Source organism: Pseudoalteromonas sp. 2CM32C (assembly GCF_023161925.1).
GTDB lineage: Bacteria > Pseudomonadota > Gammaproteobacteria > Enterobacterales > Alteromonadaceae > Pseudoalteromonas > Pseudoalteromonas marina.
On sequence record NZ_JALNTI010000008.1, the window covers coordinates 87,769 to 132,684 of the forward strand.

At 39.1% G+C, this 44,916-nt stretch carries 41 protein-coding genes and 1 tRNA gene; 25 read left to right on the forward strand and 17 right to left on the reverse strand.

Annotation, left to right across the window (positions count from 1 at the left end; translation table 11 throughout):
• Nucleotides 1-2 precede the first annotated feature (2 nt).
• Nucleotides 3-76, reverse strand: a tRNA-Asn gene (locus MTF67_RS14655).
• A gap of 1,053 nt (nt 77-1,129) precedes the next feature.
• Here MTF67_RS14655 and MTF67_RS14660 point away from each other — a divergent pair.
• The 5 genes from MTF67_RS14660 to MTF67_RS14680 all read left to right on the forward strand — a co-directional run bounded on the left by MTF67_RS14660 (nt 1,130) and on the right by MTF67_RS14680 (nt 7,252).
• Nucleotides 1,130-2,509, forward strand: a complete 1,380-nt coding sequence (locus tag MTF67_RS14660) for an MATE family efflux transporter (RefSeq protein WP_248519957.1) — start codon at nt 1,130-1,132, stop codon at nt 2,507-2,509.
• Nucleotides 2,506-4,500, forward strand: coding sequence for an excinuclease ABC subunit UvrB (gene uvrB / locus MTF67_RS14665; protein WP_008129815.1), 1,995 nt, complete (start codon nt 2,506-2,508; stop codon nt 4,498-4,500). Before MTF67_RS14660 ends, uvrB begins: the two co-directional genes overlap by 4 nt.
• Before the next feature lie 3 nt (nt 4,501-4,503).
• On the forward strand, nt 4,504-5,442 hold the full coding sequence (locus MTF67_RS14670) for a class I SAM-dependent methyltransferase (RefSeq protein WP_243533220.1): 939 nt from the start codon (nt 4,504-4,506) through the stop codon (nt 5,440-5,442).
• Nucleotides 5,443-6,123, forward strand: a complete 681-nt coding sequence (locus tag MTF67_RS14675) for a tRNA (adenine(22)-N(1))-methyltransferase TrmK (protein WP_008129813.1) — start codon at nt 5,443-5,445, stop codon at nt 6,121-6,123.
• A gap of 103 nt (nt 6,124-6,226) precedes the next feature.
• A complete protein-coding gene (locus tag MTF67_RS14680) occupies nt 6,227-7,252 on the forward strand; it encodes a hypothetical protein (protein ID WP_248519935.1) in 1,026 nt (341 codons plus the stop codon).
• A 34-nt stretch (nt 7,253-7,286) separates the two neighbouring features.
• Here MTF67_RS14680 and MTF67_RS14685 read toward each other — a convergent pair whose 3' ends face one another.
• Entirely contained in the window at nt 7,287-7,529 is a 243-nt protein-coding gene (locus tag MTF67_RS14685; RefSeq protein WP_006792318.1) for a hypothetical protein, read from the reverse strand.
• Between the two features lie 256 nt (nt 7,530-7,785).
• Here MTF67_RS14685 and MTF67_RS14690 point away from each other — a divergent pair, with 256 nt between their 5' ends.
• Nucleotides 7,786-8,235: an isoprenylcysteine carboxylmethyltransferase family protein gene (locus MTF67_RS14690; RefSeq protein ID WP_006792319.1), complete on the forward strand. Its 450-nt coding sequence runs from the start codon at nt 7,786-7,788 to the stop codon at nt 8,233-8,235.
• 86 nt (nt 8,236-8,321) lie between these two features.
• On the opposite strand, the gene queC is transcribed toward MTF67_RS14690, so the two are convergent.
• Nucleotides 8,322-8,978 (reverse strand): 7-cyano-7-deazaguanine synthase QueC, encoded by a 657-nt coding sequence (gene queC / locus MTF67_RS14695; protein WP_006792320.1) that lies wholly within the window; start codon nt 8,976-8,978, stop codon nt 8,322-8,324.
• A gap of 144 nt (nt 8,979-9,122) precedes the next feature.
• On the opposite strand from queC, the gene queE reads away from it, so the two are divergent.
• The gene (gene queE, locus MTF67_RS14700) at nt 9,123-9,788 is read left to right on the forward strand and encodes a 7-carboxy-7-deazaguanine synthase QueE (RefSeq protein WP_039036702.1); all 666 of its coding nucleotides are present in this window, start codon (nt 9,123-9,125) and stop codon (nt 9,786-9,788) included.
• A gap of 555 nt (nt 9,789-10,343) precedes the next feature.
• On the opposite strand, the gene MTF67_RS14705 is transcribed toward queE, so the two are convergent.
• The 4 genes from MTF67_RS14705 to MTF67_RS14720 form a co-directional block, all read right to left on the reverse strand.
• Entirely contained in the window at nt 10,344-10,697 is a 354-nt protein-coding gene (locus tag MTF67_RS14705; protein ID WP_010557543.1) for a 2OG-Fe(II) oxygenase, read from the reverse strand.
• Nucleotides 10,698-10,783: 86 nt separating this feature from the next.
• The gene (locus MTF67_RS14710; RefSeq protein ID WP_058428667.1) at nt 10,784-11,002 is read right to left on the reverse strand and encodes a DUF6500 family protein; all 219 of its coding nucleotides are present in this window, start codon (nt 11,000-11,002) and stop codon (nt 10,784-10,786) included.
• A 192-nt stretch (nt 11,003-11,194) separates the two neighbouring features.
• On the reverse strand, nt 11,195-11,674 hold the full coding sequence (gene bcp, locus MTF67_RS14715) for a thioredoxin-dependent thiol peroxidase (protein WP_039036704.1): 480 nt from the start codon (nt 11,672-11,674) through the stop codon (nt 11,195-11,197).
• 9 nt (nt 11,675-11,683) lie between these two features.
• Entirely contained in the window at nt 11,684-12,217 is a 534-nt protein-coding gene (locus MTF67_RS14720) for an ACT domain-containing protein (protein ID WP_008129801.1), read from the reverse strand.
• A gap of 358 nt (nt 12,218-12,575) precedes the next feature.
• On the opposite strand from MTF67_RS14720, the gene bamC reads away from it, so the two are divergent.
• Together bamC and MTF67_RS14730 are read left to right on the forward strand one after the other, a co-directional pair.
• Nucleotides 12,576-13,634 (forward strand): outer membrane protein assembly factor BamC, encoded by a 1,059-nt coding sequence (bamC, locus tag MTF67_RS14725; RefSeq protein WP_006792326.1) that lies wholly within the window; start codon nt 12,576-12,578, stop codon nt 13,632-13,634.
• A gap of 65 nt (nt 13,635-13,699) precedes the next feature.
• Nucleotides 13,700-15,070: a YjiH family protein gene (locus MTF67_RS14730; RefSeq protein ID WP_010557547.1), complete on the forward strand. Its 1,371-nt coding sequence runs from the start codon at nt 13,700-13,702 to the stop codon at nt 15,068-15,070.
• 31 nt (nt 15,071-15,101) lie between these two features.
• On the opposite strand, the gene MTF67_RS14735 is transcribed toward MTF67_RS14730, so the two are convergent.
• The gene (locus tag MTF67_RS14735; protein WP_006792328.1) at nt 15,102-15,248 is read right to left on the reverse strand and encodes a DUF2897 family protein; all 147 of its coding nucleotides are present in this window, start codon (nt 15,246-15,248) and stop codon (nt 15,102-15,104) included.
• 77 nt (nt 15,249-15,325) lie between these two features.
• Nucleotides 15,326-15,856, reverse strand: coding sequence for an acyloxyacyl hydrolase (locus MTF67_RS14740; RefSeq protein ID WP_248519936.1), 531 nt, complete (start codon nt 15,854-15,856; stop codon nt 15,326-15,328).
• A 243-nt stretch (nt 15,857-16,099) separates the two neighbouring features.
• Between MTF67_RS14740 and MTF67_RS14745 the strand changes: the two genes are divergently transcribed.
• Nucleotides 16,100-16,693 (forward strand): ABC transporter substrate-binding protein, encoded by a 594-nt coding sequence (locus MTF67_RS14745; RefSeq protein ID WP_248519937.1) that lies wholly within the window; start codon nt 16,100-16,102, stop codon nt 16,691-16,693.
• 223 nt (nt 16,694-16,916) lie between these two features.
• Nucleotides 16,917-18,254, forward strand: coding sequence for an ankyrin repeat domain-containing protein (locus MTF67_RS14750; RefSeq protein ID WP_248519938.1), 1,338 nt, complete (start codon nt 16,917-16,919; stop codon nt 18,252-18,254).
• Nucleotides 18,255-18,320: 66 nt separating this feature from the next.
• Here the strand turns inward: MTF67_RS14750 and MTF67_RS14755 are convergent, their stop codons facing one another.
• Genes MTF67_RS14755 through MTF67_RS14775 form a run of 5 tightly spaced genes read right to left on the reverse strand, consistent with a single transcriptional unit; the run spans nt 18,321 to nt 21,839 of the window.
• The gene (locus MTF67_RS14755; RefSeq protein WP_248519939.1) at nt 18,321-18,764 is read right to left on the reverse strand and encodes a DUF2069 domain-containing protein; all 444 of its coding nucleotides are present in this window, start codon (nt 18,762-18,764) and stop codon (nt 18,321-18,323) included.
• On the reverse strand, nt 18,761-19,315 hold the full coding sequence (wrbA, locus tag MTF67_RS14760; protein ID WP_248519940.1) for an NAD(P)H:quinone oxidoreductase: 555 nt from the start codon (nt 19,313-19,315) through the stop codon (nt 18,761-18,763). Before wrbA ends, MTF67_RS14755 begins: the two co-directional genes overlap by 4 nt.
• The gene (gene arsC / locus MTF67_RS14765) at nt 19,315-19,662 is read right to left on the reverse strand and encodes an arsenate reductase (glutaredoxin) (RefSeq protein ID WP_033019120.1); all 348 of its coding nucleotides are present in this window, start codon (nt 19,660-19,662) and stop codon (nt 19,315-19,317) included. The genes wrbA and arsC overlap by 1 nt, the downstream gene beginning before the upstream one ends.
• 52 nt (nt 19,663-19,714) lie before the next feature.
• Entirely contained in the window at nt 19,715-21,172 is a 1,458-nt protein-coding gene (locus MTF67_RS14770) for a M48 family metalloprotease (RefSeq protein WP_006792335.1), read from the reverse strand.
• Nucleotide 21,173: 1 nt separating this feature from the next.
• The gene (locus MTF67_RS14775) at nt 21,174-21,839 is read right to left on the reverse strand and encodes a hypothetical protein (protein ID WP_006792336.1); all 666 of its coding nucleotides are present in this window, start codon (nt 21,837-21,839) and stop codon (nt 21,174-21,176) included.
• 148 nt (nt 21,840-21,987) lie between these two features.
• Here MTF67_RS14775 and MTF67_RS14780 point away from each other — a divergent pair, with 148 nt between their 5' ends.
• The 11 genes from MTF67_RS14780 (at nt 21,988) to MTF67_RS14830 (ending at nt 37,098) form a co-directional block, all read left to right on the forward strand.
• Nucleotides 21,988-22,206: a hypothetical protein gene (locus MTF67_RS14780; protein WP_248519941.1), complete on the forward strand. Its 219-nt coding sequence runs from the start codon at nt 21,988-21,990 to the stop codon at nt 22,204-22,206.
• Nucleotides 22,199-23,278: an AI-2E family transporter gene (locus MTF67_RS14785; RefSeq protein WP_248519942.1), complete on the forward strand. Its 1,080-nt coding sequence runs from the start codon at nt 22,199-22,201 to the stop codon at nt 23,276-23,278. Before MTF67_RS14780 ends, MTF67_RS14785 begins: the two co-directional genes overlap by 8 nt.
• Before the next feature lie 115 nt (nt 23,279-23,393).
• A complete protein-coding gene (locus MTF67_RS14790) occupies nt 23,394-25,640 on the forward strand; it encodes an aminotransferase class V-fold PLP-dependent enzyme (RefSeq protein ID WP_248519943.1) in 2,247 nt (748 codons plus the stop codon).
• A gap of 375 nt (nt 25,641-26,015) precedes the next feature.
• Complete coding sequence (gene pgi / locus MTF67_RS14795) at nt 26,016-27,662, forward strand: glucose-6-phosphate isomerase (protein WP_248519944.1); 1,647 nt, start codon at nt 26,016-26,018, stop codon at nt 27,660-27,662.
• Between the two features lie 268 nt (nt 27,663-27,930).
• Nucleotides 27,931-29,403 carry a glucose-6-phosphate dehydrogenase gene (zwf, locus tag MTF67_RS14800; RefSeq protein ID WP_248519945.1) on the forward strand — a complete coding sequence of 491 codons (1,473 nt, stop codon included), beginning with the start codon at nt 27,931-27,933 and terminating at the stop codon, nt 29,401-29,403.
• A 2-nt stretch (nt 29,404-29,405) separates the two neighbouring features.
• Entirely contained in the window at nt 29,406-30,116 is a 711-nt protein-coding gene (gene pgl, locus MTF67_RS14805; RefSeq protein ID WP_248519946.1) for a 6-phosphogluconolactonase, read from the forward strand.
• Between the two features lie 344 nt (nt 30,117-30,460).
• The gene (locus MTF67_RS14810; protein ID WP_006792343.1) at nt 30,461-31,165 is read left to right on the forward strand and encodes a SapC family protein; all 705 of its coding nucleotides are present in this window, start codon (nt 30,461-30,463) and stop codon (nt 31,163-31,165) included.
• 125 nt (nt 31,166-31,290) lie between these two features.
• A complete protein-coding gene (locus tag MTF67_RS14815) occupies nt 31,291-32,325 on the forward strand; it encodes an isoaspartyl peptidase/L-asparaginase (protein ID WP_248519947.1) in 1,035 nt (344 codons plus the stop codon).
• A gap of 124 nt (nt 32,326-32,449) precedes the next feature.
• Nucleotides 32,450-36,337 (forward strand): ATP-dependent RNA helicase HrpA, encoded by a 3,888-nt coding sequence (hrpA, locus tag MTF67_RS14820; protein ID WP_248519948.1) that lies wholly within the window; start codon nt 32,450-32,452, stop codon nt 36,335-36,337.
• Between the two features lie 75 nt (nt 36,338-36,412).
• Nucleotides 36,413-36,793 carry a response regulator gene (locus MTF67_RS14825; RefSeq protein WP_008129771.1) on the forward strand — a complete coding sequence of 127 codons (381 nt, stop codon included), beginning with the start codon at nt 36,413-36,415 and terminating at the stop codon, nt 36,791-36,793.
• 8 nt (nt 36,794-36,801) lie between these two features.
• A complete protein-coding gene (locus MTF67_RS14830; RefSeq protein ID WP_006792347.1) occupies nt 36,802-37,098 on the forward strand; it encodes a PilZ domain-containing protein in 297 nt (98 codons plus the stop codon).
• 15 nt (nt 37,099-37,113) lie between these two features.
• On the opposite strand, the gene MTF67_RS14835 is transcribed toward MTF67_RS14830, so the two are convergent.
• Nucleotides 37,114-38,304, reverse strand: coding sequence for a class I SAM-dependent methyltransferase (locus MTF67_RS14835; protein WP_248519949.1), 1,191 nt, complete (start codon nt 38,302-38,304; stop codon nt 37,114-37,116).
• Nucleotides 38,305-38,443: 139 nt separating this feature from the next.
• Here MTF67_RS14835 and MTF67_RS14840 point away from each other — a divergent pair, with 139 nt between their 5' ends.
• Together MTF67_RS14840 and MTF67_RS14845 are read left to right on the forward strand one after the other, a co-directional pair.
• Entirely contained in the window at nt 38,444-39,100 is a 657-nt protein-coding gene (locus tag MTF67_RS14840; RefSeq protein WP_033019123.1) for an HD domain-containing protein, read from the forward strand.
• A 1-nt stretch (nt 39,101) separates the two neighbouring features.
• On the forward strand, nt 39,102-39,542 hold the full coding sequence (locus MTF67_RS14845; RefSeq protein WP_248519950.1) for a VOC family protein: 441 nt from the start codon (nt 39,102-39,104) through the stop codon (nt 39,540-39,542).
• Here MTF67_RS14845 and MTF67_RS14850 read toward each other — a convergent pair.
• Both MTF67_RS14850 and MTF67_RS14855 read right to left on the reverse strand, forming a co-directional pair.
• Nucleotides 39,539-40,531 carry a two-component system response regulator gene (locus MTF67_RS14850; protein ID WP_248519951.1) on the reverse strand — a complete coding sequence of 331 codons (993 nt, stop codon included), beginning with the start codon at nt 40,529-40,531 and terminating at the stop codon, nt 39,539-39,541. The two genes, MTF67_RS14845 and MTF67_RS14850, sit on opposite strands and share 4 nt — an antisense overlap.
• An 8-nt stretch (nt 40,532-40,539) precedes the next feature.
• The gene (locus MTF67_RS14855; RefSeq protein WP_248519952.1) at nt 40,540-43,863 is read right to left on the reverse strand and encodes an MHYT domain-containing protein; all 3,324 of its coding nucleotides are present in this window, start codon (nt 43,861-43,863) and stop codon (nt 40,540-40,542) included.
• A gap of 276 nt (nt 43,864-44,139) precedes the next feature.
• Between MTF67_RS14855 and MTF67_RS14860 the strand changes: the two genes are divergently transcribed.
• Nucleotides 44,140-44,826 (forward strand): SprT family zinc-dependent metalloprotease, encoded by a 687-nt coding sequence (locus MTF67_RS14860; RefSeq protein ID WP_248519953.1) that lies wholly within the window; start codon nt 44,140-44,142, stop codon nt 44,824-44,826.
• The last annotated feature ends 90 nt before the right edge of the window (nt 44,827-44,916 follow it).

Below are 44,916 nucleotides of genomic sequence, written 5' to 3' on the forward strand. Positions count from 1 at the left end.
GGCTCCCCCTCCCCGACTCGAACGGGGGACCTGCGGATTAACAGTCCGTCGCTCTAACCAACTGAGCTAAGGGGGAAGCGTCTTGCCTTTCAACGGGGCGAAATATTAATGACCGCGCTGCAAAGTGTCAACATATAAAAGTCATAAATTAAAAAAAGAGGTTTATTCGTTGTTTTTATGTGCAATCTGCGTGTTTTATAGCTTTATTTGAAACCATTTATTGGCCTTTCAATAAAACCATCAGTGGTAAACTAGCGCTAAGTGATCGTTTGCTATAGCCAATTGAGTAAATAAAATACGACTTTGAAATGATTTGGTCTGTGTAAAACACAAAATTTAAAAGTACTGACTCTTCGTTTTAGCTACTTATACTCAAAAACCTGACGTTAGGGTATTTTTAATCCTAAGTAATAAAATCTAAAGCGTATGCTTTTTAAACATTTGTAATTTTAGCACCTGACCATATATGCAAGTAAAAGCAAAGGTGCTCATAAATAATACAATCAATAACTTGCAATTATAAATGCTGAAAACAGGTTAGCTTAATAATCACATTGCAAATAAAATTTACTAACCTGATGAAATAGGTTTGCAAAGGTTATAAAACACTAAAAAAGCAAATCTCATCACTTTTTAAGTTAGTAGTAAAAATGTATCTCTCTTAAACCCTTTATAAATGCGGGGTCCAATGAGTTATCCACGGTTTCTGTGGATAACTCTGTTTATGAAACTTTAAGAACATCAGCAGCACCAGTAATTTAGAGTGCTACAACGATTTCAAGCTTTTAAATCATTATTTTTATTTCATTTAAAAACAATGGTTTAAGGTTTTTGTTTTATTGTGTGTGATACGATGAGTGGAATTTTTCGTTACGATAAATCAAAAAGGAGATTTGTGCAAAAAAGCATCAGGTAAAGCGTGTGTTTTGTAATAAAAGTAACAATTATGTGTCTTAATTGTTTTTTGGCGCGTTAACCCGCTGTTTTAACAAAACCGTTTAAAAAGCAACGTTTACTTCGAGGGCGCATTTTAAGCGGTTTTCTTGCATTAAATCTATTGATAAATCCGTGGCTTGAATTGCCCTGATGCTTTAAAATGATCAACTCAGTAAAAGAGGCTATTTATTTCATGCGCGCAACACAAAATACCAAGACTCGCCCAGATTTACTAAACGATCCCATCTTACCCACGTTGAAAACCATGACTGTTCCAATGATTTTTGGCATGATCATGTTAATGATGTTTAATATTGTTGATACCTTTTTTATTAGCTTGTTAGGTACTGAGCCCCTTGCGGCAGTGAGTTTTACATTCCCTGTTACATTTACTGTAATTAGTTTGGCTATTGGATTAGGAATAGGTACTTCAGCTGTCATTGCAAAAGCATTAGGCAGTAACAAAATAGATGAAGCCCGTTTTGACGCCAGCATCTCTATATTAGTGGCTGTTTTACTGGTGCTTGCGTTATCGCTTATTGGTTATCTACTTATTGACCCTGTATTTACATTATTGGGGGCAGGGCAGCAGGTGCTTCCGTTAATTCATGACTACATGAATATTTGGTTTATTGGCAGTGTATTTTTAATCACACCAATGATTGGTAACTCCGTATTACGTGCCAGTGGTGATACTAAAACGCCAAGTATTGTAATGGGGGGGGCTGGGCTAATAAATGCAATACTTGACCCAATGCTGATATTTGGTTTTGGCCCTATACCTGCTATGGGTATTCAAGGGGCTGCGATTGCAAGTGTAATAGCTTGGGCTGTAGCCGTTGTGATTATTTTATATATATTAATCGTAAAAAAGCGACTACTTAGCTTAAAAGCGGGCTCACAAACGGTTATGGGGGCGATCCGAAAAATCTTAAAAATAGGTGTACCTGCTGCAGGTGCTAATATGCTCACGCCTGTTGCAATGGCTGTCATGACCGCACTTGTTGCTAATCATGGCCCTGAGGCTGTTGCCGCGTTTGGTGTTGGTAGCAGAATAGAGTCTATTGCAAGTATTTTAGTGCTTGCCTTATCAATGACACTCCCTCCATTTGTTAGTCAAAATTTTGGGGCTGGAAAGTTATGTAGAGTGAAAGATGCATACATAGGTACCTTGAAGTTTGTCATGGTTTGGCAGTTCATAATTTATATTTTACTGATTATTTTTTCTGGCGTTATAAGTCAGTTATTTGGTAAAGAGCAAGCGGTAATAGATGTAATTAAACTTTTTATTTATATCATTCCACTTAGTTATGGCCTGCAAGGTGTGATCATATTATCGAACTCATCGTTTAATGCTTTGCATAAACCAATGAACGCGCTGTTTTTAAGTATTATTCGGTTGTTTGTTTTCTATGTTCCGTTTGCTTATTTAGGTAGTCATTTTGCAGGGTTAACGGGATTATTTATAGGCGCTGCTGTCGGTAATTTATTTACCGCATTGGTAGCGTATAAATGGTTTATAAAAGAGCTTGAGTCTTTGAGCAGTCAGTCGTTACAGGAGTGCAATAGTTGAGTGATCATTTTCAGTTAAAATCACAGTTTAAACCAGCAGGGGATCAACCCACCGCAATAAAGCAGTTGTGCGAAGGTTTAGAGGCCGGGCTTGCTCATCAAACATTGTTAGGGGCTACAGGTACGGGTAAAACCTTCACCATGGCTAATATTATTAGCGACTTAAATCGCCCAACAATTATTATGGCCCACAATAAAACGTTGGCTGCGCAGCTTTATGGTGAAATGAAAGAGTTTTTTCCTAAAAATGCCGTTGAATATTTTGTTTCTTATTATGACTATTACCAGCCAGAGGCCTATGTTGTATCGAGCGATACGTTTATCGAAAAAGATGCTTCAATAAATGAGCACATAGAACAAATGCGTTTAAGTGCTACTAAAGCACTTCTTGAACGCCGCGATACCATTATTGTTGCATCGGTTTCGGCTATTTATGGTTTGGGTGACCCCCAGTCATACATGAAAATGATGTTGCTTTTAAAAGTAGGCGAAAAAGTTGACCAGCGTGACATGCTTCGCCGCTTAGCCGAAATACAATATACCCGTAACGACATAGAGTTTAGCCGAGGTACTTACCGAGTTCGCGGCGAAGTGGTCGACATATTCCCGGCAGAGTCAGAAACATATGCAGTGCGGGTAGAAATGTTTGACGACGAAATAGAGCGCTTGAGTATTTTTGATCCGCTGACAGGTGCTGTTGAAAAACATATTGTGCGTGCCACTATTTATCCTAAAACGCACTATGTAACTCCGCGAGAAAAAATTCTAGGCGCAATCGAAAATATTAAAATAGAACTAAAAGATAGAAGAGCTCAATTACTCAGTGCCAATAAATTGGTAGAAGAGCAGCGTATTGCGCAGCGCACTCAGTACGATATAGAAATGATGACCGAATTGGGTTATTGCTCGGGAATAGAAAACTACAGTCGATATTTATCGGGGCGAACTCCTGGCGATCCGCCACCAACATTGCTTGATTACCTGCCTGATGACGCATTAATGATTATTGATGAATCTCATGTAACGGTATCGCAAATTGGTGCCATGTACAAAGGCGACAGAAGCCGTAAAGAAAACCTTGTAGAATATGGTTTTAGAATGCCCTCAGCCATGGATAATCGCCCACTTAGGTTTGAAGAGTTTGAAGCCATTGCTCCGCAAACCATTTATGTATCGGCAACGCCTGGCGACTTTGAAATGGAGCGCAGTGGCGGGGAAGTTGCAGAGCAAATCATTCGTCCAACAGGGCTTTTAGACCCGCTTATAGAAGTAAGGCCTGTTGGCGACCAAGTTGATGATTTATTGTCAGAAATATACCAATGTGTTGAAAAAGGTGAGCGGGTATTAGTGACTACGCTTACTAAACGTATGTCTGAAGATTTAACTGACTACTTAAGTGAACACGGCGTAAAAGTACGTTATTTGCATTCAGACATAGATACCGTAGAGCGCGTGGAGATAATTCGTGATTTACGCGCAGGGGTGTTTGACGTGCTAGTAGGCATTAACTTACTAAGAGAAGGTTTAGATATGCCTGAAGTGGCGCTGGTTGCGATACTGGATGCCGACAAAGAAGGCTTTTTACGTTCAACGCGCTCGCTTATTCAAACTATTGGTCGTGCCGCGCGTCACCTAGATGGCCGTGCTATTTTATATGGCGATAAAGTGACTAAATCTATGGCAAAAGCGATAGATGAAACAAGCCGCAGGCGCGAAATTCAACATCAATACAATATAGATAACGGCATAGAGCCACGTGCTTTAGCTAAGAAGATTCTTGATGTGATGGATGTAGGTGAAGAAGCTGGCCCTAAAGATAACCTACAACTTATTCGTAAAGAGTCTAAAAAGGTGCTTAGCGCGAAAGAAATTGCAGCGCAAATCAAGCAGCTTGAAACTAAAATGCACGCGTATGCGAGTAATTTAGAATTTGAAAAGGCGGGCTCTGTGCGCGACGAAATACACGAACTACAACAACAGTTGATTAATTAAAAAATGACTATAAATTTTACGCCTCTTATCACGGCACTTGAGAGTGCCCCTATTTTAAGTAACGAACTGTGTCGTGTTTTTCACGGGCGAGGCCATAGTATTGAGGCATTAAGCCACTTAAATTTAGATTTTTACCCGCCCAGCTTATTTTTAGTTTCTTACGATGAAATAGACGACAACACGCTTAATCAGCTAACCGAAACACTTTGGCAGTGGGCGCAAGCGCATTACCCAGAGTTAATTACCTCGCTTGTTTATCAGCAGCGCGCGGGTGTACAAAGCCAAAATACCGTTATGTTTGGAGCGCTTCCTAACCCGCATACAGTAACCGAAAACGGAATTCGCTTTTTAGTTGATTTGCAAAGCCGCCAAAACACGGGGATTTTTCCAGATATGCGAAGCGGCCGTGAGTTTGTAATGGCCAATAGTAAGCATGGCAAAGTACTTAATTTATTTTCGTACACGTGCGGTTTTTCGTTAGCAGCAATGCAGGGCGGCGCTGATCACGTAATGAATATGGATATGAGCAAAGGAGTACTCAAAGTAGGTAAGCAAAACCATCAGTTAAATGGCTTTGACAAAGGCGTGAGTTATTTACCACACGATATTTTAAAGTCGTTTGGTAAATTAAAAAAAGCGGCTCCGTTTGATCTGATTATTGTTGACCCACCAAGTTTTCAAAAAGGTAGCTTTATTTTAACTAAAGATTACCAAAAAGTGCTTCGTAGGCTCCCTGAGTTACTTAATCAAACAACTAAATTGCTTTTATGCGCCAATAGCCCCGAGCTAACTGAGGATGCATTTAAAGCACTTATTGCTGAGCACACACAAGGAGCGATTGAATTTGTAGAGCGCCTTGCACCTACCGCACGCTTTATTGAAATAGACAGTGATAAAAGTTTAAAAGCGCTTGTCTATAAAATGTCACATTCGCCTGATTAAATGAAGCTCAGTAAACGACTGGCTGCGATTGATGCGCTGATCACTCGCCAGCAAAACACTATTTGGGATTGCTGCTGCGATCATGGCTATTTGGGAATGGCTTTGTTAAAGCGCTCAGCTGCGGATAAGGTCATATTTGTTGATATTTTATCCAATGTCATGGCCGACCTTGAGGCAACGCTTACACGTAACAAAAAACTAAGGACGCCTGGTGATAAAAAGCCTGAATGGCAGGTCTTGTGTCAGGACGTTGGAAGTATAAAGCTTGATGATGTAGCAAATCAGGTAGTGGTTATAGCGGGTATAGGTGGTGAGCTAGCGCTGCGTTTAGTGCAGCAAATAATAGCTAACAACTCGCCAGAGTGTGTAAAGCATGTTCGATTTATTTTATGCCCAATTCACCACACCTATTTACTGCGCAGTGGTTTACACACGCTTAATTTGGGTTTGCATAGTGAGCACATCATAAGCGATAAAAACCGTATATACGAACTCATAGAGGTTAGCTTTAAAAGCAACCAAACGGTAAGTAAAACAGGTGATGCCATGTGGGACTTAAATAATAAACAGCATACGGCTTACATTCAACGACTGTTAAATCATTATAATAAAATGCTCAATAAAGATGAGCTTTATTATCAAAAAGTTATAAGCGACTATCAAAGTCTATACGATAGTTAAAAAAGCCCAATTTTGTCGGGCGGCTGTGATCTAATTACATAACAAAACACGTAATGTAAGCACAGTTAATATCTTGCCCAGTGCGAGTTTATTTGGTTTATTTATGTCAGATAAAAATAGTCACCTAAATACGTTACTCAGTAACGACAAAAAATGGCAACATAGCTACGAGCAGCCAATTCCCTATGCGCCGCTTGTGCAATTAGCTAATAATAATTGGGTCGTTCCACAGCATTTTTTACGTTACAAGCATACACTTAAAAGTGTAAATGAAGTGCTCGAAAGCATAGAGTTTTCGGCGCACTTTAGAGTTCTTGCTGCACAAAAAGGTGATGAAATTTACCTACAAGTTGCAGTACTAAGCCCTGACAACTACAAAAAAAGTGGCCATCAAAATGCCGATAAGGCAAAAAAATTGCTATTCGGTAGGCGCTGGATAGTAGAAGAAAACTTGCCCACTTCAGAACTTATTCAAACTGCTTTTTTAGCTTTAAAAGTAGCGCGTGAGCACGAAGTTAGAGAGTTGTTTCAGTTAAAACAAAATGGTGCAATTAGCACACCATTTAATAATCACCACGACTTACCTGTCATGGCGCAAAACCCTGAACTAGTCATACAAGCTCGGCATAATAATGACATTAATGATTTAATCAGCCGTATTGTTTTTGCTGACTCGACTGTTGAGCTTACCAGCCATCAAGTTATAAACGAGCAGCAACACTTGTATACAGTAAAGCTTCATTGCGACAACGCTCAGCTTAATGAATTTAATAACAAAACAATTGCGTTTTTAACTACGGGTTCGTCTACTAACCACTTTTTACATGGTTTTATTACATCCTTAGTTAATACTAGCAACGACTACGTAAATGAGCAGTTTAAGTATCAAGGTTTTGCCCGCTTTAGTAAAAGTGTGGCGGTAGAAAGTATTGGTAAGTTAAGCATTGCAATGCGCTCACCAAATACAGTTGATTTGTGCTCAATGGGTAAGCAAGAAGCTAATCAATTAAACTTCGAAATAGACAGCGGGCGGGCACCTCAGGGGTGTGGACAAGCTATAGGTGGGTTTTTAGCAGCCCATGGAATAGAGCAACCAGAAAATGCCCATTTATACCCAAACTATCTTTAATGGCCTTAGCGAATAAGTAAGCGTTTAACAACGCTTACAGTTTGTTGATTTCTTGCTTAACGTTAAAGCTTGAGTCGGTCACAATGGCTTCGAGTGTTTGTACACGTTCTCTTAGTGCAACTACTTCTGCTTTTGTTTCAGCAAGTTGTTTATGAGCATCGCTATTGTTGTTTTGCATTTTATGTTTAAACTCTAAATGCTTTTTATACATATCGTAAACCACACCCGAACCCACAGATATAAGCACGATAAGTACAATCATCGTAGTACCAGACATAACTATATTCCTTTTATATTTTTATTTTTAAAGTATACGCCTTCTTCAATTTAGATAAAGCTGACAATTGTAACTTTATTTGTAAAGGGCGATGATTTGAAATCAATCAATTAACACTGTGGCTATATACATGTAAATCAGTGCTTTTTGTCTGGTGTTCATACTTTATACAGTAACAGGGTTGTTTAATGTCAAATCAATCGCCATATAGTTACTAACACACTATTTTATAAACTAATTTTATCAGAGAGTTATTATGCTAAATAATAAAATACCTCCCGTTATAGTTGTTCTATTTTTTGCAGGCATTATGGCGCTTATAGCGCATTACAGTGTTATTGACTTTACTGTATTTGTTGCCTACTTGGCGGCAAGTTTAGTTATTATTGGTTGTGCAAGCTGTGTTGCGGGTGTTGTGAGCTTTAAGCTAGCCAAAACCACAGTAAACCCCAATAAACCAGAACAGGCATCAAAATTAGTTACCAGCGGTATTTACCGAATTTCACGTAATCCCATGTATTTAGGATTTGCATTTATTTTAGCTGGGTGGGGTGTGTGGTTAAGCTCTGTTTGGGCAATGTTAGGTGTTATTGGGTTTATTGGTTATTTAACGTTGTTTCAAATAATGCCAGAAGAACGTGCGCTTACTAAATTATTTGGTGATGAATTTACTATCTATAAAGCTCGCGTAAGGCGCTGGCTATAGAGTCTGAAATGCCGTGTAATTAATTTACTATGCAATAAAAGAGAAAGGCTATGTAACATAGCCTTTCTCTTTTATTTATGTGTTGCTTATTCGTATTCTAACGGATCTGTAATATTGTTTAGTGCAAATGCTTCTAAACGTTCTTGGCACGCACCACACTTACCACAGGCCTTTTCACGGCCGTTGTAACATGTCCATGTTTGGCTGTAATCTAAACCCATTTTAATACCGTCAGTTAAAATATCAATTTTGGTGTTATTAAGATATGGGCTAAAAATTTCTACTGCATCGTAGTTTGCAATACGACATACATCATCCATTTTTTGCACAAATTCAGGACGGCAATCGGGGTAAATAGCATGATCCCCAGAATGAGCACCGTAATAAACTTGGCTTGCTTTAAGTGATACTGCGTAACCAACTGCAAGCGAGAGCAAAATCATATTACGATTTGGCACAATCGTGCTCTTCATGCTCTCTTCTTCGTAATGGCCTTCTGGTACATCAATGTTATCGGTTAATGATGAGCCACCAATAAGCTGATTAATAGCTGAAATATCAACTATTTTGTGTGGAACATTAAGCTTTTCACATACTTGCGCAGCAACTTTAAGCTCTTTTACATGACGCTGACCATAGTCAAATGAGAGGGCATATACATCATGGCCTTGTTGCAGGGCTTTATTTAATACGGTAAATGAGTCCATACCGCCGGAATAAATAACAACTACTTTTTGCGTCATATCTGTTTTGCTCTTAGTTTTAATAGAGGTTTATATCAGGGCGCGATATACTACACGGCCGCAGCTTAAATAACAATTTTTGCACAGCGCTTTTTCGTCTTTAATAGTAGCAATTTGGCTACTAGGTAGTAAGTGAGATCTCTTTTGTACAAAATTAATGAAGTGTTTGAAACCATTCAAGGTGAAGCAAGCTTTACTGGCACACCCTCAATATTTTTACGCCTGCAAGGTTGCCCTGTAGGGTGTTCGTGGTGCGACACAAAACAAACATGGGATGTAGACAACGTATACAAAGTGTCTCTTGACGAAACCGTAGAGAAAAAAGCCGACTCAGATCATTGGGCCGATGCCAGCGCCGAGCAAGTACTTGAGCTGTTTAAATCACGTGGCTATACAGCCAAGCACGTAGTAATTACTGGCGGCGAGCCATGCATGTTCGATTTAAACCCAGTATGTAACTTATTACATGCACAAGGCTTTACTACACAAATAGAAACCAGCGGCACGTTTGAAATACTCGCCCCTGAACAAACATGGGTCACGGTATCGCCTAAAATAAACATGCGCGGCGGTTATGAAGTACTTACCAGCGCCATGAAGCGTGCAAACGAGATAAAGCACCCAGTAGCGATGCAAAAGCACGTAGAAGAGCTTGAAGAATTATTTGCTAAAACAGGTGTTAACCCAAAGCTTGTTTACTTACAGCCAATTAGCCAAAAGGTATCTGCAACCAAATTAGCAATCGACACCTGTATAGCCAAAAACTGGCGCCTATCAATACAAGTACACAAGTATTTAGGAATTAGTTAAAGCGCAAAGGCGGCTTTAAGTGTTTAGCTGTAAGCGATAAGCTGATTTGCGTTAAGTTATATTCTGTAGATAAAAGGTTGGGTTGAGTGAAACGAAACCCAACACAGCAACTTCAATGCTCACTCTTTATATCAAACTCTAACAAGCTTATTTAAACACGTAGGTCGGATAAGCAAAGCGCCATCGGACAATGTTAGTTAATTTCTTCCCCGCAGTGATAGCAATTATTTGTTGGCAGGCGATAGCTAGTAGCTGATTGCATTACCTGGTTTTTCTTACACTTTGGGCAGAAGTAATTAATAACATTCACAATTAGTACGATTGCAAAAATAATACCGCCAATATAAAACGGGTTTGCATAAAACTGATTACTTGCCGGCGAAAACTGAAACCCAATAATACATGTAATTAAAGCCACTAAATACGCTTTAAACCTAACTGCCTTTTTCAAATTTTAATCCTTATATTTAGTTTTTTATGCTCAATATATCAATAGACTATACCGTGAAAGATGGTGAGTACTAGATTAAAGTGCACTTTAAGGAGAGTTTTTGACTAAGTATTTTTTATCCAGCCAATACTTAGTATATATCGGTTACCTTTTTCTACCTTTGATACTTGGTGCCTGCTGATATCAGGGCGAAATAACTTGATCCGTTCTGTTTCAAATATGAGGCTAGAGCAAATAAACTCTCCGCCTATATCCGCTTTTTTTAACACAATATTTAGTCTGTAATGCTGACCATCCTTAACAAGATCAGTGTGCGGTGGTATTTCACTTCCTTTTGGGAACTTTAATAAATACACATCAAACTTTATGGGCCAAAATGCACCACAAAGCAGCATTTTATCATAGCCCGATTTTTGCCTGCCTCGTGACCACCGAAATAGCTTTTTTACAAAAGACATACACACTCCTTGATTTAGAGACTTTAAATCGCGCTTTTAACTGTTGCTTAAAGCATTATGCACATTGAATATGAACACTTTAGGGCTTATAAATTACTCAGCATCATCTGTTTTATTTTATGAGCTTTAACGAAGTGATCTAACTGATGAGTTTGAATCCACCAAGTAGCAGCTTCCATTAAAAGTTCAGGATTGTTGTTTTTATTAGCAAAAAAAGCGTAGAAAGACAGACCTACATTATCACCTTTACTGGCAATTTTTTTATCACATACTTCAATGATTTTAGTTCTTAATTCTTGTCTCATAAATAAGTAACCTAATAAAGCGTATTGGTGAAAACAAAATGGAACAAACTGTAACTTTAAATTCAAAACGAGCAATTGTTTATTTATTTTTCGAAGATGCTTTATTTAACCACGTTATTTAGTAAATAACATAAAAAAAAGCGCTGCTCTAGGGCAACGCTTTATGTATTTTTTTGGTCGTAGTTAGCGAGCTTATTCTGCTGCCAAATAATCAAGCACCACTTGATGGTGATCTTTGGTTTTAAACTTATCAAATAGGTGTTTTATTTTACCGTCTTGGCCTACTAAAAATGTAAGGCGGTGAATACCGTCGTATTCTTTACCCATGAACTTTTTGTAGCCCCATACACCAAATGCTTCTGCAATGGCGTGATCTTCATCGGCGAGTAAATCAAAGTTAAGCTCTTTTTTAGTTTCAAAGTTTTTAAGGCGCTTAATTGGATCTGGGCTAATGCCTACAACACGGGTGTTAAGCTTAGCAAGCTCGGCTTGTTGGTCGCGCAGGTTTTCTGCTTGAACGGTACAGCCTGGTGTAGACGCTTTAGGGTAAAAGTACACAAGTACTTGTTGCTCTTTTAACAATTCACTTAATGTGATTGTTTCGTCGTTTTGGTTTTGTAAGCTAAAAGCGGGCGCTGTATCACCAGCTTGTAATGGACTAATTGTGTTCATGCTATTTCCTTAACGAATGCGTTTAAAAATATAATCTACGTTTAGGGTATGAGAAAGGCTCTCAAAACTAATTTTAAATTTATCTATGTCTACATCTATGGGGATATTAAATTCTACTTCACAGCGCATCTTAGTGTCAGTTTCTTCATTAAACGTATCTGACTTTAAAGAACAAATGCTGATGTGGTTATCGGCAAAAAAGCGTGTCACTTTACTTAACGTACCAGGGGTATCTATACCCGTGTATTCTAATGTGTAACCGGCACAAAACTCGCTAGGGGTATGGCTGGTTGTGCGTTTCATCATGGTTAACAAGCCAAGTTCCATTGCTTTGGTTGGTAACACATGTTCGATTCGGCTAATGGCCGACATATCGCCCTGCAATAACATTATAAAGGTAAACTCGCAGCCTAAAATGGCAATGCGGCTGTCAATAATATTGCAGTGACAGTCGCTAACTAATTGCGTCAGTTCACTGACAATACCAGGCCTGTCTTCGCCGATAGCAGTTAACACAATTTGATGATTTGAAAATGCAGTCATGGGTTAAAATACCTAAGTTACAAGGGTTATAACAACGCAATGGATAACACTACTAAATACACTCGAGGACTTGCTCGGCGGCGAAGTTTAACACAAAACAGTGTGTAAACTACAATGCGGGCTAATTAAGCGCGTTTAAAGTACGGTGTTTCTTGTTTTTACTAGCACAGGAAAGTACCATAGTTAAAATTTGCTTATTTGCCGTTAGTTTTTTCTAAGTTGAGGTGCTGAACTTTATTGCAATTAAGCAGCCAAATAAAAATGTAAAGTTAATATTGATTTTACACTGAACCAAATCGGCATAACCCACTCATATATTTGTTAAAACAATTAAAGGGTATGCTAAGGAGAATTATCTGTGCAGTATTGGATCCCAAAAGCACTTGCAGTAAGTGTATTGGTAAGTTTATCAGGGTGTAGTGTATTTGTTAACGATGCGCATAATGAACGTAATTACCGCGCGCACGAGCCAGTAAAAGCGCCAGCGTCTTTATCTCAGCCGGCTCAAGATCCAGTTTATAAAATGGAAGTAGGTCAATATAACAATAATCCAGACGCAACCAATTATCGTCCACCAGCTCAAGTACTCACTGTAGCAAAAGGCAGCTGGGTCGAAGAGGCTGATAATTTAGCACGCGTATATTTTGATAAAAACGATGGCATTGTTGATTTAGATGACTTTATTTGGGATTCAATTAAAGCTGTTTTAGCTGAAAACAACACCGCTACTACCAAAGAAGACAAGCTACTTGGCATTATTGAAACCGATTGGTACGCAATTATTAAAACCGAAGAAAGCTGGTTGTGGGGCGATGAAAAGAACGATGACCTGCAACGTTTTAGATTTTCTATTGAAAAAAAATCGCATGAACGTACAGCCTCTTTACGTGCTGAGTTAATCGATTTTAAAGGTGATACAACACTTACAGACTTGCTTAAACAGCAATTAGAAGTGCGTGCACTTAACCAAGTTATTACTGAATTTGATTTCCGCTATCGCCAGCTTGAAGTTGATATGCGCAAGCGCCAAGGTATTATTTCTTTAGAAATGGGCTTTGACAATAAAGGTAATGCAGCGTTGGTTACTGAGCAATCTTACGATGCGGTATTTGATCGTTTTTCAGGCTTTTTAGAGCGTTTGTCGTTTACTATTGTTGAAATAAACCAAGATACAGGTTTAATTACAGCTGACTATAAAGCACCAGAAAGCAGTATGTGGGATTCGATTTGGGGCGACGATGTTGCGCAATTACCAATAGATGAAGGCCAATACCAAATTTTAGTGAGTAAAACCAAGCAAGGTGGCACAAGCTTAACCTGGATGGACGATAAAGGCGAAACGCTAGAGCCAGGTACCATGAATGGTTTACAGCAAGCACTAGAAGCAGCACTTATTAAGCGCGGCATTAAAATATAAATAATAATACGTTTTACCACAAAAAGAGCGCTTAGCTCTTTTTGTGGTTTTTATAGGTTAAAAATATGTCTCAATTATCAACTTCACCTCAGTACGATTGGCGTACTTGGTTTGCGTTCCTTGTGCCTTCGCTAATTGGTGTGTTTTTGTTTATGACGCCGGTGTCGAGCGGTGAAGCAATGACCATTCCTATTGCAATGATGGCCAAAGCCATGCAAGTATTTTTTGCAGATACAGCACAAGCCATTATTACTGCCATAATTTGTATAACGGGTGCGTTTTCACTCATTGTAAGTGTTTTTAAGCCTCAAGTGATTTGTAAAGTACCACTGTTAAACCACTTATTTAATGTTAGTTGGATTTGGTTGCTTACGCGTTTATTTGGTACTGCATTTGTACTAATGACCTTTTTAGGCGTGGGGCCGCATGCTATCACGTCTGAAAATACAGGGGCACTCGTGTTAAACGACTTACTTCCTGTGTTGTTTTCTGTATTTATACTGGCAGGACTTTTACTTCCTTTGTTACTTAACTTTGGGTTGCTTGAGTTGGTAGGTACGTTATTAACTAAAGTAATGCGCCCGTTATTTGGCGTTCCAGGGCGAAGTGCCGTTAACTGTGTGGCATCGTGGTTAGGTGATGGCAGTGTGGGAATATTAATGACTGCGCGCCAGTACGAGGATAAATACTACACACAACGCGAAGCCGCTGTTATTGGTACTACATTTTCTGCTGTTTCAATTACGTTTTGTTTAGTGGTTATTGGCCAAGTAAAGCTTGAGTATTTATTTGCTCCGTTTTATTTAACGGTGTGCTTGGCAGGTATTACTGCCGCTATTATTGTGCCGCGCTTGCCACCGCTTAGGTTTAAAAAAGATTTACTTATTGATGGCTCAGAGCCTGACGCAAACGCAGAGCTGGTGCCTGAAGGTAAATCATTAGTGGGTCATTCTTTAGATATAGCGCTGGCCAAGGCAGATAAATCGCCGGGTGTAGTGGGGACATTAAAAGAAGGCGTACACAACGCACTTGATATGGTATTTGCTGTATTACCTGTTGTTATGGCAGTGGGTACATTTGCATTAATCATTGCAGAATATACGCCGCTATTTCAATATTTAGGTATGCCGTTTATTCCATTTTTAGAATTGTTGCAAGTGCCTGAAGCTGAGGCTGCAGCACAAACAATCATGGTTGGTTTTGCCGATATGTTTATCCCTTCAATCCTTGCAGCTGGGACTATTGAGAGTGATGTAACACGCTTTATCATTGCCGCGATGAGTGTGACTCAGCTTATATACATGTCTGAAGTGGGCGCGTTGTTGTTAGGAAGCAAAATTCCAGTAAACATTGTTGAGCTGTTCGTAATATTTATTCTCAGAACGCTAATAACATTGCCGATTATTTCGTTAATGGCACACTGGCTTGTTGGTTAAGCTTATTTTTTAAATTAAAAGCCCTGATTTATCAGGGCTTTTTTGTGTCTTGTTTGTTTTTTAAGTGCGAGTCTGACTTTTTAAATTCCATATTAGCACTGTGTTTTATTAAGGCAATATTTCCTATTACAACACCAAATACCATCACCACAATGAGGATTACTTGCCATGTTTGCATTTTAATACTCTCAGTTTTTGTTTGCTGATTATTTTACGTTTTTAAATAGTAATTACCAGCAAACAAATCAGAGAGTATTAAAATCGCTTGGCAACCGATAAGGTCATAAAATCAAGGCCTGGATTGGGCTTTTGAAACCCCGCATTAGAATAATGAATAATTCGCAAAGCAATGTTTGTATCGCCTAAGTCGGCAACGAGTCCAATACGATCTTCAAATTGATAATGGCTACTTAAATTTTTACCACCAAACTGTGTTTCGTCAATAAGTGAAACACCAATGCCTGCTTCAACATAAAACGGGGTGTTATTAAAACTAAACGCTGGAAACTGCAATACAGGCGATACCGCTAATACCAAGTTGGATTGTGAGTGGTGGCTATGCGCAAATTCCCACAGGTTTACACTGGTTTCGATATAAAAGCGGGTATCTCCAACTAAGTTTTGCATTTTTGGCATATGGTATTGATAAGCTAATTTTATTCCATTTATATTACCCGTGCCTTTAAGTACGTCGACTGCATAGCCATGGTTTGATTGCGCTAATGCTGTGGTATTAATAAAAAGTGAGGCGATTAATAAAATAAGTATTTTAAAAAAGGATTTCATAGCTGCTCGCTGATAGTTGGTTTATCGAAAAAACAAATGATGAGGGTGGGGAGGTTATAAATTCAAGGCGAGCGAAAATGGGGATGTATACGGTGTGTTAATAGGTTTTATTAACTTATTGAAATTTAATTACTTAATCTATTGGTGCTTTTTGGGCATTAATAAGTTGCTTATTTGTGCCTTTTTTATTGCGTATTAATGACGTAAATTAGCCTTAACTTAATCACACAAACAAAAAATATTATGAAATTTATTAAACTATTTTTAATTGCTACCGCATTTTTAAGCACATCGCTTTATGCACAAGCTCAGCAATCACCAGATATACTTTTAGAGTCTGTAGCAGACACCCTTTTTGCTGATATAGGCAAAGTGAACAGTAAAGGTAATGCCAGTAAAAGTGAAATGTCGGGAATTGTTGAAAAACGTTTAATGCCACATATTGATATTAAGTTTGTGTCTTTTAAACTATTAGGTAAACACATTAAAGGTATTGAGCGCCAACAAGCTGTTGATTTTATTGACGCGGTTGAGCATTACTTAACTGGTACATATGCCGGTGCATTAATGAAATACACAGGCCAAAAAGTGGTTTTTGAGCACAATAATGCACAAAGCGATTCAGAATATGCCACGGTTAATACGCGAATTATAGAGCCTAACGCCCCCACAATTGATTTAAGCTTTAAGTTACGCCTAGGTAAAGATAACCAATGGAAGGTGTATGATATTGTAGCCGAGGGTATTTCGCTTTTAAGTGCTAAGCAAAAAGAGATAATTCAGCGCATTTCAGATGTAGGCATTGACCAAGTAATTAGCGAGTTAAAGAATAAATAATTAATCTTTTTGTGTGGAAGAAATTAAGCCCAACTCCAACCTAAAAAGCAGCCATGTAATTACTTACTTGGCTGCTTTTATATTTTTCATTATTCATCTACTTTGTTCTAGCGTGGCGATCTGGGTGTGCTAGAATATCGCCTCTTTGATTAAGCGTGGTGTCAGCTGAAAGCTGTTATAACCTGACCACTTACCCAAGCTACACTGGAGTTGTGTTGTTTTAATGGAAAATGTACTGATTTGGCCAAAGGAATATCCGTTACTCATTAAAGGCCTTGTAGAGCAAAACGGTGCCTTTATTTTAGATGCTTTAGAAGCTTGGCCAGCTTGTCGTTCTACCAATGAAGACGATGGTGTGTGTACCACTGTTTTGCCCCCGATTTATTATTTGGCGTGGTTAACACCGCTTGAACCTTTTGAAGAATGCTATTTTCAACATATTTGTGAATACGACGAAGATGCACAGGCATACGTAGGCGCAATGAAAACCCACTTTTACGATAACGAATATACTCCAGAGAGCTTAGTGCTATTGTTGTGTCAGCGTTTAGAGAAATACGCAAGTGTTGCCGCACAAAATGCAGTTGAAACACCGCTTTCATTATTTAATTTATTTTTTAGCAAACGCTATTTTACACTCATTGAACATGCTTTAAATAATGGCAGTAAGCTTAGTGCTGTTGATGCGTTATCGCTATGGAAAGAAGTTGATTTTAGAGATCGCTTAAGTCACTTTATACCTGAGTCAATTGCTGACTTAGAAGTGTTAAGTGGGCTTGCAAGTGACAAAGTAGCAATGGGTAAAGACTATTTTACTTTATTGAAACAAGTATCGCCTGATGTTGATTCTGTGGTTTTACTTGAGCAAGCGCTCCTAACACATTTACGTAAAAAAACGGCCAAGCAAACAATGGCTATGCGCTTTATTGAGCAAGGTGCAACAGGCAAATTAGCTGATGATAACGGTAAAACGGCATTTATGTGGGCGGCAGAGCGTGGTTTTGTAAACGTTGTGCAAACCTTACTACCTAAGCAAGATAAAAAAGCCCTTGATAGCCTCGGTAATACTGCATTGCATTATGCTGTGCTCTCTAAAAATGAATCGTTAATGGTGATGCTAATAAAAGCAGGCTTTGATTTTAGAGCGCGTAATAACGAGGGCCTAAGTTGCTACCGATTGGCTGTGAGCATTAAAGCGCAAAACCTAGTTAAATGCCTAGAGCGTGATTTTGGAATTAAAGAGCTATCCCCAGAAGGGCAATTTGATCGTATTAAAAAAGTGCATGTTTTACATGCTATTGTGACTTTATTATTGCCATTACAGTTATTTTTCTTTTTTGATGAAGCGCTGACCATAAAAAGTGAACTGACGCTTGGTTTAACTATGGTTACGGTGATTTGTTTTTTCTTTGCTATGAGCTTAAAGCGCTGCGCTTTGTATCCACATATAAAACACCCTTGGGGTTTATTTGTATTGAGGGGCTTTTCGTTGTTGAGCTTATTAGCTCAGCTAGGTTTAGCGGGTATCGTGACGTTGGCTGCACTAAGTGAATTGGTTTAAATAGTTAATACATATTTAGAATGTATAAAAGCGCGTTTATTCAATAGTAAACGCGCTTTTTTTATTTTACTTGTGAAGCTCGTTAGCGGCTTTTTCGTCAGCTAAATCTTCTTTTAGTTTGCGAATTTTTAAGCCTAACTCTTGCCCGCGGTGCCTTGCATAATAAGTACACCCAATAAACATGAAAGATGCAAATAACAACTCAAGTAAAACCCAAATCAGCTCATCAGGTGCAACCCAAAGCATAGTTAAGCCATGAATAAAATAAAGCATAACAACAAAGTTTGCCCAAGCGTAGGTATAAGTATTGTCTTTTATAATACCTCTGAGTGGAAGTAATAGAGGAATTATAGGTACAAATAGCGACATAACATCGAGCGGGCCTTCTTGAGGCGGCAAAAAGTACATCCATAATGGCATTAAAACGAGCAGGCCAATATAGCCAATTAATGCAATACGTTGAAATTTTACGGTTATTGGCTTTTTAGCAGGGGGTTGCGCTGTGTTCATTGAAGTTTACTCGCAATTTTTGTCAGGCGTATACCTACGCTTTGGCATATTTTAATTTCGTCTTTACTTAACTGGGCACTATTGTTGCTACCGGCAACGTGCGAAGCGCCATAGGGGGTCCCGCCAGTTTGAGTGCCTAATAATTCGGGCACATCGTAAGGTACACCAAGTAGCATCATTCCGTGGTGTAGTAAGGGCAATGATAAATTAAGCAGTGTGGCCTCATTACCACCATGCATACTGCTTGACGATGAAAACACACATGCGGGCTTATCAATTAGTTGGCCTTTGAGCCATAGCTCGCTGGTGGTTTCCCAAAATGCTTTGGCTTGAGAGGCCATCATACCAAATCGGGTAGGTGTACCAAAAGCCAAGCCATCACACTGTATAAGGTCATCTTTACTAATGACAATGTCGTGGGGGTTTTTAGCTACAAACGTTCTCAGTAGGGCTGTTGCGCCTTGTTGCTCTATTGACTCAGCTATTTCATGGGCCATTGCTTCAACGGAGCCATGGCTCGAGTGGTAAAGTACCACGATGGTTGTACTCATTATAAAACGCTTAAAACGTTTTCTGGTGGGCGACCAATTGCGGCTTTACCATTGTGTTCAACAATAGGGCGTTCAATTAATTTTGGATGCTGAACCATGGCGTTTATAAGCGTGGTTTCGTTTGTTTCGTCTTTTAAATTTAGTGTTTTGTACTCGGTTTCTTTTGTACGCATTAAATCACGAGCAGAGCTAAAACCAAGTTGTTCTATAAGTGTAGTAATTTGATCAGATGTTAAAGGCGTTTTTAAATACTCAACAACGGTGGGCTCAATTGATTTACTTTGTAAAAGGGCAAGTGTTTCACGCGATTTAGAACAACGCGGATTATGATAAATAGTAACAGACATAAAAGTTTCCATAGTGTGAATTGCCTCTATTTTAGGGCAACAGCTTGCAGACTTAAAGCCTTGCAAGCTCTTTTTGTAAACGGCGGTACTGAGTAAGTAATGCTTTTAATCGCTGCTGTTTTATTAACTCTGTTGATTCTACGAAGTTAAGCGCTTTTTGGATTTCATCAGCGGCTTTCATGTAAGCACCGTATTGAGATAGCACGTCAGCGTTTGCCTCGTGATAGGCCGCCAATTTGTCTTGTTTTTTGTACGCGTCAGCCAGTAGCTCTTTACCTAAACTATGCTCTGGTTTTTCTAATAAAAAACCTTTAAGCACGTTTTCAGCAAGTTCGTATTGCTTAGCTTCTAATGCTGCATTTGCATAATTGAGCGTAATTACTTGATTGTTAGGGCGGTAATTATGTAGTTCAGCTAAAAATGAAACGGCTTCGTCGGCTTTTTTTTGCGCTATGAGTAAATCAGTTTGCGTATCAATATAAAATAAATTTTTAGGGTCACTTTTTAATAGCTTGCTTAAAATAGTGTCTGCTTCATCCAGTTTTTCTTGATCAAGTAAACTTAACGCTAAACCGTAATTAAGTGCTGTATTGCTGTAGCTGTTTTCACGAAGGAGTTTTCTAAATAAGGCTTCAGCATTTTCTGGTTTGTTGTCGTAACGTGCAAGTACTCGGCTTTTAGCAAGGTTAAATTCGAGGCTTGCAGGTAAGCGACGCTTTGGGTACTGCTCTGCCCGAAGGCGTACATCAGACACTCGACTTTCTGGCAGTGGGTGAGTAAGCAAAAATGCAGGTGGTTTATACTTATAACGAATTTGTGCAGCCAGTTTAGTTAAAAAGTCGCTAGATGCACGCGCATCAAACCCTGCATTATTAAGTGTTTGCATGCCTATTCGATCAGCTTCTTGTTCAGCAGAGCGACTGTGCGTTAATTGGCTAAACGCAGATTGTGTTTGGCTAGCTGAAATAATGGCAATACCAGCGTCAGGGGCAACAATAGTTGCTAAAATACCGGCAATCATCCCCGCTATAGTCATTGCGCTGTTATCTTGTTGTTGCTGAATTCTGCGTGCTAAATGGCGCTGAGTCACGTGAGCGATTTCGTGACCGAGCACAGATGCAAACTGACTTTCGCTATCGGCTTGCGCAATAAGGCCTGTGTGCACACCGACATGTCCGCCGTAAAAAGCAAAAGCGTTAATGTCAGAGTTATTGATCCAAAAAAATGAAAATGGGAAACGTACATCGTTTGCGTTTGCAACAAGCTTTCTACCAATGGTAGTTAGGTATTCATCCAATACGGGATCGTTAATAATCGGTGAGCCACCACGTATTTGCATCATCATTACTTCCCCAATCGCTTGTTCTTTTTCGAGGGGGAGTACTTGTAATGCAGAAGTTCCTAAGTCAGGAAGATTAAAGTTAGTTTGCGCCTTTAATGGCTCACTTACTAGAAGGCTAAATGTAAGTACGGCACTGCATAAAGAGATAAAGGCTGATTTTAGCTGCATCTTATTCCTTGTTTATTGGCTCGCCAATGGCAATTTTGGCTATGTCTATTTCGTCACTGCTTGCACGGCTGTCTTTTTCGCACAACTGGTAGAGTTCTTTTATTGAGACTCCATCTATCTTTATTACGTTCAACTCCCGCTGCAAAAAAGTAATAATTTTATGAACCACTTTGTGTGAATGTAAAATAAGGGCTTTATCGGCTTTATCACCGCGCTCAAAGTAAAAACCAATAAATTTATGTAGTTGATTTAGCCTTAAAAGCACTTTCATTGAATGCGGATCCCATACTCTAAACTCCATAAAGCGGTTATCTTTTATGTATTGGTCAACAACAATATCTTTTGCATAAGGCAGTGCCCACAGTTCAAAGCCCCTGTCTGTAAATACCTGATGTAATGCAATGCGAGGTTTATGTTTGGTATGGATCTCACCTAAATCGTCCTCAAAGCCGTCGAGTATGTCTAGATTCCAGTTACGTCTGTCGATAAGTTGTTTTACGGCGTTATCAAATCCATGCTCTAAAACACCTTCAGACTCGCTAACTGAAGAGGCAACTAAATGATAAAAAGGAGGAAGCTCCCCCCAATTTATTTGCTTTTTATACCAATTAATCTCTTTGAGTGTTGGATTACTTGGTAAATGCGCTTTATTATGCGTGCGAGACATTAACCTGTCCTTACTACTAACTATGTATTACAGAATAAACCATTGCAGGCATTGTTTTAAGAAAAAGTTACATTTGTTGATATTTTACTGGCTACTGATGCACAGCAATGCGACTTATTATTCATTTTAATAAATCGGTAAAGCGAGTATGTTACACCAAGATTTACGAATATATAGATGCCCTCAGCAGTTTATTCAGTTTAAATTAGGGCTACGTGAAGCATTATCTAAACAGCAAGCCATCACATTTACAATTGCTAGTGATGAGAGCGTGGATGATATTGAGCGGTTTTTAAAAAAATATGCTTACAGTTACAATTTAGATAAGCAACACGGTTTATTATTAGTGGAGCCATTACGTGTTTGAATATATAAAAACATGGTACGAAAGAAAATTCTCCGACCCTCATTCGGTCACCTTATTATTTTTACTACTTGTTTCTGTTGCCTTACTGTACTTTTTTGGCTCGTTAATTGTGCCGGTTTTAGTGGCATTAGTTATTGCCTATTTACTTGATTGGCCTGTTGTACATCTAGAGCGCCTTGGCTTACGCCGATTTACTGCAACCGTGATCGTAATGCTTATATTTACAGGCATTATGCTTACCTTAATTTTAGTGATTGGCCCTGTTCTGTGGAAACAAACCAGTAACTTAGTGCAAGAAACCCCTCATATGTTAGAGCAAGGTAAGTCGTATTTAGTTGCCTTACCCGAGCAATACCCAAGTTTAATAAATGCCGACCAAGTACAAGGCATTGTTGCTACTGTCGAGGCTAAAGTCATTGAATTTGGTCAAGTGGTTTTATCGTTTTCATTAACGTCGTTAAAAGATTTAGTGGCGTGGTTAATTTACTTAGTGCTTGTGCCGTTGCTCGTGTTTTTTATGCTTAAGGATAAGCTAGAGTTAACGGGTAGTGTGGCTAAATTAATTCCGCAACAGCGCCGTTTAATTTTGCAAGTATGGAACGAAATGAACCAACAAATTATGAATTACATTCGCGGGAAAGTGTTTGAAATTTTAATTGTAGGTGGCGTTTCGTTTATCGCGTTTACATTTTTAGATTTACGCTACGCAGCCTTATTAGGTGTGTTAGTTGGTTTTTCTGTGTTAATTCCGTTTGTGGGTGCTGCGCTGGTGACTATTCCGGTCGCTGCTGTGGCGTTATTTCAATTTGGATTAGAAACTCAATTTTGGACTATTTTGATTATTTACGGGATTATTCAGGCCCTTGATGGCAATGTACTCGTGCCATTGTTATTTTCAGAAGCGGTTGACTTAAATCCTGTATTTATAATTGTCGCAGTTTTGTTTTTTGGTGGTCTTTGGGGCTTTTGGGGGGTATTTTTTGCCATTCCTTTGGCTTCGCTTGTTAAGGCATTGATTACCGCTTGGTCTTCAACGCAAGAAGAGCTAAATAATAAACTGACAGAGAGTTAGTTCAAAAAGGCATAGAAAACGCACCGTCAGTACTAATTGATTATTACTCAATACGTATAAAGTTATGTAATATTGGTAATAAGATATATCTTTTAGTAATAAGGTGCGTTTTTAGATGTCTGACTCTTTATTTAGCTCTGAGCAAATTTACCTCGATGCAAATGCAACAACGCCGGTGTTGCCATGCATTGCTCAGGTGGTCTCTCATACAATGCAAATTTGCTTTGGTAATCCATCAAGCCCACACATTACAGGTATTCAAGCTAAGCATTTGTTAGAGCAAACCCGTGAAAACGCACGAACAGTGATAGGCGCAAAAGAGGGAAATATTTTGTTTACCTCTGGCGCGACTGAAGGCATTCAAACCGCTGTCGTATCCACACTCATTAATGCTAAAACTCATAAAATAGATAATCCAGTACTGTTGTATGGTGCTACAGAGCACAAAGCGGTACCTAATACCTTAAAGCATTGGAATGATGTATTGGGCATTAATGCCAAAATTTTAGCAATTCCGGTAGATAGCAATGGAATTCTAGACCTTACTTTTATTGCAGAACACATTCCTAATGCGCTTATGATATGCACAATGGCGGTAAACAATGAAACCGGTGTGTATCAAGATTTAGATGCTATTGAACAAACGATCCGTTTTTTAAACCCTGACGTGTCGTGGATGGTCGATTGTGTTCAAGCATTGGGCAAAAAGCAACTCAATCTGAGCGCGACCACAATAGATTATGCTCCCTTTTCGGGCCATAAACTTTATGCACCCAAAGGCATCGGTTTTTTATATATACGAGCTGGCAGTGCCTATACACCGTTTATAGCAGGGGGCGGGCAAGAGAGCGGGATGCGTTCGGGTACCGAGAACTTACCCGGTATTGCCGGGTTAAATAAACTATTTAGCTTACTGCTAGACAGGTCAGATACCACGTTTAAACCACTCGATGTGCTCAATAGCTACCGCGCGCAAATAAAATTCGCGATTGAAGATACTTTTGGTGATGTTACGTTTAATCATAGTTTTGAGCATTCGGTACCAACAACGCTCAACTTTGCGGTAAATGAACTAACAAGCAAAGAAGTGATTGATTTATTTGATGCTGCTGGTATTCGTGTCAGTGGAGGGTCTGCATGTAGCACGGGTTCTTCAACGAGCTTTGTGCTTGATGCTATGGGTATTAACCAATGGCAGAGTGAAAATGCAATTAGGCTATCGTTTGGTCCCGCAGCTACAGCCGAAGAAATTGCAAATGCGTGTGAATCTATACGTGCATTAAAAGCCATATTGCAGGCTAACTGTTTAATAGTATCTGATAGCGCAACCCCTCACCAAGATGTGTGCGCGATTGGTTTAACCCAGTTTAGGCACCAAGGAGCTTGTTGTTGGTTATATGTAAGTGAGAATAAACAGGCAATTATTATAGATCCTATTGTAGAGCTCATACCGCGTTTAGAAAAAATAGCCAATACACAAAACCTCACTATTAAGGCAGTGCTTAATACGCATGCTCACCAAGAGCGCCATTGCGGCGTTACTTTATTACGCAGTGTATTGGGGAGTCGATGCGATGACATTGAAATAGATAAACTGGGGTGGCCAATACATGCAGCGTATATTGACCTAAATAACCAACGATTAGAAAAAATAGCCACACCAGGGCACAGTGAAGATAGCGTAAGTTATGTTCTAAAAAATGAAGATAATCACATCAATTATTGCTTTTGTGGTGACCTAATATTACCCGCAGGCTTGGGGAACACGTCTCTGGCTGGTGGCAGTGCAAAGGCCATGGCTCATTCTATTCTAGCGCTTGCTGAGCAGCTAGATGAAACAAGTGTGATTTGCTCAGGACATGATTATTTACAATGTTTTGCGATGAACTGGGAGGCAGAGCAACAACAAACACCTTTATTAAACGGATTAATAAACGGCCAAATGAGTATTGATGAATTTGTTATTAAAAAACAGCTTGATGATCAGGCTAATGAAAAATCGAGGTCACAATTGTGTGGTTATGTTACCGCGTTGCCCGAATCATCTATTCAGCAATTAAATTTTGATAGTGCAAAGGCAATGCTTACTAAAAACGATGCGTATTTGATTGATACTAGAGAGCCATACGAGCATGGTGCCAATAATGTATCGCAATTGTTTCGCACCCAAAAAATAAAAACACTTAATATACCGCTTAGTAGAATGGCTAACGCATTGATGGAAGGTCAGCTTAGTAAGAGCGGTAAATATATATTGTTATGTCGTAGCGGTAACCGATCAAAGCTTGCGGCTGCTAACCTAACACAACTAGGGTATCAAACAGTGTATAACTTAGAGGGTGGTTTGGCATTGAGCCTCTAATTATACGACACTAATAGGATTCAAATTAAATCGGCTCTGGTAGCCGATTTTTTATTTATTCACATAAATGTCATAACTATTAAAAAAGTACTGAACGTTTAGTAAAATTCACGAATATAGTAACTTAATCGATTAAGCTTTGTGGGTGCCTTTGAAATTGCGGGTAAAATAATTTGCAAAATATTTATGATACCGGTGTCAAAAGACAAAAATTGCGTTATCATCTGCGTATAAAATAGTAAAAGCAGCGCTTTTTTTACGTTTTTAACTATACTATCAGCGTTTTATTTTAGTGTGTTTAGCGCGGATTAAAGACTTTTACATTATAAAAAGAAACTATAAATCAACCGGTTAAAATTTTTAGAGGATATTTAAATGTCGAACCGAACGCAATTAGCAAGTTGGCAAGCCCTTGAACAAAGTGCTGCTAAGATGAAACAAACACATCTTAAAACGTTATTTGCACAAGACGGTACCCGCTTTTCTAAGTTTTCAACTCAGATCCCAGGTGTATTATTCGACTACTCTAAACAATTAATTGATAACGATGTCTTTGCTAATTTAGTGTCGCTTGCTAAAGAGTGCGATATTGCCTCTTGGCGAGACAAAATGTTTAGCGGTGAGAAAATCAACATCACCGAAGAGCGCTCTGTACTGCATACTGCATTACGTAATCGTGCACATACTCCATTAATTGTTGATGGAGAAAATGTAACACAAGCGGTTGATAATGAACTTGCCAAAATTAAAGTATTTGTTGAAAGAGTGCGAAGCGGCCAATGGCTTGGTTATACGGGCAAAGCGGTGAAAGACGTTGTTAGCATTGGAGTAGGCGGGTCGAACCTAGGTCCTCAAATGGCAACTGAGGCGTTAAAAGCACTCGCAGACAACACGTTAAATGTGCATTACGTGTCAAATGCTGATGGTGTACAAATTGCTTCTGTACTTAAAAATATTGATCCTGAAACAACACTATTTGTTATCTCGTCAAAAACATTTACTACATCAGAAACCATGACGAACGCTAAAACAGCGGTAGATTGGTTTTTAGAAACAACAAAAGATGAAAGCACAATTGCTAAACATTTTGTTGCAGTAAGTACAAATTTAGAAAAAACAGCTGCCTTTGGTATTGCTGATGAAAACGTATTCACTATGTGGGATTGGGTAGGTGGTCGCTTTTCATTATGGAGTGCGATAGGCTTACCGATTGCGCTGTATTTAGGTTATGACGCATTTGAAGAAATACTAACAGGTGCTTTTGAAGTTGATGAACACTTTAAAAATGCGCCGCTTGAGCAGAATATTCCTTTAATAATGGCTTTGTTAAGTGTTTGGAATACCAGCTTTTTAGGGTATACGTCGCAAGCAATTTTACCTTACGACCAATCTCTTCACATGTTACCTGCGTATTTACAACAAGGTGAAATGGAAAGTAACGGTAAGCATGTTAACTTTGCAGGCAAAGTAGTACCGTACACCACGGTACCAATCATTTGGGGTATGACTGGTATTAACGGTCAGCACGCGTTTTATCAATGCCTGCACCAAGGCAACGTGATTGTGCCAGCAGATTTTATTGCATCTGTTAAACCACAAATTAATGTTGATAAGCATCATGACATTTTATTATCAAACTTTTTTGCTCAAACAGAAGCAATGATGAGTGGCGTTGATGCAGAACAAGTTACAGCCGACTTAACAGCTAAAGGTAAATCGCAGGCGCAGATTGATGAACTACTAAATCACAAAATTCATCAAGGAAACCGTCCAACAACATCAATGTTGCTAGACACTGTTGATGCTAAAACGGTAGGGCGTTTAATTGCGTTATACGAACACAAAATCTTTTGCCAAGGCATAATTTTAGACATTTGTTCATTTGATCAATGGGGTGTTGAACTGGGTAAAGGCTTGGCATCTAAAATTGAAACTGAGCTGACAGATGATAGTGTAAATCACGATCACGATAGCTCTACAAGTGGACTGATGGCGTACTATAAGCAACACCGTACGCAGTAACAATTTAACCTACTTAAAAGTAGGTAAACCGAGTACCTTTGAACGGGTAGCGCTGGAGTGCTTAGGGTCTGTATTTTTGTGAGAGGAGATACAGAATCCTAAGGCTCATTTAATAAAGCGTAGATGATAAAAAAATAATAATACGTCATCAATTAAGAACAATTCAGCAGGCTTTTTAACACTTTGTAAAAGCTATCATAATTCAAGTTATAAACAGGCATACCCGCGAACTTATTTAGGACGGGGTATCACAACGTAGAGAGTAACTATGCTTAATCCTTTTGATATCATAATTTTTGGGGGCGGTGGTGATCTTGCGTTACGCAAATTACTACCTGCAATGTACAGAGCATATCAAGAAGGGAACTTACCTGAAGGCTCACGCATCCTGCCAACAGTTCGTGAAGAAAGCAAACGTGCCGAATACATTGAAACAGCGCACAAAGCACTGCAAGAGTTTTTAAGTAAAGGTGAATTTAACGCCAAAGATTGGAAAGCATTTTCTACTTATTTAGTGCCAGTGGTGAGTAATGTTACTGAAGCTGACGATAACTGGGATGTACTCAAAGAGATCTTAGATGAGCACGATAGCACTAAATCTCGCGTGTTTTACTTATCTTTACCACCAGCCGTTTATGGCAAGTGTTGTGAAATTCTTTCTACAAAAGATTTGATTACGCCAACATCGCGTGTAGTAGTAGAAAAACCAATCGGTTACTGTGGTGAATCTGCAGAAGCAATAAACGCTAAAATTGCTGAATTTTTTGAAGAAGACCAAATTTTCCGTATAGACCATTACTTAGGTAAAGAAACAGTACAAAACCTAATGGCACTGCGTTTTTCAAATTCATTATTTGAAAACATGTGGGATGCTAAATCGATTGATAATATTCAAATTAGTCTTTCTGAAACCGTAGGCCTTGAGAGCAGAGCTGGGTTTTACGACAAAGCCGGTGCACTTCGTGATATGGTTCAAAATCACTTATTACAGCTTTTGTGCCTTGTTGCAATGGAAGCACCTAATAAGCTTAATGCTAATAGTATTCGTAACGAAAAACTAAAAGTACTCGAAGCGCTTCGTCCACTTATTGATTCAGATGTTGATAGCAACATAGTACGCGGCCAATATGTACCGGGCGATTTAAACGGAAAAATAGTTCCTGGCTACCTAGAAGAGCTAAACGAAGGCGCTAGTAAAACAGAAACCTTTGTTGCTATTCGTGCACACATTGATAATTGGCGCTGGGCTGGCGTACCATTTTACCTTCGTACAGGTAAACGCATGGCAAAACGTTGTGCTGAAATAGTGGTTGAGTACAAAAAAGTATCGCACAATATTTATGAAGAAAATGTTGGCAACATTGAACCAAACCGCTTAGTTATTCGCCTTCAGCCAGAAGAAACGATTCAGCTAACGCTTATGTCAAAGCGTTTGGATAACCTTGAAATGCAATTAGAGCCGGTAACGATGAACATTGAGTTATCACAAGCTTACAGCAATGGTTTCCATTCTGATGCATATAAACGTTTAATGCTTGATGCGGCTGCAAATAACCCATCGTTGTTTATTCACCGTGATGAGGTTCGTCAAGCATGGAAATGGATTGACCCGATTGTTGAGCGTTGGCAAGAAAAAGGTAAGCCTGCACTTTACCGCGCCGGTACGTGGGGGCCTGATGATGCCGATGAACTATTAGCAGAAAACAACCATGTGTGGTTTAACACAGGTGATAAGGCATAATTATGGCGACTTTAGTTGAAAAATTTTTTGATGACAAAGATGCTCTCACAAAAGAGTTATCGGCAACCTTAGAGCAATCATTAATAGATGGTATTAAAGATGATGGCCGCGCGGTACTAATGGTATCAGGCGGGTCATCACCCGCTGCAGCATATAAGCATTTATCAACCCTTGATTTAGATTGGCAGAACGTTGACGTAGCCATGGTTGATGAGCGCTGGGTTGAGCCAAATCACGAGAAAAGTAATGAAGCTTTTATTAAAAGTACGTTGTTGCAAAATTTTGGCAATGCAGCCAACTTTATAACAATGAAAAACGATGCTTCTACTGCACAACAAGGTGCTGAAAAATGTGAAGCCGCGTATAGTGCACTGAAAACGCCTTATGATGTAACTATTTTAGGTATGGGTCCTGATGGTCACACTGCATCTTTGTTTCCACACGCAGATGGATTAGAAAATGGTTTAACCACCACTCAAACGGTTTGTGCGATTAACGCAATACAAAGCGACGTGACGGGGAGTATTACCGAGCGTATGACGCTTACTTTGCATGCAATAGCAAATTCTAAAGTGGTAAAACTACTTATTAGCGGTGAAGAAAAACTCGCTGTTTATAAGCAAGCTAAGGCAGGGGGCGATGTTAACGATATGCCTCTGCGTGCTGTGCTAAACCATCCTGATATAAATATTGAAGTGTATTGGGCTCCATAATTTAATCAAATTTGCAGTACTCACTCAATTTTATAAAGGCGGCTAAATTAGCTGCCTTTTTGTTTGTTTAAATATTCCCCAATATGAGTAAGTTTATAGGTGAATATCTGTTAACTATTGTAAATGGGTTGCTTAGTTTTGTATGCTAAATAGCCGCGCAACGCTTTATTTTTAAGCGTATTTTAAAATTATTACGTGTATGTTTTTTGGCAACGTGCAGATTTATTTAAATTTTATTTTTAGATGGCTTATGTCATAAAACTTTCCCTTCCTTTTTCGCCTCAAAAGCATTAGCCTTAGTGCATTAACAATGAAACTTATAAAATTAAAAACGGAGCAGTAACATGGCGGAGCAACAAGTACAGCCTTTACACAATGAAAAACATGCCAACATTAAAATTCAAAACGGCATCAATGTAGAATTTATGAAAACTCAACATTTAGTGCCTGTAGTAGCACATGAGTTTGCGCGTGTAGCAAATGAGTTTCCTATGTCGTTTGTTAAAAATAACGAAGCAGGTACTTTCCAAGCAGTTGCAATGTTTGGCCTAGAGCCAGGCGAAAACTTATTTGTTGAAGGCGACAAATGGACAGCTTCTTTTGCACCAATGGCGTCTACACGTTACCCACTAGGTTTAGTTAAACACCCAGAGCAAGACCAATTTGGTATTGTTATTGATGAAGCAAGCCCACTTGTAAGCGAAACAGACGGTAATGCTTTATTTGAAAACGGTGAAGAAACAGATTACCTAAAACGTCGCAAAGAGTCGCTAGTGTCTTTTATTGAGTTTTCTCAAGTAACAGATGCGTTCACTAAATTCCTTGCTGATAAAGAGCTACTAATAGCACAAACGTTAACAGTAGACATCAAAGGCGAGAAAAAAGACATCAACGGTATTTATCTTATCGACGAGAAAAAACTAAATGAGCTAAGCGATGCAGACTTCTTAGAGCTTCGTAAGCGCGGCTATTTAGCACCAATTTACTCTTTCTTAACGTCTACTCACCAAGTAGCACGTTTAGCGCGTTTAAAAGCCAAACAAGCTTAATTTAAACACGTTAACTATAAAAAGCGCCTCAAGGCGCTTTTTTTATGCCTTTAAACTTACTTTAGTTGAAATTTACGTTTTAACCGTTCACATTGGTTTTAATACTTTTTTGATAAGGGCCAGTCATGAAAAAAATAATCTTATTATCTATTTTAGCCAGTGCGTGCATAGGGTTTAGTCACAGTGCACTAAGTGAAGAATCTCCGCTTGCAATTGCCATTCATGGTGGCGCAGGAACAATAGATAAAGCAAAATTTTTCCCTGAGCAAGAAAAAGCCTACCGTGCTAAATTATCCGAAGCTGTTGAAGCAGGTTACAGCGTACTTGAAAAAGGCGGGGAAAGCTTAGATGCGGTGACTGCTGCAATTACAGTATTAGAACAGTCTGAGTTTTTTAATGCAGGGCGCGGTGCAGTATATACATACGACGGTGGGCATGAACTCGACGCATCAATTATGGACGGGCGTAACCGCCAAGCTGGGGCTGTTGCAGGTGTAAAACATGTAGAGAGCCCAATTAAACTTGCTCGTTTAGTTATGGATAACTCAGTGCACGTTATGCTCAGTGGACAAGGTGCTGAGGAATTTGCAAAAGAGCAAGGTATTGAACTTATCGAAAATAATATTTTTGATACTAAACATCGTTACGATGCTCTGCTTAAAGCAAAAGATAAGCTCGATAAAGCCAAAGCAACAACTAAGTCATATCAAGCCGCACACAATGCGCTCCCTAATAACTTTAAAATGGGCACTGTTGGCGCTGTTGCTCTTGATAAAAATGGTAATTTAGCTGCAGGCACATCAACCGGTGGAATGACGGCAAAGCGCTACGGCCGTGTTGGAGATGCTCCTGTTATAGGTGCTGGTACGTTTGCTGAGAATGAGTCATGTGCGGTATCGGCAACCGGCCATGGTGAATATTTTATTCGCTACAATGTGGCAAGTGATATTTGCGCTCGTGTTAAATACCAAGGCATTACAATCTCCCAAGCCGGTGATGAAGTAATAAACAAGGTATTAAAGCCAATAGGTGGTACAGGCGGTGTTATTATTCTCGACACACAAGGCAATATTAGCTTACCGTTTAACACGTCGGGAATGTATCGCGCGAGTAAATCGAATACGCGAGCAACTTATGTAGGCATTTTTAAAGGCGAATAGGAATACAGACTGATACATGTGATTAAATGTCAAACAACTGAGTGTTTAATGATTTGTAGGATTAACCCGAGCCGTTAACTTTGATACAATTATGGCTCTTTTACATATTTTATAAGGTATGCGGGTGGTTAACCTAGGTCAGTTGTTTGGCGAGCTAAAAACGTGCTTAAAAAAAGATCAATTCATATTCAAAAAACGCCTTCATGGTGTTAAAAAAATAGCCGACGAAACTAAACAAGCCAATGCGCTTGAAAAAATAGCCGCAGATATAACCCGCAGCCAACAATCAAAAGAAAAACGATTAGCTAACTTGCCACAGGTAACATACCCTGAGCAACTGCCTGTAAGTCAAAAAAAACAAGCCATTAAAGACGCAATAGCAAATAATCAAGTTGTTATAATTGCCGGTGAAACGGGCTCGGGGAAAACGACGCAAATACCTAAAATGTGTTTAGAGCTTGGCCGCGGAGTTGATGGTTTTATTGGCCATACACAACCACGTAGGTTAGCCGCACGCACTGTTGCAAACCGTATTGCTGATGAGATGAAGTGTGAACTTGGCCAACAAGTGGGATTTAAAATCCGCTTTAGCGATCAGGTTTCTAACAGCACATACATCAAACTGATGACAGACGGTATTTTACTGGCCGAAATTCAGCAAGATCGCTTTTTAAATCAATACGACACCATAATTATTGATGAAGCCCACGAGCGTAGTTTAAACATTGACTTTATTTTAGGGTACTTAAAAAACTTACTGCCAAAGCGTCCAGACTTAAAAGTTATTATTACCTCAGCAACTATTGATCCTGAGCGTTTTTCTAAGCATTTTAATCATGCACCTATCATTGAGGTATCAGGTCGTACTTTCCCTGTTGATGTTCGTTACAACCCAATTAGCGATATTAAAAAAGAGGGTATGGAAGCCGAAGGCGACCAGTTACAAGGTATTTTTGATGCCGTTGATGAGCTATGTGCAGAAGGCCCCGGCGACATACTCATATTTTTAAATGGTGAACGTGAAATTCGCGACACTGCAGATGCGTTGAGTAAGCGAAATTTAAAACACACTGATGTACTCCCACTGTATTCGCGTTTATCAAATGCAGAGCAAAACCGAATATTTGCACCGCATTCGCGCCGCCATATTATTTTATCGACTAACGTGGCTGAAACGTCATTGACCGTACCGGGTATTCGCTATGTTATAGATCCAGGTACTGCGCGCATAAGTCGCTACAGCTACCGTACAAAAGTTCAGCGTTTACCAATCGAGCCTATTTCACAAGCAAGCGCTAATCAGCGTATGGGCCGTTGTGGGCGTGTTGAAGCGGGTATTTGTATTCGCCTGTATTCTGAGGATGACTTTTTATCTCGCCCTGAGTTTACTGACCCGGAAATTCTACGTACAAACTTAGCCTCTGTTATTTTACAAATGCTTGCTCTGGGCTTGGGTGACATGGCGCAATTTCCATTTGTGCAAGCGCCAGATAGCAGAAATATCAATGATGGTTTGACTCTGCTTGAGGAGTTACAAGCAGTAAAGTCGTCTAAACGAGATAATAGAACTGCGTTAACGCAATCGGGTAGGGAGCTGAGCCGATTACCCGTTGATCCGCGTTTGGCTAAAATGGTGTTAACAGCGCATAAGTTAGGTGCACTTCGTGAAGTTATCATCATTGTGGCTGCTTTATCTATCCAAGACCCACGTGAACGACCTCAAGAAAAACGTGCAGCAGCGAATGAAAAACACGGCCGCTTTGATGATCCTGATTCAGACTTTATTGCCTTTTTAAATTTGTGGAATTACCTAGAAGAGCAACAAAGCGAGCTGACAAACAGTCAGTTTAGAAAATTATGCCAAAAAGACTTCCTAGCCTATATGCGCCTGCGTGAATGGCAAGATATTGTGTATCAAATAAGTACTGTGTGTAACGAAATGGGCATGAAGGCAACAAGTGATGTTGCTGATAGTGAAGCCGTACACAAAGCCTTACTAAGCGGTATGCTTAGCCATATTGGTTTTAAGGACGAAAAACAAGCTTACAAAGGTGCGCGTAATAGTCAGTTTCATATTTTTCCGGGGTCAGGTTTATTTAAAAAAGCGCCTAAATGGATTATGTCAGCAGAGCTTGTTGAAACGAGTAAATTGTATGCGCGCACTAATGCAAAAATCGATATCAGTTGGGTTGAACCTTTAGCCCAACATTTGGTAAAACGCAGCTACTCTGAGCCCCACTGGGAGAAAAAACCTGGAGCTGTTATTGCCTTTGAGCAACAAACTTTATATGGGTTGTTAGTTGTTAATAAGCGCCGCTGTGTGTATAGCAATATAGACCCTAAAGTTAGTCGTGAGCTGTTTGTACGCACCGCACTGGTTGAACAAGAGCTTGGTTTAAACGAACGTTTTTTACAGTTTAACCGTGAGCTAATAGAAGACATACAAGTTCTTGAAAATAAGTCGCGCCGCCGTGATATTTTAGTTGATGAGCAAACCTTATTTGAGTTTTACGATAAAAAAATACCAAAAGAAATTAACAATCGAGCCGCTTTTTTAAAGTGGTATAAAACTCAAAAACAACAAAATAAACACTATCTACATATGACTCGCGATGAGTTAATGCGCCATGGTGCAAACAGTATTACAGAGTTTGATTACCCAGATACATGGCAGCAAGATAATTTAATATTACCGCTTACGTATCACTTTGATCCAGGTCAAGCGGTTGATGGTGTTGCGGTGCAAATACCCGTTGCCTTATTAAATCAAGTGCAAGAAACCGGTTTTGATTGGCATATCCCTGCGTTTAGGCACGAACTTATTAGTGGCTTGATTAAATCGCTACCAAAATCACTTCGACGTAACTTTGTGCCCGCTCCTAATTATGCCGATGCTGTTATTGCGGCGGTAGAGCCGATGCAAGGCACGTTGCTTGACGCACTTACCACACGCTTGTTGAGAATGACCGGTGTGCGCGTTGACCCTGAAGCGTGGGATTTAACATCACTTGCTTCTCATTTACGCTTACATTTTGAAGTACGCGATGAGCACAATAAACTACTTGCTCGCGGTCTAGACCTTGCGAAGCTCAAAGCAGAGCTTCAAGGAGAGGTAACTGAAACACTTTCTAAAGTTGCGGATGACGGTATTGAAAAAGCAGACTTAACACAATGGGACTTTGGTGAATTACCTAAGTCTTACGTTAAAAAGCAAGGCCAGTACGAAATAAAAGCGTATCCAGCGCTGGTGGATAAAAAATCAAGTGCTGCGGTTGAGCTATTTGATAACGAAATAAAGGCACAGATTGCACACCAGCAAGGCCTTCGCCGATTGGTATTATTAAATGTGCCTTCACCTATTAAATATTTACAGCAAAATCTGCCTAATAAGGCTAAGTTGGGATTGTACTTTAATCCTTTTGGAAAAATAGCCGATTTAATTAATGATTGTATTGCCGCGGGTGTTGATAGCTTATTACTCAAATATGGCGATATTAGAACGAGCAGTGAGTTTGAAAGTGTAAAAGAAGAAATACGTGGCGAGCTAGGTGACGCTGTAGTCGATATAGCTATTCACGTTGAACAAGTTCTTAGCATTGCGCATGCGCTACATAAAAAAATGAAAGGGCGGGTTGATTTGACCATGATCACTGCGCATGGCGATATTAAGTCTCAGCTTGAGTCGTTAATTTTTAAAGGGTTTGTTAGTCAACATGGTGCGACTAAGCTGACTGATTTAATTCGTTATTTGAAAGCGATTCAAAAGCGATTAGAAAAGCTCCCTGTTGACCCAAACAGAGACAGAGTGTGTGTACTTGAGCTTGATAAAGTGGCAGCTGAGTATAAAAAGCTGACTAATAAAATACCCAAAGGTATGCCAATACCCAGCGAGATAGAAGCTATATTTTGGATGCAACAAGAGCTAAGAGTTTCATTATTTGCACAAACGCTAGGAACGCCTTACCCTATTTCGTCTAAACGAATTTTAAATGCTATAAAAGAAGTTGAATAATGCTTGCATTTATCAAGAAGGTTAGTACCTTAAAGGTAGGATTTATTTTTGTTTTGAGAAGGAAACGACATAAGCATGTCCTCGGTGATTGAACCTAAAACAAAACGACTATTAGTTGTAGATGATGAGTATTTTAATTACGAAATGCTTAAACCTGCACTAGAGTCTAAATTTGACGTTAGCTATGCTGACTCTGGTCAGAACTGTCTTGCGTCTGCAATTGCCAATCCTCCTGACATTATTTTACTCGATGTATGTATGCCAGGCCTTGATGGCTACGATACGTGCAGAATGCTAAAACATACGCCAGAAACTAAAAACATTCCTGTGGTTATGGTGTCAGGCCTTGAGTCTGAGCTTGAGAAGAAAACAGGGTTTGACGCCGGTTGTGATGCTTATGTAGTCAAACCGTTTGCCATAAGTGCACTGTTAGAGCAAATAAACACAATAGTTTAGAGGGAATTATGTTCACAGAAGATAAACGAAACTATAGACGCATGCAGGTAAACGCTACTGCAATGCTTACAACTATTGAGCCGGTTGCAGGCTTAACTTACACTGCTGAATGTGTAGATTTAAGTGCAACGGGATTGTCGCTGCATTTAGATGATTTATTAGAACCAAATACACTTTTGTCTGTTGATATTGCATCAACCCATCCAAGTATTGCCCCTTTAAAAGCGACCGCTAAGGTAATACGTGCCAGCAAAGAAGATGATGGCACGATTACGGCAGGGCTTGAGATAATAGAGTTTAATTAACCAATTAAATGTTAATTAATAAACTTTACAGATAAGCCCTTTTAAGTAAAAGCCTTCAGGGTAGCTGCCCGCAATTGGGTGGTCAGCTGCTTGGTTTAAACGCTCCATTATTAACAAGTCTTTACCCGCGTCTAGTGCTGCGTCTGCTACTACTTTCTGAAATAAGTTTTGTTCCATTAAGCCAGAGCAAGAGAATGTTAATAGTGTGCCGCCTGGCTTTAATATTTGCATAGCTATCATATTGATATCTTTATAGCCCCTGCATGCACCTGTTAGCTGCGCCTTGTTGTCGGCAAATTTAGGTGGGTCCATAACAATGGTGTCGAACTGTTTACCTTCGTCTCTGTACTGGCGTAAAAGTTTAAAAACATCTTGCTTAACAAAATCGACTTTATTTAAATCTAAATTATTATGCTCAACATTACGTTTAGCGGTATCGAGTGCTGGTTGTGATACGTCAACGTTGGTAACATGTGTACAGCCACCACGAAGCGCATAAAGTGAGAATGTCCCTGTGTAGCTAAAGCAGTTAAGCACTGTTTTATCTTTTGAAAAACGCTCAAGTGCTGCACGGCTATCGCGTTGATCTAGGTAAAACCCGGTTTTATGACCTTCTAAAATATCTACCTCAAGCTTTAAACCATTTTCTTCAATAAGCACTGGCTGCGTTGGCTCCGAGCCCCAAAGTACCCCTTTAATTGGCTCTAACCCTTCTTTTGTTCGTACGTCTACGTCTGAACGTTCGTAAATGCTGCTGCCTGGAAATATAGCCATCAGTGCGCCTACAATTTCACCTTTGTGGCGCTCTGCACCTGCGCTTAGTAGTTGGCATACAAGTACATTATCAAACTTATCGATTGTAACACCCGGTAAGTAATCAGACTCAGCGGCACATAATCGGTAACCAGTTAATCCGCCTTCTTCAATTACTTGGCTACGAGCTTCAAGTGCTCGGCGTAAGCGTCTCTCAAAAAAGTGTTGATCTATAATTTCTTTTTCGTCAAAACTCCAAACACGCGCTCGAATCTGAGAATGCGGGCTATAGGCTGCTGTTGCTAAATACTTACCTTCACTGTCGTAAATAGTTACCGTGTCGCCCAGTCCCGGTTTACCTTTGATCTTTTTAATGGCTTTTGAAAATAACCATGGGTGTTTTCTTTTTAATGATTTATCGCGACCAGCTTGGAGATAAACGGCAGATGACATAAGGCTTCTCGGTTGTATTAAATAAGCGCTGTATTTTAGTCAAGGCAGGGACAACATACAATGAATGTTTTGCATGAAGCCTATAAAGCACGGTAAAGTATGACTAATTCAATATGTTAATAAATTTTTGGAAACTACCTTGGCAGAAACCACGTTATCTCCCGCATTAAAAATACTCTCTGGGCAATGTCGTGATTTTATTACATCGCTTAAACATGCTGATGTTGCTCATGATATTACCCATATAGAACGTGTGGTTAGAGTAGCAATACAACTTTGTGAAGCTGAAAATGCCAATATGGCAATTGTTTTGCCTGCAGCATGGTTACACGACTGTGTAGCAGTGGCTAAAAATCACCCTGACAGAGCCAAAGCATCGACTATGGCAGCCGATAAAGCGATTAGTTTTTTAAAAGGCTTAGGTTATGACGCAAACTTGTTTGAAGAAATTCACCATGCAATAGCAGCACATAGCTTTAGTGCTAACATTAAAATTAAAACACTTGAGGCGCAAATAGTACAAGATGCAGATAGAATGGATGCTCTTGGTGCCATTGGTGTTAGCCGTTGCATGAAAGTAGGGGGTTCTATAGGGCGTTTACTTTACAGCCCTGACGATCCTTTTTGTACAACTAGAGAGCCTGACGATAAAAAATTTACTTTAGATCATTTTTTTATAAAACTTTTAAATATTGCTAAGAGTATGAACACGCCATCAGCTAAAGCTGAAGCGCAAAGACGCACCCACTATATGCATGCATTTTTAGAGCAATTAAAGTCAGAGATTGGTGAGTAATATGAGCAACAAAACAAAGCCTATATTATCGGGGATTGATCACTGCCACATAAACGTAAATAACCTTTCGAATGCAGTGGCTTGGTATGAAAAAGTACTTGGCTTTAAAGTAGTTGAGGAGCTTGCGTTTTGGGACGAGACAGGCAAAGGGCCTTTAACACTCCAAGACCAAAATACCACAACACGCTTAGCATTGTTTGAAGGTCAAGTTCGCAGCAAAGGAATTGCGTTTGGTGCTACTGGAGAACAATTTATAGCGTGGCTTGCGCACTTCAAATCAATGGACATAAAAACAGTATTAGCCGACCACGGTGTTACGTTCTCAATATATTTTAAAGATGAAAGCGGTAATAGCCATGAAATAACATCTCATGATTATGAACATATTAAGATGTTTTACCCATCTGTTGAGCAGGGATCACACAGTGCTAAAAAGAGTTAACGTTCTTGATTGCTTTGCTTGATATTGAGTATTTCGTCTAGTTTATTAACTAATAAATCAATAATAGCTGGGTCAAAGTGGCTACCTGCTTGGTCTTTCATATGAGCAACTGCTTTTTCTACACTCCACGCGTCTTTATATGGGCGTTTAGATGTGAGTGCATCAAATACATCTGCAACAGCAACAATTCTACCTTCGATTGAAATTTCATCGCCTTTTAAACCGTAAGGGTAACCTGTTCCATCCCATTTTTCGTGATGCTCTATTGCCAATGTGTGCGCGAGTTGAAGCAATGGAGAAGATGAATTAGCTAAGATTTTTGCGCCAATTAAGGCATGCTCTTTCATGTGTTCAAATTCTTGCTCTGATAACTTTCCGGGCTTTAATAAAATTGCATCGGGAATGCCTATTTTTCCAACATCATGCATGGGCGCTGCCTGATGTAGAAGCTCTGCTTGATTTTCTGACATACCAATGCCTAACGCAAGAACTTTACTGTACTGGCTCATACGAACTATGTGCTCACCCGTATCGGTATCTTTATACTCTGCGGCACGCCCTAAGCGCTGAACTAAATCTATATGTGCTTGCTTTAATTGCTCTGCTTGTACCAAAGAAAGGTGTGTTTTAACACGCGCTCTTACAATAGCAGGGCTTATTGGCTTGGTTATGTAGTCGACCGCACCTAATTCAAACCCTTTATACTCATCGCTCTCGTCACCAAGTGCTGTGACAAAAATAATGGGGATGTGTGCTGTTTTTGGATTACGTTTAACGTGTTCACATACTTCAAACCCATTCATATCTGGCATCATTATGTCGAGTAAAATGAGTTTAGGTAATTCTTTTTCAAGCAACGTTAAGGCTGCTTCTCCTGATTTTGCAAAGGACAGTCGGTACTGATTGCCCAGTATTTCTCGCATAACCTTAAGGTTTGCAGGTTCATCATCAACAATTAAAACCCGAGGCCTGTGTGTAGCAAAAATCATTTATATACTCATATATCGTTTAGTTTGTTTATCAATGTGTCTAATTTGAGAATCGCATTTTCAAAATCAAATTCATCAAATGCATCAGCTATTGCGGCAATGTCATCTGAAAAGGGTTCACCTGAAAACGTTTGCAGGTTCGTCAATGCATTATCGTTTAATTCAGCGTTTTGTGCTGAGTCATAAAGTGCTTCACACAGCTGTGTTAATTCATCAATTGACACTACATTGTTTTTACTTTCAGGTTTATCAGCTTGATCACATTCTTTTGTCGTTAACAATTGAGAAATAACAGCCAGTTCAGCTTTTATTGATTGTAAAATATTATCAACGTCCTCGCCTTGTTTAATAGCTTGCTCTAGATTTGATAAAAGCCTCATTAGTGCAATAAGACCAAGGTTTCCAGCAATCCCTTTCAAGGTATGTATTAGACTATAGCTATTTTGAGTGTTTAGCTGAGGCTCGTTTAGAAGTGTGTCGAAGCGTTTGTCATTGTCTTTAATAAATTTAGTGATTTCAGTCAACTGTTTACACTTTGATCCCCATAACGCTAACCCTTTTTTAAAGTCGATGTGTTTTGCATTTGGATCTGTTTGTGCTATCTCAATTTCTTTCGAAACCCCCAAACCAAGTACTTGTGCAATCTCTTGATTTAATTGATTAATGTCAATTGGCTTGTTTGCAAACCCATTCATGCCTGCTTTTTTAGCTAATAGTTTATCTTGCTGTAAAACGCTGGCGGTTAAAGCAATAATAGGAATGTTTTTTAACTGTTGTTGTTTTTCTATCTCGCGTATTTTTATCGAAGCTTCAATACCGTCACATTCTGGCATGTGAATATCCATTAAAATGACATCAAAATCGTGTTGTTTGAAGGTGTCAATTGCCTCAAGACCATTACTCGCTTTTGTAACCGCATGATGATCCCTGGAAAGTAATAACGAGAGGAGCTCAGTATTTTGCTCTATGTCGTCAACGACCAAAATTCTTAGGGCAGGTAACTGTGTATGAAGGCCATCAAAATAGTCAATTTTTTCTTCATCACCCACTTTAAGAGGAAGCGAAAAATAAAAGCAGGTGCCTTTATTAACTTCACTGACTAAATTTATAGTTCCCCCCATCAGCTCAACAAGTTGTTTGCTGATAGTTGTTCCAAGCCCTGTACCACCAAAGCGACGGGTAGTCGTTCCGTCAGCTTGGACAAAAGGTTGAAAAATAGCGCTCACTCTATCCTTTTCAATCCCAATGCCGGTGTCTTGCACTTCAAAAAATAAATGCCCATTTTGTGTGGTGCTTACGGTAATGGTCACAGAGCCATGCTCTGTAAACTTAATCGCATTGCCAATGAGGTTAGTTAAAATCTGTCTTAACCTGTCTGGATCACCGTAATAGGTATTTTGCACTGATTCTTTAATAGTAAGATGAAGTATAAGGTCTTTCTTTTTTGCCTCTAACCAAAACGTTGAAATGATGCTGTCTATAACAGGTTTAAGGCTAAAGTGAACTGCTTCAATGGTCAGCTTACCTCGTTCTAATTTAGCTGAATCGAGTACCTCGTTAAGCAAGCGAAGAAGCGAACGGGCTGCATTATTAACGGTAACAAGGTGCTTTTGCTGCTCATTATTGAGTGGTGTATCCATGAGCAGATCGCTAAAGCCGATAATAGAGTTCATAGGGGTGCGTATTTCGTGGCTCATATTAGCCATAAACGACTGTTTTGCTTGTGCGGCTTCTTCAGCGATGAGTTTCGCTTTTTCGAGTTTCTCTTCATACTCTTTACGCTCGGTGATATCAACAAACACGCCATCTATCCACTGAGCTTCGCCTTTGTTATTAAAGTAAAAACTACCTTGGTCTAATAACCATAAAACTTTACCATTTCTATGGCGAATTCTATATTCGATAGAATATTGGCGCTTTTCTTTAACTGCTGAAGTTACTGCATCTATTACTGCCTGTTGGTCAGTTTTTAAAATAAGGTCGTTAAACTCTAAGCAATGCTCAGTAAATTCATCTGATTGATAACCTGTTAACTCTAAAATACTTGGGCTTATGAATAACATACTCCAATTATCATCTAGCCTACATCTAAATACAGCACCCGGCATATTGTTTATTAAAGAACGGTATTTTTGCTCTTTTTCAACAAGGCTGCGTTGTAATTCACGTTGTTCGGTTAAATCAGTGATATAACCAACATAAAGTGGGGTTTGTCCTGGCTGGTTAACTTCACCAATGCCTATTCTAATAGGAAAAAGATGGCCTTCTTTGTGTTTTGCAAAAATTTCACGGTTTACACCGAGCACCTTGTTTGAGTTAACATCTTTTGCATTAGAGAGGTATTCATCGTGATGCTTAGCGAGCTTTTCATCCATTAACATTTTTATATTTTTGTTTTTTACTTCATGTTCTTGCCAGCCAAAAATATGTGTGGCTGAGGCATTAAAACTTAAAATATGCCCTCTGTGATCAATCGTTACTATGGCATCGATGGCTGTTTCGAGTATGGCATTCAGGCGAGACTCATCGGCAGACTTTTCTTCTAGCAACATTTTATAACGAACCATTCCGTTAATAACCGCCACAACGCTTGTAATAGCAACCGTTGCTGTAGCAACAGCAATTGCGACAAATGTAAGACCGGCGGATGCGTTAATATCATCGAATAGCAGTGGCGAAGTTGCAACAAAACGGGTTGCTGCCATGCCCATATAGTGCATTCCTGCAACAGCAAGGCCCAAAATAATTGCGCTTATGGTGCGGCTTTGTAGAGGCGTTAATGTAGGGAAAAATTTATCTAAGTTAAATCGACTATAAAGAGCAATAAAAGAAAGTGCTATTGCAACAAATATTGATAAAACAAACATAAGTGGGTCGTAGCGCAATAAAGGAGCCAACTCCATAGCGGCCATGCCGCTATAATGCATTGTGCCAATGCCTGCGCCTAATAATACAGAACATAAACCAAGTACTTTGAAGCTCGCTTTATTGTTAATTAAAATAGAAATTGCAAATAGGCAAGCAAAAAAAGCAGGAAGAAAAGACAATATAGTTATTGTTGGGTCGTATTTAATATTTGTGCAGAGCGAGAAGGCCAGCATACCGATAAAGTGCATACTCCAAATCCCGGCTGAAAATATTGCTGCGGCAGTAAATTTTGCTAGGCGTTCATAATTATGAAATTTTGTTTCTTTGGCTAAATCAATCAATCGGGTTGTAAAAAAAGAAGCAAATATTGCTATTAAAACAGATATAGATACTAAAAGAGGGTCGTAAACGCCGTTAACTACTAGGCTAGGGTCGTGGTCTGTAATAAAAAATGCAGATAGCATATTGGCTCAAAAATTAGTCTTTAGGTAGCCAGTTTAATATATTCATCATATAAATAAATACTTAATTAACTAGAGCGGTATAAAAAATGAGTTTGTTTCAATTTTTTAACGTATAGTTTTCAAGTTATTATTTTTTATATTTATTTTATGCAAACTGATAGAAAAATATTTTGCTATCATATGAATGACACACATGATAACCAACATGGGGTTACATCAAATTAGCGCATAAATATTTGTAGTGAATACTTAAAATTAGGTCAATGAGAGAAAGCAGTGTTTGATTACCAACTAAAAAAAAGTAAACGAAGAAAAACAGTCGCTATAAAGGTTCATGATCAATCTGTCACTGTATATGCCCCCCATTATGTTGCCCAAAAACAAATCGATAGCTGGTTACTTGAAAAGCAACCCTGGATTGAAGCACAATTAAAAAAGCAGCTTAATGCAGTCGATATTAAGCAGTATCCCCTTATACATAATAAAATTAAGATATTTTCTGACTGGGTTAAATTAAGTTTTTTAGAAAGCTCATTATCTGATATTCAAGAGCACAATAATGTTTTGTTAGTAACACACTCCACTAGAGTAAAAAATTACAATGGTAAATACGAAAGTTTGATTAAACAGTATTTAGAAGAGAAGTTGGCGGCGTATATTGAAATGCGTATTAACTATTATTGTAAAATAATGAAAGAAGAATTGCCTCAAAAATTAAGTATTGCCATATATAAGCGCCGTTGGGGGAGTTGCAACAGCAGGCGAGAACTAACTTTTAATTTACACCTAATAGGGGCTCCTCATGCCGTGATTGATTATGTAATTGTGCATGAACTTGCTCATTTGCAGTATTTAAACCACAGTAAGGACTTTTGGGCAAGAGTAGAGGCATTTTTTCCTGATCATAAAATTGCATCAGATTGGCTAAAAACACAGGGAACAAGTTTACAGTGGGTGTTTTAAGCTAATTTGAATATAGAAATATAGAAATATAGAAATATAGAAATATAGAAATATAGAAATATAGAAATATAGAAATATAGAAATATAGAA

What these genes read in the sequence shown, in the direction of transcription:
- MTF67_RS14680 (WP_248519935.1), top strand. Translation starts at nt 6,227, where the DNA reads ATGTCAGATAAAAATAGTCACCTAAATACGTTACTCAGTAACGACAAA.
- MTF67_RS14690 (WP_006792319.1), top strand. Translation starts at nt 7,786, where the DNA reads ATGCTAAATAATAAAATACCTCCCGTTATAGTTGTTCTATTTTTTGCA.
- MTF67_RS14825 (WP_008129771.1), top strand. Translation starts at nt 36,413, where the DNA reads ATGTCCTCGGTGATTGAACCTAAAACAAAACGACTATTAGTTGTAGAT.
- MTF67_RS14740 (WP_248519936.1), bottom strand. Translation starts at nt 15,856, where the DNA reads ATGAAATCCTTTTTTAAAATACTTATTTTATTAATCGCCTCACTTTTT.
- pgi (WP_248519944.1), top strand. Translation starts at nt 26,016, where the DNA reads ATGTCGAACCGAACGCAATTAGCAAGTTGGCAAGCCCTTGAACAAAGT.
- MTF67_RS14845 (WP_248519950.1), top strand. Translation starts at nt 39,102, where the DNA reads ATGAGCAACAAAACAAAGCCTATATTATCGGGGATTGATCACTGCCAC.
- pgl (WP_248519946.1), top strand. Translation starts at nt 29,406, where the DNA reads ATGGCGACTTTAGTTGAAAAATTTTTTGATGACAAAGATGCTCTCACA.
- MTF67_RS14835 (WP_248519949.1), bottom strand. Translation starts at nt 38,304, where the DNA reads ATGTCATCTGCCGTTTATCTCCAAGCTGGTCGCGATAAATCATTAAAA.
- MTF67_RS14745 (WP_248519937.1), top strand. Translation starts at nt 16,100, where the DNA reads ATGAAATTTATTAAACTATTTTTAATTGCTACCGCATTTTTAAGCACA.
- MTF67_RS14815 (WP_248519947.1), top strand. Translation starts at nt 31,291, where the DNA reads ATGAAAAAAATAATCTTATTATCTATTTTAGCCAGTGCGTGCATAGGG.
- MTF67_RS14710 (WP_058428667.1), bottom strand. Translation starts at nt 11,002, where the DNA reads ATGAGACAAGAATTAAGAACTAAAATCATTGAAGTATGTGATAAAAAA.
- MTF67_RS14850 (WP_248519951.1), bottom strand. Translation starts at nt 40,531, where the DNA reads ATGATTTTTGCTACACACAGGCCTCGGGTTTTAATTGTTGATGATGAA.
- MTF67_RS14675 (WP_008129813.1), top strand. Translation starts at nt 5,443, where the DNA reads ATGAAGCTCAGTAAACGACTGGCTGCGATTGATGCGCTGATCACTCGC.
- wrbA (WP_248519940.1), bottom strand. Translation starts at nt 19,315, where the DNA reads ATGAGTACAACCATCGTGGTACTTTACCACTCGAGCCATGGCTCCGTT.
- MTF67_RS14670 (WP_243533220.1), top strand. Translation starts at nt 4,504, where the DNA reads ATGACTATAAATTTTACGCCTCTTATCACGGCACTTGAGAGTGCCCCT.
- MTF67_RS14755 (WP_248519939.1), bottom strand. Translation starts at nt 18,764, where the DNA reads ATGAACACAGCGCAACCCCCTGCTAAAAAGCCAATAACCGTAAAATTT.
- MTF67_RS14735 (WP_006792328.1), bottom strand. Translation starts at nt 15,248, where the DNA reads ATGCAAACATGGCAAGTAATCCTCATTGTGGTGATGGTATTTGGTGTT.
- queC (WP_006792320.1), bottom strand. Translation starts at nt 8,978, where the DNA reads ATGACGCAAAAAGTAGTTGTTATTTATTCCGGCGGTATGGACTCATTT.
- MTF67_RS14855 (WP_248519952.1), bottom strand. Translation starts at nt 43,863, where the DNA reads ATGCTATCTGCATTTTTTATTACAGACCACGACCCTAGCCTAGTAGTT.
- MTF67_RS14685 (WP_006792318.1), bottom strand. Translation starts at nt 7,529, where the DNA reads ATGTCTGGTACTACGATGATTGTACTTATCGTGCTTATATCTGTGGGT.
- MTF67_RS14750 (WP_248519938.1), top strand. Translation starts at nt 16,917, where the DNA reads ATGGAAAATGTACTGATTTGGCCAAAGGAATATCCGTTACTCATTAAA.
- bcp (WP_039036704.1), bottom strand. Translation starts at nt 11,674, where the DNA reads ATGAACACAATTAGTCCATTACAAGCTGGTGATACAGCGCCCGCTTTT.
- MTF67_RS14810 (WP_006792343.1), top strand. Translation starts at nt 30,461, where the DNA reads ATGGCGGAGCAACAAGTACAGCCTTTACACAATGAAAAACATGCCAAC.
- zwf (WP_248519945.1), top strand. Translation starts at nt 27,931, where the DNA reads ATGCTTAATCCTTTTGATATCATAATTTTTGGGGGCGGTGGTGATCTT.
- MTF67_RS14780 (WP_248519941.1), top strand. Translation starts at nt 21,988, where the DNA reads ATGTTACACCAAGATTTACGAATATATAGATGCCCTCAGCAGTTTATT.
- MTF67_RS14790 (WP_248519943.1), top strand. Translation starts at nt 23,394, where the DNA reads ATGTCTGACTCTTTATTTAGCTCTGAGCAAATTTACCTCGATGCAAAT.
- MTF67_RS14720 (WP_008129801.1), bottom strand. Translation starts at nt 12,217, where the DNA reads ATGACTGCATTTTCAAATCATCAAATTGTGTTAACTGCTATCGGCGAA.
- MTF67_RS14775 (WP_006792336.1), bottom strand. Translation starts at nt 21,839, where the DNA reads ATGTCTCGCACGCATAATAAAGCGCATTTACCAAGTAATCCAACACTC.
- MTF67_RS14705 (WP_010557543.1), bottom strand. Translation starts at nt 10,697, where the DNA reads ATGTCTTTTGTAAAAAAGCTATTTCGGTGGTCACGAGGCAGGCAAAAA.
- arsC (WP_033019120.1), bottom strand. Translation starts at nt 19,662, where the DNA reads ATGTCTGTTACTATTTATCATAATCCGCGTTGTTCTAAATCGCGTGAA.
- MTF67_RS14830 (WP_006792347.1), top strand. Translation starts at nt 36,802, where the DNA reads ATGTTCACAGAAGATAAACGAAACTATAGACGCATGCAGGTAAACGCT.
- MTF67_RS14660 (WP_248519957.1), top strand. Translation starts at nt 1,130, where the DNA reads ATGCGCGCAACACAAAATACCAAGACTCGCCCAGATTTACTAAACGAT.
- MTF67_RS14770 (WP_006792335.1), bottom strand. Translation starts at nt 21,172, where the DNA reads ATGCAGCTAAAATCAGCCTTTATCTCTTTATGCAGTGCCGTACTTACA.
- MTF67_RS14730 (WP_010557547.1), top strand. Translation starts at nt 13,700, where the DNA reads ATGTCTCAATTATCAACTTCACCTCAGTACGATTGGCGTACTTGGTTT.